At 45.1% G+C, this 57671-nt stretch carries 57 protein-coding genes (2 of these 57 running past the window's edge); 21 read left to right on the top strand and 36 right to left on the bottom strand.

What is annotated here, in order from left to right; translation table 11 throughout:
- The 6 genes from torC to M0C34_RS19840 all read right to left on the bottom strand — a co-directional run.
- Positions 1-719: the 5' portion of a pentaheme c-type cytochrome TorC gene (gene torC, locus M0C34_RS19865; RefSeq protein WP_248713390.1), read on the bottom strand. It extends 463 nt beyond the left edge of the window; only the first 719 of its 1182 coding nucleotides appear in the window; the start codon lies at positions 717-719; its stop codon lies off the left edge, out of view.
- Positions 720-791: 72 nt separating this feature from the next.
- Positions 792-962 (bottom strand): trimethylamine N-oxide reductase system protein TorE, encoded by a 171-nt coding sequence (torE, locus tag M0C34_RS19860; RefSeq protein WP_248713389.1) that lies wholly within the window; start codon positions 960-962, stop codon positions 792-794.
- 119 nt (positions 963-1081) lie between these two features.
- Positions 1082-1699 carry a tRNA-uridine aminocarboxypropyltransferase gene (locus M0C34_RS19855; RefSeq protein ID WP_248713388.1) on the bottom strand — a complete coding sequence of 206 codons (618 nt, stop codon included), beginning with the start codon at positions 1697-1699 and terminating at the stop codon, positions 1082-1084.
- An 81-nt stretch (positions 1700-1780) separates the two neighbouring features.
- Positions 1781-2572: a LysR family transcriptional regulator gene (locus tag M0C34_RS19850; protein ID WP_248713387.1), complete on the bottom strand. Its 792-nt coding sequence runs from the start codon at positions 2570-2572 to the stop codon at positions 1781-1783.
- Positions 2562-3419: a LysR family transcriptional regulator gene (locus M0C34_RS19845; protein WP_248713386.1), complete on the bottom strand. Its 858-nt coding sequence runs from the start codon at positions 3417-3419 to the stop codon at positions 2562-2564. Before M0C34_RS19845 ends, M0C34_RS19850 begins: the two co-directional genes overlap by 11 nt.
- A 62-nt stretch (positions 3420-3481) precedes the next feature.
- Positions 3482-3868: a hypothetical protein gene (locus tag M0C34_RS19840; RefSeq protein WP_248713385.1), complete on the bottom strand. Its 387-nt coding sequence runs from the start codon at positions 3866-3868 to the stop codon at positions 3482-3484.
- 235 nt (positions 3869-4103) lie between these two features.
- Here M0C34_RS19840 and M0C34_RS19835 point away from each other — a divergent pair, with 235 nt between their 5' ends.
- Positions 4104-4313 carry a hypothetical protein gene (locus M0C34_RS19835; RefSeq protein ID WP_248713384.1) on the top strand — a complete coding sequence of 70 codons (210 nt, stop codon included), beginning with the start codon at positions 4104-4106 and terminating at the stop codon, positions 4311-4313.
- Here the strand turns inward: M0C34_RS19835 and menE are convergent.
- The 9 genes from menE to M0C34_RS19790 form a co-directional block, all read right to left on the bottom strand.
- A complete protein-coding gene (menE, locus tag M0C34_RS19830) occupies positions 4283-5689 on the bottom strand; it encodes an o-succinylbenzoate--CoA ligase (RefSeq protein WP_248713383.1) in 1407 nt (468 codons plus the stop codon). The genes M0C34_RS19835 and menE overlap by 31 nt on opposite strands.
- 74 nt (positions 5690-5763) lie before the next feature.
- Positions 5764-6327, bottom strand: a complete 564-nt coding sequence (locus M0C34_RS19825) for a HupE/UreJ family protein (RefSeq protein WP_248713382.1) — start codon at positions 6325-6327, stop codon at positions 5764-5766.
- 24 nt (positions 6328-6351) lie between these two features.
- A complete protein-coding gene (ureG, locus tag M0C34_RS19820) occupies positions 6352-6987 on the bottom strand; it encodes an urease accessory protein UreG (protein ID WP_248713381.1) in 636 nt (211 codons plus the stop codon).
- A gap of 30 nt (positions 6988-7017) precedes the next feature.
- Complete coding sequence (locus tag M0C34_RS19815) at positions 7018-7686, bottom strand: urease accessory protein UreF (protein ID WP_248713380.1); 669 nt, start codon at positions 7684-7686, stop codon at positions 7018-7020.
- Positions 7686-8132: an urease accessory protein UreE gene (gene ureE / locus M0C34_RS19810; RefSeq protein ID WP_248713379.1), complete on the bottom strand. Its 447-nt coding sequence runs from the start codon at positions 8130-8132 to the stop codon at positions 7686-7688. Before ureE ends, M0C34_RS19815 begins: the two co-directional genes overlap by 1 nt.
- An 11-nt stretch (positions 8133-8143) precedes the next feature.
- Positions 8144-9850, bottom strand: coding sequence for an urease subunit alpha (gene ureC, locus M0C34_RS19805; RefSeq protein ID WP_248713378.1), 1707 nt, complete (start codon positions 9848-9850; stop codon positions 8144-8146).
- Positions 9847-10170 carry an urease subunit beta gene (locus M0C34_RS19800; protein WP_248713377.1) on the bottom strand — a complete coding sequence of 108 codons (324 nt, stop codon included), beginning with the start codon at positions 10168-10170 and terminating at the stop codon, positions 9847-9849. The genes ureC and M0C34_RS19800 overlap by 4 nt, the downstream gene beginning before the upstream one ends.
- A 22-nt stretch (positions 10171-10192) precedes the next feature.
- A complete protein-coding gene (gene ureA / locus M0C34_RS19795; protein ID WP_248713376.1) occupies positions 10193-10495 on the bottom strand; it encodes an urease subunit gamma in 303 nt (100 codons plus the stop codon).
- Positions 10496-10517: 22 nt separating this feature from the next.
- On the bottom strand, positions 10518-11402 hold the full coding sequence (locus M0C34_RS19790; protein ID WP_248713375.1) for an urease accessory protein UreD: 885 nt from the start codon (positions 11400-11402) through the stop codon (positions 10518-10520).
- 388 nt (positions 11403-11790) lie between these two features.
- Here M0C34_RS19790 and urtA point away from each other — a divergent pair, with 388 nt between their 5' ends.
- The 6 genes from urtA to M0C34_RS19760 all read left to right on the top strand — a co-directional run bounded on the left by urtA (position 11791) and on the right by M0C34_RS19760 (position 19536).
- Entirely contained in the window at positions 11791-13086 is a 1296-nt protein-coding gene (urtA, locus tag M0C34_RS19785; RefSeq protein WP_371923095.1) for an urea ABC transporter substrate-binding protein, read from the top strand.
- Between the two features lie 110 nt (positions 13087-13196).
- Positions 13197-14804: an urea ABC transporter permease subunit UrtB gene (urtB, locus tag M0C34_RS19780; RefSeq protein ID WP_248713374.1), complete on the top strand. Its 1608-nt coding sequence runs from the start codon at positions 13197-13199 to the stop codon at positions 14802-14804.
- 3 nt (positions 14805-14807) lie between these two features.
- Positions 14808-16019, top strand: a complete 1212-nt coding sequence (urtC, locus tag M0C34_RS19775) for an urea ABC transporter permease subunit UrtC (protein WP_248713373.1) — start codon at positions 14808-14810, stop codon at positions 16017-16019.
- Entirely contained in the window at positions 16012-16770 is a 759-nt protein-coding gene (gene urtD, locus M0C34_RS19770) for an urea ABC transporter ATP-binding protein UrtD (protein WP_248713372.1), read from the top strand. The genes urtC and urtD overlap by 8 nt, the downstream gene beginning before the upstream one ends.
- A 14-nt stretch (positions 16771-16784) precedes the next feature.
- On the top strand, positions 16785-17480 hold the full coding sequence (urtE, locus tag M0C34_RS19765; protein WP_248713371.1) for an urea ABC transporter ATP-binding subunit UrtE: 696 nt from the start codon (positions 16785-16787) through the stop codon (positions 17478-17480).
- Positions 17481-17721: 241 nt separating this feature from the next.
- On the top strand, positions 17722-19536 hold the full coding sequence (locus M0C34_RS19760) for a S41 family peptidase (protein WP_248713370.1): 1815 nt from the start codon (positions 17722-17724) through the stop codon (positions 19534-19536).
- Here M0C34_RS19760 and M0C34_RS19755 read toward each other — a convergent pair.
- The 4 genes from M0C34_RS19755 to M0C34_RS19740 form a co-directional block, all read right to left on the bottom strand.
- Entirely contained in the window at positions 19533-20021 is a 489-nt protein-coding gene (locus M0C34_RS19755; protein ID WP_248713369.1) for a GNAT family N-acetyltransferase, read from the bottom strand. The two genes, M0C34_RS19760 and M0C34_RS19755, sit on opposite strands and share 4 nt — an antisense overlap.
- A 268-nt stretch (positions 20022-20289) precedes the next feature.
- On the bottom strand, positions 20290-20706 hold the full coding sequence (locus M0C34_RS19750) for an SRPBCC domain-containing protein (protein ID WP_256469395.1): 417 nt from the start codon (positions 20704-20706) through the stop codon (positions 20290-20292).
- A gap of 136 nt (positions 20707-20842) precedes the next feature.
- Entirely contained in the window at positions 20843-21082 is a 240-nt protein-coding gene (locus tag M0C34_RS19745; protein WP_248713368.1) for a hypothetical protein, read from the bottom strand.
- Between the two features lie 147 nt (positions 21083-21229).
- Positions 21230-22039, bottom strand: coding sequence for an ion transporter (locus tag M0C34_RS19740; protein WP_248713367.1), 810 nt, complete (start codon positions 22037-22039; stop codon positions 21230-21232).
- Between the two features lie 262 nt (positions 22040-22301).
- Between M0C34_RS19740 and M0C34_RS19735 the strand changes: the two genes are divergently transcribed.
- Positions 22302-24185: a methyl-accepting chemotaxis protein gene (locus M0C34_RS19735; protein ID WP_248713366.1), complete on the top strand. Its 1884-nt coding sequence runs from the start codon at positions 22302-22304 to the stop codon at positions 24183-24185.
- A 59-nt stretch (positions 24186-24244) separates the two neighbouring features.
- On the opposite strand, the gene M0C34_RS19730 is transcribed toward M0C34_RS19735, so the two are convergent.
- From M0C34_RS19730 to M0C34_RS19720, 3 genes are all read right to left on the bottom strand, one after another.
- Positions 24245-26221, bottom strand: coding sequence for a hypothetical protein (locus M0C34_RS19730; RefSeq protein ID WP_248713365.1), 1977 nt, complete (start codon positions 26219-26221; stop codon positions 24245-24247).
- 26 nt (positions 26222-26247) lie between these two features.
- Positions 26248-27027 carry a hypothetical protein gene (locus M0C34_RS19725; protein WP_248713364.1) on the bottom strand — a complete coding sequence of 260 codons (780 nt, stop codon included), beginning with the start codon at positions 27025-27027 and terminating at the stop codon, positions 26248-26250.
- A 223-nt stretch (positions 27028-27250) separates the two neighbouring features.
- Positions 27251-28399: a hypothetical protein gene (locus M0C34_RS19720; RefSeq protein WP_248713363.1), complete on the bottom strand. Its 1149-nt coding sequence runs from the start codon at positions 28397-28399 to the stop codon at positions 27251-27253.
- Between the two features lie 306 nt (positions 28400-28705).
- Here M0C34_RS19720 and trhA point away from each other — a divergent pair, with 306 nt between their 5' ends.
- Positions 28706-29335, top strand: a complete 630-nt coding sequence (gene trhA, locus M0C34_RS19715) for a PAQR family membrane homeostasis protein TrhA (protein ID WP_248713362.1) — start codon at positions 28706-28708, stop codon at positions 29333-29335.
- A 4-nt stretch (positions 29336-29339) separates the two neighbouring features.
- On the opposite strand, the gene M0C34_RS19710 is transcribed toward trhA, so the two are convergent.
- Together M0C34_RS19710 and M0C34_RS19705 are read right to left on the bottom strand one after the other, a co-directional pair.
- Entirely contained in the window at positions 29340-30779 is a 1440-nt protein-coding gene (locus M0C34_RS19710; RefSeq protein WP_248713361.1) for an MBL fold metallo-hydrolase RNA specificity domain-containing protein, read from the bottom strand.
- A gap of 254 nt (positions 30780-31033) precedes the next feature.
- A complete protein-coding gene (locus M0C34_RS19705; RefSeq protein WP_248713360.1) occupies positions 31034-32284 on the bottom strand; it encodes a methyl-accepting chemotaxis protein in 1251 nt (416 codons plus the stop codon).
- A 441-nt stretch (positions 32285-32725) separates the two neighbouring features.
- Between M0C34_RS19705 and M0C34_RS19700 the strand changes: the two genes are divergently transcribed.
- Positions 32726-33922 (top strand): potassium/proton antiporter, encoded by a 1197-nt coding sequence (locus M0C34_RS19700; RefSeq protein WP_248713359.1) that lies wholly within the window; start codon positions 32726-32728, stop codon positions 33920-33922.
- On the opposite strand, the gene M0C34_RS19695 is transcribed toward M0C34_RS19700, so the two are convergent.
- Entirely contained in the window at positions 33919-34854 is a 936-nt protein-coding gene (locus tag M0C34_RS19695; RefSeq protein ID WP_248713358.1) for a LysR family transcriptional regulator, read from the bottom strand. The genes M0C34_RS19700 and M0C34_RS19695 overlap by 4 nt on opposite strands.
- A gap of 94 nt (positions 34855-34948) precedes the next feature.
- On the opposite strand from M0C34_RS19695, the gene M0C34_RS19690 reads away from it, so the two are divergent.
- From M0C34_RS19690 to M0C34_RS19675, 4 genes are all read left to right on the top strand, one after another.
- Positions 34949-36121: a multidrug effflux MFS transporter gene (locus M0C34_RS19690; protein WP_248713357.1), complete on the top strand. Its 1173-nt coding sequence runs from the start codon at positions 34949-34951 to the stop codon at positions 36119-36121.
- 221 nt (positions 36122-36342) lie between these two features.
- On the top strand, positions 36343-37374 hold the full coding sequence (locus M0C34_RS19685) for an ABC transporter substrate-binding protein (RefSeq protein ID WP_248713356.1): 1032 nt from the start codon (positions 36343-36345) through the stop codon (positions 37372-37374).
- 5 nt (positions 37375-37379) lie between these two features.
- A complete protein-coding gene (locus tag M0C34_RS19680; protein WP_248713355.1) occupies positions 37380-39206 on the top strand; it encodes a sensor domain-containing diguanylate cyclase in 1827 nt (608 codons plus the stop codon).
- A gap of 198 nt (positions 39207-39404) precedes the next feature.
- A complete protein-coding gene (locus M0C34_RS19675; RefSeq protein WP_248713354.1) occupies positions 39405-39899 on the top strand; it encodes a hypothetical protein in 495 nt (164 codons plus the stop codon).
- 8 nt (positions 39900-39907) lie between these two features.
- Here the strand turns inward: M0C34_RS19675 and M0C34_RS19670 are convergent, their stop codons facing one another.
- From M0C34_RS19670 to M0C34_RS19645, 6 genes are read right to left on the bottom strand one after another with little or no spacing between them, the layout of a single operon-like run.
- Positions 39908-40309 carry a hypothetical protein gene (locus tag M0C34_RS19670; protein ID WP_248713353.1) on the bottom strand — a complete coding sequence of 134 codons (402 nt, stop codon included), beginning with the start codon at positions 40307-40309 and terminating at the stop codon, positions 39908-39910.
- Complete coding sequence (locus tag M0C34_RS19665; RefSeq protein WP_248713352.1) at positions 40302-40736, bottom strand: YHS domain-containing (seleno)protein; 435 nt, start codon at positions 40734-40736, stop codon at positions 40302-40304. Before M0C34_RS19665 ends, M0C34_RS19670 begins: the two co-directional genes overlap by 8 nt.
- Positions 40733-41524 carry an NRDE family protein gene (locus M0C34_RS19660; RefSeq protein ID WP_248713351.1) on the bottom strand — a complete coding sequence of 264 codons (792 nt, stop codon included), beginning with the start codon at positions 41522-41524 and terminating at the stop codon, positions 40733-40735. The genes M0C34_RS19665 and M0C34_RS19660 overlap by 4 nt, the downstream gene beginning before the upstream one ends.
- Before the next feature lies 1 nt (position 41525).
- Positions 41526-42038: a DinB family protein gene (locus tag M0C34_RS19655; RefSeq protein WP_248713350.1), complete on the bottom strand. Its 513-nt coding sequence runs from the start codon at positions 42036-42038 to the stop codon at positions 41526-41528.
- Positions 42022-43803, bottom strand: coding sequence for a lysophospholipid acyltransferase family protein (locus tag M0C34_RS19650; RefSeq protein ID WP_248713349.1), 1782 nt, complete (start codon positions 43801-43803; stop codon positions 42022-42024). Before M0C34_RS19650 ends, M0C34_RS19655 begins: the two co-directional genes overlap by 17 nt.
- Positions 43804-43813: 10 nt before the next feature.
- Positions 43814-44941 (bottom strand): ATP-grasp domain-containing protein, encoded by a 1128-nt coding sequence (locus M0C34_RS19645; protein ID WP_248713348.1) that lies wholly within the window; start codon positions 44939-44941, stop codon positions 43814-43816.
- 182 nt (positions 44942-45123) lie between these two features.
- Between M0C34_RS19645 and M0C34_RS19640 the strand changes: the two genes are divergently transcribed.
- The 7 genes from M0C34_RS19640 (at position 45124) to M0C34_RS19610 (ending at position 52154) form a co-directional block, all read left to right on the top strand.
- A complete protein-coding gene (locus M0C34_RS19640) occupies positions 45124-46554 on the top strand; it encodes an ATP-binding cassette domain-containing protein (protein ID WP_248713347.1) in 1431 nt (476 codons plus the stop codon).
- Between the two features lie 335 nt (positions 46555-46889).
- Complete coding sequence (locus M0C34_RS19635; protein WP_248713346.1) at positions 46890-47612, top strand: outer membrane beta-barrel protein; 723 nt, start codon at positions 46890-46892, stop codon at positions 47610-47612.
- 223 nt (positions 47613-47835) lie between these two features.
- Positions 47836-48204 (top strand): DUF805 domain-containing protein, encoded by a 369-nt coding sequence (locus M0C34_RS19630; RefSeq protein WP_248715670.1) that lies wholly within the window; start codon positions 47836-47838, stop codon positions 48202-48204.
- Between the two features lie 16 nt (positions 48205-48220).
- Positions 48221-49027 carry a CLCA_X family protein gene (locus M0C34_RS19625; RefSeq protein WP_248713345.1) on the top strand — a complete coding sequence of 269 codons (807 nt, stop codon included), beginning with the start codon at positions 48221-48223 and terminating at the stop codon, positions 49025-49027.
- Positions 49028-49088: 61 nt separating this feature from the next.
- Positions 49089-49271, top strand: coding sequence for a hypothetical protein (locus M0C34_RS19620; protein ID WP_248713344.1), 183 nt, complete (start codon positions 49089-49091; stop codon positions 49269-49271).
- Between the two features lie 142 nt (positions 49272-49413).
- Positions 49414-50451, top strand: a complete 1038-nt coding sequence (locus M0C34_RS19615; RefSeq protein WP_248713343.1) for an extracellular solute-binding protein — start codon at positions 49414-49416, stop codon at positions 50449-50451.
- Positions 50448-52154: a GGDEF domain-containing protein gene (locus M0C34_RS19610; protein WP_248713342.1), complete on the top strand. Its 1707-nt coding sequence runs from the start codon at positions 50448-50450 to the stop codon at positions 52152-52154. The genes M0C34_RS19615 and M0C34_RS19610 overlap by 4 nt, the downstream gene beginning before the upstream one ends.
- Before the next feature lie 49 nt (positions 52155-52203).
- Here M0C34_RS19610 and M0C34_RS19605 read toward each other — a convergent pair whose 3' ends face one another.
- The 5 genes from M0C34_RS19605 to xylF all read right to left on the bottom strand — a co-directional run.
- Complete coding sequence (locus M0C34_RS19605; protein ID WP_248713341.1) at positions 52204-52362, bottom strand: hypothetical protein; 159 nt, start codon at positions 52360-52362, stop codon at positions 52204-52206.
- Positions 52363-52725: 363 nt separating this feature from the next.
- On the bottom strand, positions 52726-53766 hold the full coding sequence (locus M0C34_RS19600; protein WP_248713340.1) for a polysaccharide lyase family 7 protein: 1041 nt from the start codon (positions 53764-53766) through the stop codon (positions 52726-52728).
- A gap of 278 nt (positions 53767-54044) precedes the next feature.
- Positions 54045-55223 (bottom strand): sugar ABC transporter permease, encoded by a 1179-nt coding sequence (locus M0C34_RS19595; RefSeq protein ID WP_371923094.1) that lies wholly within the window; start codon positions 55221-55223, stop codon positions 54045-54047.
- A 4-nt stretch (positions 55224-55227) separates the two neighbouring features.
- Positions 55228-56754 carry a xylose ABC transporter ATP-binding protein gene (locus M0C34_RS19590; protein WP_248713339.1) on the bottom strand — a complete coding sequence of 509 codons (1527 nt, stop codon included), beginning with the start codon at positions 56752-56754 and terminating at the stop codon, positions 55228-55230.
- A gap of 60 nt (positions 56755-56814) precedes the next feature.
- A protein-coding gene (gene xylF, locus M0C34_RS19585; protein ID WP_248713338.1) for a D-xylose ABC transporter substrate-binding protein crosses the window boundary here: on the bottom strand, positions 56815-57671 show its 3' portion. 136 nt of this gene lie beyond the right edge of the window; 857 of the gene's 993 nt are visible here — the last part of the coding sequence; its start codon lies beyond the right edge, outside the window; it ends in the stop codon at positions 56815-56817.

The raw sequence follows: 57671 nt of genomic DNA, 5'->3' as shown, positions 1-57671 counted from the left end.
ACTTCAGTGGCGGCGTTCAGTTGGCCGGCTTCTTCACTGAGATCTGGATTTGTGAATAAGGGCAATTGCCGCACGCTAAAGTAGGCCTGACCTTCTTGGTAGCCTGAAGTTGCCATTTCTTCGAGTTTGGCTAAGGTGCCTTCGCCAGAATTCATATTTTCTGGTAGTTGGTGGGCAATACCTTTATGGCAGTCAATACAGCTTTGGTCACGCTCTGCAGCCATTTTCATTTGCGTTTGAGCACGCTCTGACATCGAATCGAAGTCCATGCTGTTGTAGTTGTGACAGTTTTTACACTCGAGAGAATTATTAGCGGTAAAACGATCCCATTCGTGTTGAGCAAGCTCCCCCCGTTTTGCTAGAAATTTCTCGCGAGTATTAATGGTTCCAAACACGGTACCGAAAACTTCTTTAGACGCCTGCATCTTTCGCGCAATTTTGTCTGTCCAATTGTGCGGTACGTGACAATCTGGGCAAGTAGCGCGTACGCCAGAGGTATTTTTCCAATGCACCGTGTCTTGTAATTCTACATACACGTTGTCAGCCATTTCATGACAGCCGATGCAAAACTTTTCAGTATTAGTCACTTCTAGTGCGGTATTAAAACCACCCCAGAAGATGATACCGGCAATAAAACCGCCAATAGTTAACAAACCAAAGCTTAAGTGTACGCTGGGTTTACTTATCACGGACCAGAATGTTTTCAGCAGTTTTTTCATTGTGTTATCTCACATCGCTGTGGGTTATTAAGGTTGCTAAAACGCTAAATAAAGCGAACAGATAAAGGTAGGTTATCCGTGTCCCGGGGGGCCCATTAACAGTTGCAGCATCCATACCGTAAAACCATAACCACCTACCAGTATCACCGCCAAAACGGGGAACAGAATGATGGTAATGAAGAGAAAGGTCTTCCACTCGCTCGATTTGCTTTGTTGCTCTGGCACGGTGTTGTGTTGAGACATGCTAAAGCGCTCCTACTTTACGGCCAACATATAGCTTCAACAGTAGACGCTGTTTGTACATTTAACCAGTTTGCAGGCTAATTTGGCTTAGTTAAAAAGAGGCAGAGAATAGCCAAGGTTTAATAACGGTTTTTTATTTGCTTGGGCATTGCCGCTATTTGTTGCTCAACCAGTGTCTCTAGCACGTTCCGCAGTGGCGTGGGGTTGAAGTCTTCAATTTGTTGTAACGTGTAGGCTATTGCTTCAATGGTAGACAAGCCTTGATCGATACGGGTTTTTCGAATGCGATATTGTCCTGCCGGTGCATTGGCAAAGTGAAATTGGGCTATTTGTGTTAACCAAGGGTTTAGGTGCCAAAGCTTTAGCGCTTTACGCCAGGTGCCATCCAAGAAAATCAATGTAATGGGGAGCGGGCATGCGGGACGATTATTTGCCTCGGTTAAGGGCCTCTGTTGTTCTATGGCTTGGCTGGTTTCGCTTGGAAAAATTAGCCAGTACTGCTGTGGGTTTGCTGTTACCGCTTGGCAGATCTCATTGAAGTCAGCGGGCGTTTCACCAATCACTAACTGTGCTTTGTTGAGCGCTAAACTCGCTAGATAAGCGGTGCCTTTAGCATTTTTTTGTTCACTGGGGTGTTGCAGAATAAGTACCGAATGGCGGTGTTCACAGTTTGGGATATGTGGGCATAGGCAGTGGCTCACGGGGCGTAAGCAGCGCTGGCAACGGGGTCTACTCATAGTACTGTGCTTGGTCTGCAATTATCTGACACTCATTATAACCTTGCTGTCAGCTAAACCACTAGTGTTGCAAATGCCTAACTAGCTTAGATACTCGGCTTGTTGTTGCTTTATCCAAGCGCAGAGGTCTTCGGGGCAATGCTTGGATAAGTGCAAGTAGGTGGCAAGCTCACCTTGCGGTTCAAGCCAAGCCTTAAGGGTTCCCTCAGCCAAGCGTGATTCTACACTTATTTGCGGAAGTATTGCCCAACCTAGGCCTTCACTAAGCGCATCGAGTAATAGCGTTTCACCGCTAAATAGGTTGTTGTGTTGTGGCTCACGAATATCAAACAGTTTTAGGTGACTATCAAATAGCTGGCTATGATTGACCAGTTTGGGGTGAGCCACCTTCACCAGTTTTGCTGCCTGCCAATCTAATACTTCGATTTCTGGACGCTGATTATTCGCAGAGAAACTAAAGTGCATCATTTGTTGCTGGCCAGCGGTAAAATTGAGCTCTAATAAATGGTCGTATCGATGAAGCTGGCTAGCGAGCAACGTTAGCCATGGGCTGGGGAACCAGCTTTGATAGCTGATACTGAGTTGTAAACTTTGGCCTTGTTGTAGATGCTGACAGTGGCGTTGCAACTCCTGGTAGCGGTGAACGATCAATTCGGCTTGTTCCACCATGGCTAAACCCGCTTGGCTTAAATGAAACGGTGGAGATTGTTGGGTAAAGAGCGAACAAGCAAGCGTTAGTTGTAACTGGTCCAATTGCTCGAGTATTTCATCGGGGCTAAGTTTTAGCTGCGTAGAGCAATGGGCTAAATCACCATGCCTGGCAACACAAACAAAAGCCTTGAGTGCGGGTAAATATTTAGGATCATCCATCATAGGCACTTAGTCCAAGTAAGTTCAGGCACTGAGCTACTAAGCTGTTGTGCTGACCGCTTTGCCACAAAATTTCTATTTCTAATCTTGCTGGAGAAAAATAGTTGCTTAAATGTAGCTCGATTAAACTCCCGTTGCGAAAACTAGGCTCCAGCCAATGACGCGGGGCAATCGCCCAGCCCATGCCTAACACTAATAAATCATGCAGAATTTCTCGGTGCTCTAAGTGCCAGCAATTAACCCTATTGAGTTGCAACTCTGTGGGCAAATGGCTCAGACAGAGCTGCCGATGGCGCTGTAATTGTTCAGCACTAAGTTGTTGATGCCTGCTTAGGCTATGGCGTGCAGCACAAGCTAACGCTAAGTTTAAACTGCAATATCGCCTTGAGTGAGTTTTGGGCGGTTTTTGTTGTTGCGCGACACGCAAGGCAATATCTATCTCGCCCTGACATAATTGAGCTTGTAACTGTTGTTCGCTGAGCTGCACTAGTTTGAGCTGTTGTAATGCCAACTCAGAGATAAACCTTGGATAGCAATGCAGCAGGCTTTGACTCGGTACAAACTCATCCATACCAATAATTATTTGTTGAGGTCGAGTCGCGGTGTCTTGGCTTTGAAATAGGTTGTTCAGTTGCAACTGTAACTGCTTAGCCCGTCGGTATAACAACTGTCCTTGCGGGTTTAAACGTGTGTAGTTGGCTTCGAATAGGCGACAATGCAAACTTTTTTCTAAGCGGATGAATAGCTGCTCTCGTTGCCCGGGCGTGTTGGTTTCTGGATATTGATGTTGTTGCTCGTAAGCTTTCACAAATTGGTTGAGCAACTGAATATCTGGTGAGGGCATCGCCATTATCCCATTCTCTGCCGCAGTTGCTTTAAGGCTAGCAGAGAATGGCAGGAAATTAGCCTAATTTAGAACATATAACGAACTCCGGCACTAAATTCAAGCTTCACATCTATGTTGTCTACCACATAGATAATCGGCTGTACTTCGGCGAAAAAACGGAATTGTTCCACAGCTCTATTTGCGCCAAATACAGCTCTAGCCCCTAACTTTTTGTGCTTACTGTCACTGAGCTTACCGCCAAACCCGTAATAGAAATAGGGCTGCTCTTTAAAATCAAACATCTTATCGGCGCTGAGCGATAAATCGTTAAACCCAAGATTGACGCGAATATCATCAAACTGAGCACTGATCCCGTTATCGCTGCCAACCATTACTCCCAATTCAGGATTTGCATAACTTGGATTGGCCGCCAACGCTAACAATGCACTGAGTAGTAAAACACTTCGTTTCATATTCACCTCTTAATTAATCTAAGGAGCATTTTAGTGCTCATCGGCACGAGGGTAAACAAGGCCTGTGTAATAACGAGTGATAGACGGAAAATATTCGTGACACCTTAGATAGTTTATTCAAATCATTCGATTAAAGCTTGTCGCTACTCACAGAGCGTGCTAAATCTAGAGGTAGTGGAAGTAGAACTAATGCTTACCGCTGGGCGCTAACTATTATTAGTCGTAAGGAGTGCTTATGAGAAGTGACATTAACTTCGCAAAAACCGGATTGCTAAGCCGTTACTTAGCTGAAAGAGAACAATTCTTTAAAGGAGCATGCTGTTTTGTTCCTGATTCCCATCAAAACCTTAAAGAGCAGCAACAATCAGCCTTGCAACATGCCTATCAACAATCTTGGATTAATATTTCAGAGTTTCAACATTGGTCGCAACAGCTAGACCTGTAATTCGCTAAGTCGCTTAACTCACCACGCGAAGGTTTGAGTGAGTTTTGCTCGGGTAACTCAAAATAGGCTATCGGTAACTTGATAGCCGCAAGCTGCTGACGTAAAAATTGATTCAGTGGCAGCTTGCCTAGCGGAGCTTCACTGCTAATAAAAGCCACTGGCCGTTGGCCATACTCACTATTTTGCTGAGGAACCACAATCGCTTGATTGATCTGTGGGTGTTGCAGTAATGCCAGCTCTATTTCTTCAGGCTGAATGTTTTCACCAGCACAAATAAACATGTTGTTGCTGCGACCCAGTGTATATAGCCGGTTGCCTTCAATACGCCCAGTATCGCCACTGTTAAACCAGCCTTTGGGGTCACTGGGGCGAAGTATTTCGCCATTTTTCCAATAGCCTAAAAATAAGGTCTCGCCGCGCAAATAAATTTCACCTTGATGAATTTTGGCGTGGCGGTGAGGTAACAACTGATAGGTGGGGTGTTCTAGGCGGTGGTTGCGCGTAGCCACCTGCGAGCTTAACTCGCTGCTCCCATAGGAGCTGTACACCTGAAAGCCACGGCTAATGGCATCTTCCAATAAGCTATCGTTACAGGCGGCGCCACCAATCAGAATGTGTTTAAGACTCAGCGCGCTGGCCCAGAATTTGGCTTGGGTAAGTAAGCGATAGAGCTGCGTAGGGACCAAAGAGACATGGGTGGTGTCGCTGGCGACTAAATCAGGGAAAACACGGCCTTTGTTTTGCGCCACCACAATGCGAGCGCCAGCCAGTAAACAACGCCATACAATGGCTTGGCCGCCAATATGATAGAGCGGCAGTGACAACAGCCACTGGTCTTGTTCAGTTAGCGGGATGACGGTTTGCGAGCCTAGGGCGCTGTAATAGTGATTTCGCCAACAATGCACTACCGCTTTAGGTGGGCCGCTGCTGCCGGAAGTAAATACCATGCTAAGCGGCCGTTCGGCATCAAGTCTGGTGACCGGCTCAATATCCATATCTTGAAAGGGATTGAACTCAATCTGCACTGCTGGTGCTAAAGGCAGCGCTAGATCGCTCCAATAAAACTGGCTATCTACCGATTGGCTGAGGCTTTGTAGCTGCTGGAGTGGGTGGTGGTGATTAAGCGGACAATACACATAAGCTAGCTGCAAACTACACAACTGTAGCAGTAACATGCGCAGCGGGTCTTCGCCAAAACAACATACTCTTGAACCTTCGCCCACACCTTGCTTACGCAGTTGCGCTGCGGTGGCGTTAACCATGGTGTTTAGCTGTTGGTAGCTAAAGTGTTGCTCACCAATGCTCAACGCAATATGCTCAGGCCTAATTTGGCATTGCTGCTGCAGTGGCTGTATTGACAAAGAATTGATACTCATAGCGGTATTATGCCGCAAAAACTTGATGATGTCGCCGCTAGCAAAACAGGGCTAGCGGCGTTTTAAATGGTCCCTTAGGCAAGTAGCGCACTTAGGCCAAAGGCGGCTGTTAGGCCTGCAATAGCACGCGTTATTGTTAGACCATGCTGGGAGCGTAGGGCAGCTTTACCTAGTAGGTAACCACCACAAATTAAGGTGACAGAGCTAGCAATAAAACCTGCGAAGAATAGTGTTAAATCAGCACCGGCGGGTACTTCGTTACCATGGGCTGCACCGTGTAAAGCCGCCACCAAACATACCACTAAGCCGGCGATGCCTGCAGAGCGCGGTAACAACTTAGCGACTAATACCGCCATCACTAATAATGATACCGCTAAACCTGTTTCTAACATTGGTGGTACAAGCCCAAAGCTAGCGACTAGCGCTGCCAATACTAAAGCAAACAAGCTTTGGCTTAGGCTTAGTTTGAGCTTGCCCGTTTGACTCGCCAGTAGGCCAATTAAGCTTAAAGCCAACAAATGGTCTATACCTGTTAGCGGGTGTAATAGCCCAGCAGATAGGCCGTGGTGTGCGCCTTCGTGGGCAAAACCAGGTAAGCTAAATAGTAGGCCTGCGGTTAAGGTAAGTAGTTTTTTCATGGGTCAATATCCTTATAAAATAGATTAGTTAGCAGTGGCTGGGCTAGTTTCTTCTAACATGCCTTGCTCAATAATGAAGCTGATGATGTCTTGTAAACCCTGATTGGTTTTAAGGTTGCTGAATACAAATGGGCGCTCACCGCGCATTTTTTTAGCATCACGATCCATCACCTCAAGAGACGCACCCACATAAGGGGCTAAATCGGTTTTGTTGATGATTAATAAGTCTGACTTAGTAATACCGGGCCCGCCTTTTCGCGGGATTTTATCGCCAGCACTTACGTCAATCACATAGAGGGTTAAATCGCTTAACTCGGGGCTAAACGTAGCACTCAGGTTGTCACCGCCACTTTCAACCAGAACTAGATCTAATCCTTTGTGACGACGGTTTAGCTCAGCAATCGCGGCTAGATTCATCGAGGCATCTTCGCGGATCGCGGTATGCGGACACCCGCCTGTCTCAACGCCTAAAATACGATCTTCGGCTAACGCGTCATTGCGTAATAAAAATTGTGCATCTTCTTTGGTGTAAATGTCATTGGTCACTACGGCTAGGTTGAAGCGATCTTTTAGCTCTCGACATAAGGCGGTTAGTAGCGCTGTTTTGCCAGAACCTACTGGGCCACCGACTCCTACACGTAAGGTTTGTTTAATGCTCATGGTTTTTATTCCTCATAATTGCTGCTGCGCTTAAGAGCGGAACAGTCGACAATATTGGGTTTCATGTAAGGTACTGGCCAAGCTCAAGGCTGGCAGTGACCCGCTAATCTGTTCAAAAGGTAGAGCGAGCCCTGATTCACGCGCAGTAGGAAGTTTAGGGAGTAATTCGCTCAGCAATTTCTGGCAAGCGGTTTGCCCTAGGGGGAGGGTTTTACCGGCTACCGCTAATTGGTTTTCTAACCATGTCCATAAATAACCATCAGCCAGTTGATTGAGTTCTACTTGCCAATGCACTCCAGCTAAAGCAAACATGCTGGTCCAACTCATGGCTTCGTCGCTCAGTGGCTTGGTAATGTTAGCGTCCAGTTGGTTTAATAAGGTGCGTAAGGCATTACCCATTTGCACATCTTCAAGTTCTAATTCGAGAGTTTCTCGGCTAGCAATTAGTTCCAAATTCAAGCACTCAAATTTGGCGTAGTCTTGCTCAGCCAATGCCCGATAGAGTGCCGCTAACATCGGAATATCTAAGCAGGCTAAACCTGCATCTAAGCAGCCACTAATCCAGCTATTTAGCTGATTTGGATTATTTACCCAGCCGTTCTCAATGGCATACTCCAAACCTTGCGAGTAGGCAAAACCACCTACTGGCAAGCTTGGGCTAACCAATCGCATCAGCTGCAGTTGAGCCAAGCTACTCATTAGTGACTATGCGCCGGCAAATGGCTATGGTAAGCGCCCGTCTCTGGGTCAAAAGGTCCTTGGTGTTGTTCAACACGCAAACCGTAAAGCTCGACTAAATCTTGCAATACATGGTCTGGCTGAAAGCGCACCCAACCTTCACCAATTTGTAGCGGCGTATGGCGGTTACCTAAGTGATAGCAAACCTTTGCGAACATCAAAGGGTCATCGCTATAGGCGGTAGTCACTAACTCATCGGCACTTTTAATTTCCACCACTTCGCCATTTTCGGCTTCAAGAAACTGGCCGTTTTGCAGCACTTGGCCACGCTCTAAAAAAAAGCCAATGTCTTGCTTGTCTTCGGTTTGTGCCTTAATTCGCGCTTTTTTACGCAGTTCGTAACTCAATACCACCTGATGATGCACCGGGCCATGGTAGTGATGGAGGGTTTGATACACCTTTAACATTCATTCTCTCCTTAAAATAAAAAGTAACGCTGAGCCAGCGGTAATTCAGTGGCGGGTTCACACTCCAGTAGCTGACCATCGGCGCGTACTTCGTAGGTTTGTGAATCTACTTCCATATGGGGTTGATAATGGTTATGCACCATGTCTTGTTTTTTGATACTACGGGTATTTTTACAGGCCACTAAACGGCTGGTTAAACCCAAGGTTTCTTTCACTTTGGCGTCTATTGCGGCTTGGCAGACGAAGGTCACTCGAGTTTCACTCATGGCTTTACCATAGGCGCCAAACATTGGGCGATAATGCACGGGTTGAGGGGTTGGGATCGATGCGTTAGGGTCGCCCATTGGCGCTGCGGCAATGGCACCGCCTTTGATAATGAGCGAAGGTTTAGCGCCAAAAAAGGCCGGCTTCCATAACACCAAGTCGGCTAATTTACCCACTTCGATAGAGCCAACCTCATGGGCGATACCATGAGTAATCGCCGGGTTTATGGTGTATTTGGCTACGTAGCGTTTAGCACGAAAGTTATCACAGCCAATGTCTTTATCTTCTGGTAATAAACCTCGCTGAACTTTCATTTTGTGGGCGGTTTGCCAAGTACGTGTAATGACTTCACCAACCCGGCCCATTGCTTGTGAATCAGAGGCAATCATCGAGAAAGCGCCTAAGTCATGTAAAATGTCTTCGGCGGCAATGGTTTCTTTACGAATTCGAGAGTCGGCAAAGGCGACGTCTTCAGGAATAGCCGGATCAAGGTGGTGACATACCATCAGCATGTCTAAGTGCTCGTCTACGGTATTGATGGTGTAGGGGCGAGTAGGGTTGGTAGAAGACGGTAATACATTGTCTAAGCCACAAGCAGTAATAATATCGGGAGCATGACCACCACCGGCGCCTTCGGTGTGATAGGTATGAATGACCCTACCTTTAAAGGCTGCAATGGTATCTTCTACAAAACCAGATTCGTTTAAAGTATCGGTATGAATGGCTACCTGTACGTCGTAATTTTCTGCCACGGTTAAACAGTTGTCGATAGACATTGGCGTGGTGCCCCAGTCTTCATGCAGTTTTAAGCCCATGGCACCGGCGATCAGTTGCTCTTCTAGTGGGCGCGGTAGGCTGGCGTTGCCCTTGCCTAAAAACCCTAAGTTCATTGGGAAACTATCGGCGGCTTGTAACATTTTGCCTAGGTGGAAAGGCCCTGGGGTACAAGTGGTCGCGTTGGTACCCGTTGCTGGGCCTGTACCGCCACCTAACATGGTGGTGGTGCCTGACATTAAAGCTTCTTCGATTTGCTGTGGGCAAATGAAGTGGATGTGTGAGTCTACGCCGCCAGCGGTAACAATTTGGCCTTCGCCGGCGATGACTTCGGTACCGGCACCAATTTCAATGTCGATATTATCTTGAATATCGGGGTTACCGGCTTTACCAATCGCCTGAATACGACCTTCTTTTAAGGCAATATCGGCTTTCACAATGCCCCAATGATCTAAGATTAAGGCGTTGGTAATCACCGTGTCAGGTACCATGGCGCAGCCGGCTTGGCTTTGTCCCATCCCATCACGAATCACCTTACCGCCACCAAACTTCACTTCGCTGCCGTATTGAGCGTAATCTTTTTCTACTTGAATGATTAGCTCGGTATCGCCTAGGCGTACTTTATCACCTACGGTGGGGCCGAACATTTCGGCATAGGCGCGTTTATCCATCTTGCTCATGCTTGTTCCTCGCTGTCTAAGCTACCCATTACTTCCCCTCTAAAGCCGTACACTTCGCGTTTACCGCTAAGTGCCACTAGCTCTACCTTACGGCTCTGGCCAGGCTCAAAGCGCACCGCGGTGCCAGCGGCAATATTTAGGCGAAAGCCCAGTGCCGCTTTACGGTCAAAATGTAAGGCCGGGTTAGTTTCGGCAAAATGGTAGTGCGAACCTACTTGCACGGGGCGGTCACCACTATTGGCAACGTCAACGGTTACGGTAGCTAAACCTTGATTTAGCTCTATCCAACCGTCTTCAATGATCAGTTCTCCAGGTATCATTTGTTGTTCCTTTATTGGTGGCCTAAGGGATCGGGTTATGCACGGTGACTAATTTGGTGCCGTCGGGGAAAGTGGCTTCCACCTGTACTTCGTGCACCATTTCGGCAATGCCATCCATAACGTCGTCGCGGGTTAACAGGGTGCGTCCCCAGCTCATTAACTCGGCAACTCGGCGACCTTCGCGCGCGCCTTCAACAATACTGGCCGAGAGGTAGGCTACCGTTTCTGGGTAGTTGAGTTTTAGCCCTTTGTTTTTGCGTCGCTCGGCGACCAAAAATGCGGTAAACAGCAATAACTTATCTTTCTCTCTAGGGGTTAATTCCATGTTTGCCTCGTAGTGTTTTAAATTAGGTATTCCAAATGCGTGGACGCACTGCGACATGTCCTAAGGTGCGTGGGCGAATGACCGCCCATGCTTCTTCAAACTGTTGGCGTACGATTTCAGCCTTATCACCCAAATAGCGTAAAATGATTAAGCCTCTTACCAAGGTTGCCCCAATCTCTGGGCAACTTAGTTGTTGACGAAGATCTTCCAATAATTGTTTTTGCTCAGCTTCGCTGAGTTGGTCAACCGTGGCTAACATGCAGGCGTAAACGTGTTTACCTGCCAGCGCCGCTGGGTTGTTAGCGGTAATGGCGTTATGTATACGGGTATTTTCAATTAATAGTGGGCGCTGTTCTCGATACACTTTGATTGATTGCAGTAACTCGCCGTTATCAAAGTCTTCCTCACTGGCTTTACGGCCTAGACAGGTAATTTCCCAGGCAATCAATTGCGCATTACCCTGCAGCATAAAGTGGCTGTCTAAACGCCCTTGCGCACCATTAAACACAATCGTTTCGGGAGGAAGCCATTCCAGGCTGCTGTTATTTTGCACATGGAAACGCTGCTGCTGAGATTGCTGTTGGCGGGCCAAGTTAGAGCGGTATAACTTGCCAGAGGCCGGGGTGGTCAGTACCACTTTACTGCCTTCAAAGCACTCTACATTCATGAGCAGTTTGTCGCCCGCCACTAAACCACCCGGTGGGTGTAACAAATAAACGTGGCAGCAGTCTGGTGCGGTTAATTCCGGATGAAACGGTCGCTGTACCCTTAACGGGCCAATGCTCTTGTTGAGCGTTAACCGTGTTTTGTTAGCAATAGGCGCAAAGCCGAGATCAAGCTGAGCTAACCAACCTTGTTTAATCGGTGCTGATGTCTTGCTGTGCTTGGTTTGAATAAGCTGGCTCACATTGGTCCCTTGGCTAACTGATTGTTTCGATTCTTTTTGCTTAGCTATATACAGCAAGAAACAAACCAGTTTTTCAGCCTGACTATAGGCGCGACTTTGTACCACATTGGTGCTTTTCTTTGGTTTCGAATTGGATCAATTTGGTGCGTTTGTTTCAAAAAGGTGCGTCAATTTGGGGGTTGCTTGCTAGTTGATCATTTTGGTGCATTTTTTAGAGTGGTTCGCTCGAAAACTGTGCGTTAATGATTTGTTAATTTTGACCTTTGTTTATTAAGTTGTTGATTTTATTGTTTTTGTCTTCTTTGGCACAGTCAGTGCTCTAGTGTATTCAGCACTGCATGAGGTACCGCATGCTCTAAAGGACTATAAAATAATAGGATATATAGCAATGACACAACATAGCAAATGGAAGAAGTTGGTAACGGTAGCGGGCGGCGTAGCCCTAGCCTTTTCAATGAATGCGGCACAAGCAGCAGAAACGATTAAAGTGGGTGTTTTACACTCTTTATCAGGCACCATGGCCATCAGTGAAACAACACTGAAAGACACGGTGTTAATGATGATTGAAGAGCAAAACAAAAAAGGTGGCCTACTAGGTAAAAAGCTTGAGCCGGTAGTGGTTGATCCTGCTTCAAATTGGCCTTTGTTTGCAGAAAAAGCCCGTGAATTATTAGATAAAGAACAAGTGGACGTTATCTTCGGTTGTTGGACGTCGGTATCGCGTAAGTCGGTACTGCCTGTTATTGAAGAACTGAACGGCATGCTGTTCTACCCTGTTCAATACGAAGGTGAAGAAAGCTCTAAAAACGTATTCTATACGGGCGCTGCTCCTAACCAACAAGCTATTCCTGCGGTTGATTACTTAATGGCAGAAGAAGGTGTTGAGCGTTGGGTACTCGCGGGAACCGATTACGTATACCCACGTACGACTAACAAAATTCTTGAAGCTTACTTGAAGTCTAAAGGCGTCGCTGACGCAGACATCATGATTAACTACACGCCATTTGGTCACTCTGATTGGCAAACCATCGTTTCTGATGTGAAGAAATTTGGTGGCGCAGGTAAGAAAACAGCGGTTGTTTCAACCATTAATGGTGATGCAAACGTACCGTTCTACAAAGAGCTAGCTAACCAAGGTATCTCAGCAGAAGACATTCCAGTAGTGGCCTTCTCTGTAGGTGAAGAAGAACTATCTGGTTTTGATACGGCGCCTCTTGTGGGTCACTTAGCGGCTTGGAACTACTTCCAGAGTGCTGACAGCGAAGCAAACGAAAGCTTTATTGAAGCTTGGAAAGCTTACACGGGTGACGACAAGCGTGTAACTAACGACCCAATGGAAGCAACATACATTGGTTTCCAAATGTGGGCTGAAGCGGTTGAGAAAGCCGGTACTACAGATACTGACCCAGTACGTGACGCAATGTACGGTATCACCGTGCCTAACTTAACTGGCGGTTACGCAGTAATGAATACTAACCACCACCTAACTAAACCAGTACTTATTGGTGAAATCCAAGCTGACGGTCAATTTGAGACAGTATGGCAAACAGCTGGTGGCGTAATTGGTGATGCATGGACAGACCATCTTGAAGAGTCTGCGTTGATTGTTGCTGATTGGACAGCACCGATAGCGTGCGGCAACTTCAATATTAAAACAGGCCAATGTTCAGGTCAGAACTACTAAGCTAGTTCGCGTAAACAGCTAAGCGCCTTAGGCGCTTTATTAAAAAAGGCGCGACTGGAGTGATTCGGTAGCGCCTTTTGTATTTGAATCAATCAAGAGTAGGGATTGTTTTGAGCATATACATATCTCGTTTCTCTCGCTTTATTGCCAGTGTATTACTCGTATTGTGGGTACTACCAGCGGCAGCTAGCGACTGGGAACAGGCAGTGCAGGCCTTAACTGCAAAAAATAATAATCAAAAAAAACAAGCTATTGAAGCGCTCATCGCCACTGGCGATACGCGTAACTCATTAATATTTCAAAGTTTGCTAGACGCAACATTGTATTACCAAAAATCAGACAAACAGGTGGTAGTGGCGACCAAAACGGGGAGTGAATATGCCTTGGTGTCGGTGATTGATAGCAGCGATTTAGGGCTGGTGAAGAAGTCAAAGATCAAAAAAGTGTCTGTGAATAACAAAATCCGCCGTCAGCTACGCAATGGTTTAGCGCTGGTGGGGTTAAATGCTGAATCGTCAATTGACCGTATTGCTGCGATTCGCTCCTTGATGAATGACGCTGATGCCAGTTACAGCCCCTTAATTGAAAAACGTTTAGTGGCTGAGCAAGATAAAGACGTCATCGCCAAGTTAAAAGAGATGCAGGCCATCATCAATTTGCAGTTTGCCGATGCGCCTGCGCGTGTTGAAGCGGCCCAACTGCTCGCTGGTAAGCTCGACCCGGCTTCACGCAATGTCTTGGTTAAACAGCAAGCCAGTGAACAAGATGCTGAAGTACTAGAAGAAATTGATAAAGCCATCGCGACTAATCAGCAGTTACTGCAAGTAAACAGTATCGCTGAAAACATGTACTTTGGCCTAAGTTTAGGCGCTGTATTGCTACTGGCAGCAGTAGGCCTGGCCATTACCTTTGGGGTGATGGGCGTGATTAACATGGCCCACGGCGAAATGATTATGCTTGGCGCGTATACCACTTATGTGGTGCAGCAGTTAATGCCTAACAATATTGAGTGGTCATTATTAGTGGCGGTTCCTGCTGCCTTTGTGGTGTCAGGTTTAGTGGGTATTTTGATTGAGCGCGGCGTTATTCGTTTTCTCTACGGCCGACCTCTAGAAACCCTATTGGCTACTTTTGGTTTAAGTTTAATGTTGCAGCAAGCGGTGCGCAGTATTTTTGGTCCCTTAAACCAAGCGGTGATTACGCCGCAATGGATGAGTGGCTCGTTAGAAATTAACGGCGTGTTGTCGCTGACCTATAACCGCTTATATATCATTGTGTTCAGCTTTATGGTGGTTGCCCTGTTGTGGACTATTTTGCGTAAAACTTTCTTTGGTTTGCAAATGCGCGCGGTAACCCAAAATCGCCCTATGGCCAATTCAATGGGCATTCGCTCAAGCTGGGTAGACGCGATGACCTTTGGTTTGGGTTCTGGTATTGCCGGTGTGGCTGGTGTGGCCTTAAGTCAGTTAACTAACGTCGGCCCTAACCTTGGTCAAAACTACATTATTGATTCGTTCATGGTGGTGGTATTTGGTGGTGTAGGCAACTTATTTGGTACCGTGATTGGTGCCTTAACCTTAGGTGTGGCAAACAAGCTGATGGAACCCTTTGCTGGCGCAGTATTAGCCAAAATTATGGTGTTGGTATTCATCATCTTGTTTATTCAAAAACGTCCTCGAGGCTTGTTTGCCTTGAAAGGCCGTACGGTGGAGGACTAAGTCATGCCAAAGTCATTATTAGTAAGATTTTTAGTGAAAGATAAAGTGGGCAACGCGATGTTGTTAGCTTTACTATTGTCGGCGATTTTAGTGCCAATGATGAGCCTATTGCTTAGCCCAGAAAACCCGCTGCATTTAAGCAGCTACTGGGTCACCTTGTTAGGTAAATACCTATGTTATGCCCTGTTGGCTATTGCCGTTGATTTGGTATGGGGGTATTGCGGTATTTTGAGTTTGGGTCACGGGGCCTTCTTTGCATTGGGTGGTTATGCTATGGGCATGTACCTGATGCGCCAAATTGGCGACCGAGGTGTATACGCCAATCCTGAATTACCGGACTTTATGGTGTTCCTCGATTGGTCTGAGCTGCCTTGGTACTGGTTTGGTTTTGATATGTTCCCGTTTGCTATGTTAATGGTGTTTTTAGCACCAGGAATATTGGCTTTCATCTTTGGTTATTTAGCGTTCCGTTCGCGAGTAACAGGGGTATATCTGTCAATTATTACCCAAGCCCTCACTTATGCCTTAATGCTAGCCTTCTTCCGCAACGACATGGGTTTTGGCGGTAACAACGGCTTAACCGACTTTAAAGATATCCTGGGGTACAACTTGCAAGCGGATACCACCCGTGCGGTGTTGTTTGCCTTAAGCGCTTTAGCCTTAGCCGGTGCTTACGTATTGTGTCGCTGGATCGTTAACTCAAAACTGGGTCGAGTATTAATTGCGGTGCGTGATAGTGAGAGCAGAACGCGCTTTATTGGCTATAGAGTAGAACGCTTCAAGCTATTTGTGTTTGTTGTATCAGCGATGTTGGCGGGGGTGGCAGGGGCCTTATATGTGCCGCAAGTGGGCATTATTAACCCTGGTGAATTTGCCCCGCTTAATTCGATTGAAAGCATTGTTTGGGTAGCCGTAGGCGGCCGAGGTACCTTGTTTGGTGCAATATTTGGTGCGCTATTGGTGAACTTTGGTAAGTCTTGGTTTACCGGTGCTTTCCCCGAACTATGGTTGTTCTTCCTAGGTGGTTTGTTTGTGGTGACTACCTTGTGGTTACCTAAAGGCGTGGTGGGGTTATATGCCAGCATTAAGCGAAAAATAAGTGAACGTGCGGCGATGAAACCTAGCGAAACTAAGCAAGCTGTTGAAGCCACAGAGGTAAGCAGCGAGGGCGGTAAAGCGCCTGCAAAGCCAAGTGAAGGAGCAGCAAATGCGTAGTGTACATATTCCTCAAGACACCATTCTATATGTTGATGGTGTTACTAAGAGCTTTGATGGCTTTAAAGCACTTAATAGCTTGTCGCTAATCTTAGAGCCCGGCCAAATGCGCGCCATCATTGGCCCCAATGGCGCCGGTAAAACCACCATGATGGATGTGATTACCGGTAAGCTGCGCCCCGATGAAGGCTCGGTTTTCTTTAATAACGACATCGACTTGACCCAGCACGACGAAGCCGAAATTGCCAACATTGGTATTGGTCGAAAATTCCAAAAACCGTCGGTGATAGAAAACCTCAGTGTGTTTGAAAACCTCGAGCTTGCCTTGGCGGGGCGACGTGGTGTATTTGAATCGCTGATGCATAAACTGTCTTCCAGTGATAATAAGCAAATTGGCGATACGCTAGCTTTGATCCGCTTAAGCGACAAGCAAGACTGGTTGGCTGGCGCTTTGTCTCACGGTCAAAAACAGTGGTTAGAAATTGGTATGTTGATCATGCAAGAGCCACAACTTCTGCTGATTGATGAGCCCGCCGCAGGCATGACCGACGAAGAAACCGCCCTTACCGCCGAACTGTTTAAAGAGCTAGCAAAAAAGCACTCTTTGGTGGTGGTTGAACACGATATGGATTTTGTAAAAGCCCTCGATTGTCCAGTAACGGTATTACACGAAGGTTCGGTATTAGCCCAAGGCACCCTTGAGCAAGTACAGCAAAATCAACAAGTTATTGAAGTGTACTTAGGGCGCTAGGAGGCGAAATAATAATGTTAGAACTTTCTCAAGTGGATAGCCACTATGGTGCTAGCCAAGCCTTATATAATGTTAATTTGAGCGCTGAGCCGGGCAAAATAAGCTGTGTATTAGGGCGCAATGGGGTAGGTAAAACTACCTTGCTCAAGGCCTTAGCTGGCCAGCAAAACATTAGCGCTGGCAGCATCATGTTTAACGGTAAAGATATTAGTAAAATGTCGGCCGCACAGCGTGCCAAACAGGGCATTGCTATTGTGCCACAAGGGCGTGAAATATTTGGTCAGTTAACGGTGCTAGAAAACCTAAAAACGGGTTTTTCTGTGTTGCCAAAATCAGAGCGATTTATCCCTGATGAAATATTTCGTTTGTTCCCGGTGCTTAAGCAAATGCTAGCCCGGCGTGGTGGTGATTTATCGGGTGGTCAGCAGCAGCAGCTGGCGATCGCAAGAGCCTTAATCATGCGCCCTAAACTACTGATGCTCGATGAACCCACCGAAGGGATTCAACCGTCGATTATTAAAGACATCCAAAAGGTATTGGCATTACTGCGCGATCGCGGCGAAATGGCGATTGTATTAGTAGAGCAGTACTTTGACTTTGCGGTGGCCTTAGCCGATCACTACACCGTGTTAGACCGGGGTAATGTGGTACTGCAAGGCAGTAAAGACGAAGTTGACGAAGCCGATGTAAAACGCTGGATGAGTGTTTAACATTTAACTCAGGTTACTACTATGGCCGCTCTCTTGAGCGGCTTTTTTGGTTTTTTAAAAGACTTTTGTTGATTAAGGTTTCGTTAATCTACCTTCATTCGACAGGTAAGCCTGCAGCTCAATAAAACCTTATTATGCAAAACTATGATTTTAGGCTGTGTATCAAATTTTTATTAATATCAGTATGTTAATCTCATGGCCTCAATACTTATAGATGACTCATTGCTACAAGGAGGTAGTTTTGCATTTAGGTTTTCCTGCCGTATTCGTCACCATTTTTCTGGTGGCTTGCGCCACCAATACTCCTTCAAAGGTTGACGTTGCAGTAACACCCAGCAACAGTGAGCAACCGGCAGTAGCGGGTGCTACCAAGCCTGAGTATGATGATTCTGTACCACAAGCAAAGCCCATACTTGGCGATTCTCCGGCAGTAACCCAAAATCTTAAAACCGGAATGAAGCGGTTAACAGCGCTGCTTTCTCGATCTCACATACAAGCTTTTGACTCTCAGCGCCTATTATCTCAGTACTATTTTGATCAGTTAATTGCGCTTGAATTTAGTCAACAGTGCTTGCTGAGCGCAGAAGAACTTAGCGCTTTACGCCAAACATATCGGGATGATTTAGCCTTAGGTTTGGCTAAAGGCCTGTTGGACAGTAGCTTATCTATCTTGTCTTTAGCTGATGAGCGAAAGCAGCAATCTCTAGTTTACAAAATTCAGCAATTTGAACCAGAACAAGCACCTGTTAGTCAGCATGCCGCCCATGAGTTAAGCGCTTGTTGGCAACAGCAATTGCAAGACGATTTGCAGTGGTTAGCGCGGCTAGGCTTAGATACAGAAAGCGCTCGCCAGTTTGTGTATAAACGTTACCAACTGCAGTTAGACACACTTGAGCAGAACACCGATATTCATCAATTTGACCGTTTAGCGCAAGCTTACGTGAAAGCTTACTCTAACTCCGAATCTTACCATTCTGCTGAATATAAAGAACAGTATAGGAAGGTTTCAAATGGAACGTATGGACTAGGTTTGGTGTTTGATAGTGACACGAAAGGAGCGAAAGTTAAGTACAAGCGGGGACATTCCAACAGTGCGCTAAAAGTAGATGATGTGATTGTTGCTATTGAAGACAATGGCAGGGTGATACCACTATTAGGTGAAGAGCTGGCTAGTGTTGTTAGCTTGGTCAAAGGGCCAGAAGGTAGCACTGTAAAGGTCATGGTGCTTAAAGCCAATAGTAATGAGTTAGTTACTTATACGGAGCAGCGAATCGCTTTTAAGCGGGAAATGCTCGGTTACAAAATCATAAAATCGCACCCGAAAACCGCGCTTATTCATTTTGAAAGCATGCCTAAAGATTTCGCCAAAGAGCTGGAAGCCGCGCTCATTGAGTTGCAAGCCAAAGGTGTTGATAATGTGTTGATAGATTTACGCAACAATGGCGGTGGGTCGTTGACTGAGGTAATAACACTACCAGGTTTATTTGGCATTACCGAGCCAGTCTTACTCGTGGCACATGGAAAGGATTCGCAGCTTGAAGTTGAAGCTATGAGTGCAAAACCCGCCGCAAATCCGTTTCTTGGTAAGGTTACTATTTTGCTTAATCAAGCATCGGCCGCTGGCACCGAGATTTTTGCAGCGGCAATGCAAGATTACGGTCGAGCAATTATCATAGGGGACACAAGCTTTGGCAGAGGTACTATACAACAGTATCGCTCGCTGTCGCGACTATACGACGTAGAAGAGGTTTTTGGTGCCGTTCAATATACTATCGCTAAAGTATATAGAATTACTGGTGAAGGCCTGCAAAATAGGGGTATTAGACCTGATGTGGAGTTACCGATGGTGCGTCCTTTAGGTGATAAGCCTTTGGACCCGCGACTAAAATGGGATCAGATAGAAGCGTTACAAGGCAGAAGTCGCGCCTTGCAGATTGATATTAAACAGCTTCAAACAAAGTTAAAGTCTCATTATGATTTAACTGAAACGCTTACCGAGCAGCAGGTTGAACAGTTAGCTGTAGAACTGGCCTTAATTTACGCGGATCTCAACTAATAGTCGCTGAGTTGCTTGTGCATTATTAGGCAATCGATATAGCTAAGTTCGGGATGTTTGTAAGCTTTAGGAATGGTCCCTATGATGCTAAATCCTAATTTCTGCCACAGTGAGATAGCCACCGTATTGCTGGATACTACCGAGTTAAATTGCATCGCTTTAAACCCCAGTTTTAGCGCTTCTGTTTGTGAGTGCACGCATAGCTTGCGGGCGACACCTTGGCCGCGTGCTGCTTCACTTACCATATAGCCACAGTTGCAAATATGTTTACTGGGACCCATTGCATTAGGCTTAATATAATAGCTGCCCAGTATTTTATTATCTTGCTCAAATACAAAGCTGCTAAGCGGCAGCTGGCACCATAGCTGATAGGCTTGCTGCTCACTCATATTGGGGTCAAAGGCATAACTTTGTTGGGCTTTTATCACGGCCTTGAAGTGTGGCCAAAAAGCGGTGAAATCTGCTTGGGTCATGGCTCTTATCATTAGGTGCTTCCTTACTTTGACTGATTGCCAAGATGCAGGCTAGTTTATACTTTACTCATGGCTGGTTGTTAAGCAGAGTCGATACTAAAGGGTAGTGTACAGATTATCTCGGTGCCGTTTCTAGTGGTAATGGCTGGTGTTAGATGAAGCTTGTGGAATAAATCGTGTCAACAGCACTTTAGACAGAGTAAACCTTTAAATAAATGTGCCAGCGATATTGCTGACACTCACTTCAACAGGCCATAAGCAGTATTGATTTTCGAAAGAGTTAGCAAACCTGCTGCTTTATCTGCTCTAGCCATTTACGGTGATAGGCTTGAATTTTGTTTGCCATAAAGTATTTACTTAGCCACGTTATGCCATTGCGCTGAGTCGCTTCGGTAATAACTTTACAGCCTTTATTTGAAGGTTGCAGCACCCATGCATGATACATATCTGAAGTGCCTATTTCCCCCTTCCATGCCAGCCGTTTATTGGGGGTAAATTCGACCACAGTGCCTTTTATGGTGGTTAACGGGGTTTGCCAATAGAAAATAGCGCCTTTAGATAAAGCTTGGCCGTTGCCATCGATAATTTGTACTGAGGTGGTATTGCGGCGCCACGTTGGCCAATCTGGCGCGTGAACTAAATTAGACCAAATATCTTCGGGGGAGGCTGAGATATCTAGCTGATTTTTAACATGTATTTGAGAGTGTTTCGGGTGGTAGTATTTGGGCCATCTAATTTTTTAATAGAGATTAGCTTACTCCTTTTGCTTATTAAGAACGCTTATTATCTCATGTTGGCCAAAAATAAGCCAATTAGGCTTGGTCTCACGGGCCTTAATCGAGGTGTTTAAGTTTGAGCTGAAGCTTATCATTCATCGCGTTGGGGCGACGTTCGCAGGCACCCGATTTACAGTTTTGTAGGCAAAGCTGCCATAGGATTGGCTTCGCGTCTGCTTGAACGTCTGCCAGATCGTTTATGCAAATTGCCCCTTGGGCGAGCAGTAGTTGTAACTTAGCGACTGACAAGCTGAGGTGGATTCGATTGGCGTTAGCAGGAGGCGGTAGTTTTGTCATTGTCATTCCCAAATATCAATTGCGAATGATTATCATTACTGTGTTTTTGACTGTGGTCAAGTTTCTTTGATTGTTATCTCGGATCTTGGCTTAGTGTTGAAGCAACGCTTAACGGTTCTGTGCAGTTAAGCGCTGTGTTGCATGTGGTCAGCGCTGCTTAAGGAGGGCTTTTATCTCGGCCAACTCTTGTTGTAACTCTCGTAAAGTCGGCTCATTGGTGCCTTCGGCTAAGCTTTTTTCTTGCGCGGCATTGCTGTGCTCTTGCTCCATAACGTTTACTACGATACCAATGACCATGTTGAGAAAGGCGAAGGCAGAGAGGAAGATAAAGCTTAGGTAATAGCTCCAGCTAAAACTATACACCGCCATGGTTTCATACATCACGTCGGTCCAATCTTCAAAGGTCATTATTCTAAATAGGGTTAGCATAGATATAGCAATGTCTCCCCACAGCGTGGGGTTTATCTGTTCGAATAAGGTGCTGCCAATCGCGGCATAGATATAAAAAATAATAAACATTAGCAACATCACGTAGCCTAACTGGGGCAGTGATTTAACCAATGAGGTTAATAGAATACGTAGCTCTGGAATGACTGACACCATCCGCAGTACTCTAAATACTCTTATCAAACGGCCGATTACCGCCAGTTCAGAATTGTCTATGGGCACCAGGCTAATCAACACAATCAGCGTATCAAACACGTTCCAGAAGTTATTAAAGAAGCGCTTTTTGTTAGGTTCGGCGATGAAGCGGATACTAATTTCGACTAAAAAGAACAGGGTAATGATGTAATCTAAAACGATGGTGGCGGTCACCACTGCGGGGGGCAGTGCATAGGTTTTAGCACCGATTAGCAGGGCTGAAACGAGAATGACGGATATCACAAATAGCTCAAACAGCTTGTTGCGTTTAAGTCGTTCGAATTGTGTTTGTAAGCTTTGGCTGTTAGTGGTCAATGTTTGCAACTGCAGTATGATGAAATGCTGTTTTCAATTCTGCCGTATCTTGGGTCATTAACTCAAGCCTTAGATTATTTTATGGTCAAGCTGGTGGTGGCTATTCGTTAGGAAAAGGAGGGGTCGATGCTGTATTTACGGTGTTATCATATTACCCTAAGCCTAAGAAAAATAACGGTTGTGGGAGCTTAATCTACTCACCCGTCATTAAGCTAAGTTATAATTTAGTGACGTCCATTTTATCCCCTTGTTAAGGCCTTACATGTTTAAAAACCTTTCTTTAAAAAATAAGTTGGCAATCTCTGCTAGCTTAGCGATTATTCTCGGTGGCTTTTTGGTTGAAGGCTTGTCATTTCGGGCGTCTTTAGAGCGCTTAAAATATGATGTTGAGCAACGTTTGCTAAGCGCGTCAGCGTCCTACAACCAATACGTGTCAGACTGGTTGTTATCAAAAGAACGCTCACTAACTTCATTGTCTAGCGATGCCGATGAAAAACAGATAGTGAAACATTTAGCCCAAGTACGCGATGCTGCTGCTTTTGACAATGTATTTTTAGCCTATCCAGACGGCTCTCAGAAAAATCCAAATGGCGTGGTATTGCCAGCAGGTAACGACGACCCTCGCAAGTGGGGCTGGTATATTAATGCGCTAGCAGCACCTAACAAGGTGTTCATGGACAATCCCACGGTTGCAGCGGCAACCGGGGCTAATGTTGTCTCTTTGGGTAAAGCCTTAACACTCAACGGCCAACAAGTCGTTTTGGGCGCAGACGTTGAAATCACCGATATTCTTAATAGCTTAGAGCAGGTTATTTTACCGGGCGATGGTTATATGTTTATTGCTAATAAGCAAGGCAATGTATTTGTTCATCCCGATGCTAACCTGCTAAATCAAAGCATTAGCCGTTTGGGTTTAAATTTTAATGATGTAAAAAAAGCCGCTTCTTCAGCCAAATATATGTCGATAGTTATCGACGGCGAAGCCTTTGTTATTTTTGCTCGCGACATTGCGGGTACAGGCCTCGTCACCGTGAGTGTGGTTAATTACGATTCGCTAGTCGCGCCTTTGTTTGATGCGGTGATTGGCCAAGTTATTGTCACCCTGCTGGTGGTGGTTGTCTGTGTGATTTTATTTAACCTACTGTGTAATGTTTTATTTAGACCACTTGGTAAAGTGTCAGACGCCTTGGCAGAGTTTGCTCAAGGTAATGGCGATTTAACTCAGCGTATTGAGATTGACAATCAAGATGAAGTGGGTGACTTAGCGGCTAATTTCAATACCTTTGTTGAATCATTGCAACAGCTGATTAGCCATATTCAAGTGCAGTCGGGCAAACTTGCTCAGCAATCAGAGGTGGGCATTAACCGGGCTAATCAGTCGGTGTCTGAAATTGAAGGTCAGCAGCAAGAGATTGCGATGGTGGCAACAGCGGTAACCGAGATGGCTTCAGCCACTCAAGAGATTGCCTCTCATGCTGATCGCACCGCTCAAGCTGCACAAGACTCTACGGTGAGCACCAACAGTGGCCATGAACTAGTGATGAACTCTAAGGCTTCGATTAATTCCTTGGCGAACGAAGTAACAGAGGCGGGGTCGGTGATTGCTGAGTTGAGCCAACACGCTCTAGAGATTAACACGGTATTAGCCACCATTCAGGGGATTGCTGAACAAACTAACTTGTTGGCACTTAATGCCGCCATTGAAGCGGCACGTGCAGGAGAGCAAGGGCGCGGATTTGCGGTAGTCGCTGACGAAGTGCGGGTATTGTCACAGCGTACCCATACCTCTACTGTAGAAATTAAGACCACGATTGATACCCTGCAAAAAACCACAGAACGAGCGGTAGCCTTAATGGGCAGTAGCTCTAAACTGGCCAGTGGCTCGGTTGAAGATGCGGATAAGGCCACCAGTGCCTTAGAAGAAATTACCAACGCGGTGACGCTGATCAGCGATATGGCAACTCAAATAGCCACCGCAGCACAAGAGCAAACCCATGTGACCAGTGAAATCACCCAAAATGTGGTGTCGATTAAAGACGTAAGTGACCAGTTAACCTTAGGGGTAAACGACGGTTTGGAGCAGTCTCGTGAGTTGCAAATTCAAGCTGAAGATCTGCAAAGTAAAGTGAAAACCTTTAAGCTTTAGCGATAAAAAAGCCGCTCTAGGTAAGAGCGGCTAGTCTTTTTTAGCTTGGTGGGGACTCACTAATTCTCGGTAGTGGCTTCTGGTTCGTATTCACTTTCTTTACGCTGAGAAAACGTTACATGATCTTCGGGTGCACTTAAACTTTGTTCGCTACTGCGATTGGCTAGGCGCTCTGGGGCAGACTTTGCCTTCATTTCTAGGTTTGAGCTGTTGTATTCCTCTACCACTTTACGCTGCTCATCATTCATTGCTGCGGTGCCAGCGCGGTTGCCAATGCTGTGCATTAACTCATGGTGCAGTTCATCAGCTAAGTTTTCATCGCCATGCATGGTCATGATATGGCGTGGGAACATTAAGTTGGTATTACCGATACCTGCAAAGGTAGAGCTGATAACACGCGTTACAAATAAACGCGGCTGAATGGTTGAGGTAAACACACTCGTCTCTAGGCTGGTGCTGTCGTTGAAGCCTTTACCAAAGGTGCGGGTATCTTCTTTAACCGTACCTTTACACTTAAAGTAAACCAAGCTCGATTCAAACTGAATTTCGCTCCAAAACGGATGGCTTAGGTTGCTAAGCAGGCGACCAAAAATGGCGCAAATGCTAGCGGCGACCAATAAGCTAAGTACGGTAAAAAAGCTTTCAATGCTGGTTTGTACAAACGCGGGTCCGGTTTGGTCGTCCAGTAAGTCAAACACTACGCCATCGTAAAAGCTGGTATAAGTGGTGAGTGGGGTGAGTGCGTAAAATACCAATAAGGTAGCTATCATGAGTAAGGCTTGGGCAAGGCTGGTAGACGCGATGCGCATTTTTTTGCTTACTGGTTCGTCTGTTTTCTCTACCGTTTTCGGTTGCGTTTCTTGAATCAGCTCGCCATCAAATTCGCCATTGTTAGGGTTTTGTCTGGCACTTAGCGGTTTATAAATTCGGTTTGGTACTTTCTTGTAGCGGCGGCGTTCCATTACCTGATGGTTAAATTCGTTGAATATATCCATTGGGCGGGCACCTACTTCGCTGGTGCGAGGCAGCTTGTCAGTGATCTCGGTGGTTGGGTTTGCCTGTTTGGCGCGTAAGGCGGTTAACCCTAGTACTAAGCCACAGCTAATGATTGCAAATACAAAAATTAGGCCCAGCCAGGTAGCGTTGCTGTAGCTGTTGTAGGCAAGGTCGAGCATTTGAGTGGCCCAAACCATGCCTTCATTTAATTCAGCTTCTATTTCTAAACCACGTAGTTGAGCAGCAATAACCTCTTGATATTTTTCTAGTTCGTAGGAAAATATTTTACCCAGTATTATGTTGATGATAACCGGTACGCTCACGCACACCGCCACCATTTTCACAAAACCAAAGGCACTTACTGTTTCAATACCACGGCCTAAACGACGGTTAAGTGGGCGGCCCGCTCTAAACCACACTAGTGCCACATAGCACAGCAGGGTAAAGGCAAAAAATGGCATTAAAATAGTGGCTTTATCACCCGCTAAACCTACCGAAGTAACAAAGCTTAAAATGGCAAAACCAAAAAGGGCAACAAGGGTTTGTACCAGTGCGCCAACAACGCGCTGTGCTAAGTTTTGAATAGGGTAAGGCACAAAGGTGATTTTAGGAAACAGCGTGTGTAGTAGTCGAGCGACTAAACCTACGGGTTCCTTAAAGGTGTAGTTTTTGCTGCCAACCAGCATGGATTCAATTTGCTGCTGATCGTAGGCCACGTCTTGGCGTTCACGATTTGCGCTGTCTTGCTCTGACTTAGCGTGATTGAAAGACAATGACGTAGGCGCCGAGCGACCCACGTAAAAACGCATTACTTGCATTAAGCCGCGGCCTAATGTCCATAAGCCATTGGCCATTAACACAAAGCCAATTAAAGCGAATGTCCAGCCAGTAATAGGGTGAGTTTGTACTGCACTGGCCACGTTTAGTAACGAGAGTAAGCCAAGTAGTGCTGTTATGCCGCCACGAATGGCACGCAAGGTGCCTTCAAAGCGAAAGGGATTGCGGATCCCTAAGTCGAGTGAGCCATGTTCAAAAGACATGTGAGTTCCTTAAACGATATCTTGGATTAAATAAGAGTTTGGTAGCCGTCTGCGTCGGTTTTTACATCTGAGCTTGCAGCGTTTGTACTACTGGACATTGGTGTTGATTCGCTAGGTTTATCGGCATTAGCAAAAATGCTTGGGAGCTGCTTTTCTAATGAGCTACCAAATGCTAAACGCAATTTGTTACGCAGCCGACCCACTGAAAAGCTAATAATTGCTTTACTTAAAGCAAAACCTGCAATTAAACCCAAGAAGGCTCTACCGTAGCTATTGCCGTAATTGCTACCGTACTGGCTTAGCTCAGAGATCAGTATGGGAGTATCCCAAAGCACAAAAGGGATAGATCGTAAAAAATTAAGGAGACCGCTAACGCTAAATTCAGGGTTTACCCAAAAAGCGGTCCAAGCAAATATTACGGCTAAAAGGCCAGTGATTACTAAGCGCCATTTTTCCAATTTTTGCGCAATGCCTTGCAGAGGAATAATTCGCTTAGCCGCATTTTGGCTGTTCTGATTGGTGGTATAACCTAAGAAATCATTTGAATGAATGTAGTAGCCGAAGCGAAAGGTTTTCTTTGTTTTTTTGTCTTCGCCCCATAGGGTTGAAATTAGCCGAGTTGATGGCGGAATATCGGGCTTAAAATCAATGCCCATGGTTTCAACTTTGCCATTATTGTCTTCCAAATAGATGTTGGTTCCGTCGCTAAATTGTTTGGATCCACCATAGGTTTTTGTTACCGAAATAACATTGTAGTCATAGTCATTTTTACCCACTCTGATGGTGGTTGGATGAGATATTTCCATTTTTTTCTCGCTACTGCAATTGGTCTATTTAACTCAAAATATGGACGGTAAACGCCCACCAATGCAGATTTTGCGGGAAGAATATTACACTAACAATGCGCTTAAACTAAAGATTATTATAATATTTAAAAAAATGTCATTGTTTTGATTTATATGACATTTTCATGATTTTAGGGCTGTATTGTTGAGCATTGCATTAGTATTTACACAGTGAAAAATTTTGTTACTTATCTTTGGGTAGGCAAATGTGCTGACGCAACAACTCAGCCGAGTCGGCTGCATTAGCTTGGCAAACAAACAAGCCTATTTGCTCATAACCTCCCATCATTTGGGTTTTGGGTAGAAACTCAACATATAGCCCACAACCAGGGCCATTATTCACAATCATGTTGTAAGCTGGGCTGATGTCCATTTGCTGCATTAATGTTAAAATAGCTTGAATAGCCTGCTGTAATCCTAACACCAATTGCTGCTGTTCTAGCTCGGTTAATTGATGAAGGTAACGCTTGTTAGCATCTTTAACTATTAGCAACATGTCCAACGGGCGCTTCATAAAATACGGTACCATTAGTTGCCATTCGCCATAATCCTTTACTAGCAGCTCAGTGGGGTTTTCTTCAATCATATACTGACTGAACGATTTATTATGCCGCTTCCTAAAACGCAGATTATTGAAGAAATGCTGCGGCAAAATATTACTGTAAGCAATTTGCTGGTGGCCATGCACCAAAGAAGCACCTGCGGTTGCACCATAGTTTTTGATGATCGATACGTAACCACTTACCGACTCTTGAGCTAATTGGGTTTCAGAGCGAGCCATGAAATCAGTGGGTTGATTAAGTAAGCTTTTTTCTAAAAAAGCTAAGCGCTTAAAGCTAATTAGTGCGTCATTAAAGGGCAGGTTTTGCCAGTCTTTGTTATGAATGGATGACGTCCATTGCAGTAGGTGAAAACCATAAGAAGCGCGACCTAGATGCTCGGGATCCTGATGTTGGAAATAGTCAGCCTCTTCATAGGGGAGGTTTTCAATGGGATGAAAAATAGGATAGAGATTTTTATTAATGAAGGTAAAGCCTTCACTGTGCTCGGCAATATCTAAAATGTCGGCGCTTTTCCCTTCACAAATCGGGCATTGGCTATCTTGATGCGTGGCCACGGGTTTAGCGGTGGTGTGTACCCGTTTGGCTCTCGCTGAATTGTAGATCACCAAATTGCCGTTGCGTGGGTCGATTTGGCAAACACCATCAGGAGCAAACTGTTTTAATTGAGGGTCATCGCTGATGTTTTTAAGCAGCTGTTGAAACTGCAGCTGACTAAGGTCTTCACTGATAGCTAAAGATTTGGCTAAGGCCAGTGGTAACTGTTGTTTCATCCATCGTCCTCTATCTGTGAAGCGCCAATTTTTCAGTGCCATCTTAGTATAGGATAAGCAAATGTTTTTGCGGGCGTAGTTGGCCACTAAAAACAAGTCACGTTAAATTCGCGATGTTTACTTTATTGTTAATAGTTGACGTTTTGTGGCTGGCTTCATCTCCTACATGCGGTATGTCTTTATTGCTGTGTTGCGGGTTTAAGTTGTAGCTACTCATTTTCCATATTGCTTGTTAAAATGTTTCAGTGTACAAGTGTACGCTGAAATATTAAGGTAGTAGCCAAGATTAAAAATGTAGGTCACGACATGCTTGTCCCCACTAGTTACTCTGCTAGAGAAGAAATGCTCAATGTAGTGTCTCACTTACTCGGTTTGCTGATTGCCATCTTGGGCTTAGTGATGCTTGTTGGTAAAGCTAAAGGGCTGCTGGAGCTTAGTGCTGTTGGCGTTTATGGCGGTTCGCTGATTTTGTTATTTTTGGCTTCTTCGCTTTACCATGCGGTGCCCAATCAGGCTTGGAAAGCCGGTTTAAAACTGTTTGATCACTCGGCTATTTATTTGCTGATCGCCGGAACCTACACTCCCATTTTACTGATTGCTTTTGATGGCTGGTTATCACTGGTTTCGATGATTGTTATTTGGACCCTCGCAGCCTTCGGAGTGGGCTTCAAGTTGCTTACAGGCACTCGCTTTCCCAAAGTGTCGCTGACCACTTATTTGGCCATGGGGTGGTTGGCCTTAGTATTGGCCTACCCTATGTATCAGCATATACAGGCAGGTGGCTTGTGGTTAATTGCAGCAGGGGGCTTATTGTTTAGTGTTGGTGCGATGTTTTATGTGGCCAAACATAAAGCCTACACCCACGCCATTTGGCATGTATTTGTAGTGGCAGGATGTGCCTGCCACTTTGCTGCCATTTATGAGTATGTGCTGTAGTGGCTTAGGGCAACCAAACTAATTCAGGTAAGGCGCTGATATCTAACTTATCCCCCCGTTTTGCCGTTATTATCGAGTGTGGTCGAATCGCCGATGAGGCTTGGATTGCCTCGATCAAGCCTTGCTGAGCACTTGCTTCCCCATGTACTAGAATCAGAGGCGGGGCATCCTCAAACTGTTGATACCAATGCATTAGCTCTGCTTGGTCGGCATGTGCTGATAAACCACCTACCGTGTGTAGTTTAGCGGCTACTTTAACCGGTTTACCGTGAATGGTGAGGTGGTCTACGCCATCGACTAATAGGCGCCCAGGGGTGCTTAGCGCTTGATAGCCGCAAATAATTACATCACATTCACTGCGCCATAGATTGTGCTCTAAATGGCAGCGGATCCGACCGCCATTACACATACCGCTGCCAGCAATAATGATTAAACCTTGGCTAATGTCATTCAGTTCCATCGACTCTTCAGTACTTTGAATAAACTCTATATTTGACAGTAGCGGGTGCTCTCCTGGATGCTGGCGGGTAAAGCGTTTAAAGTCATCGTCCATCACCGGATAATTGTTGATATAAACTTTGGTGGCCTCAATTGCCATTGGGCTATCTAAGCAAATCTTCCAGCGTGATAAATCCCACTGTTTGGCATATAAATGAAATAAATACAGTAGCTCTTGAGCGCGACCGACTGAAAAGGCTGGAAGTAGAATATTACCTCGGCTGCCGCTAATAGCGGCTGAGAATATTTGCTCAAGTTCGTTAATGGTGTCGTCCCAAGAACGGTGTAAACGGTTACCGTAGGTGCTTTCCATTAGGACTAAATCAGCCTGCTTAATAACCACTGGGTCGTTCAATATTGGCATGCCTTCACGCCCTAAGTCACCGCTAAACACCAGCTTTTTCTGAGTGCCTATTTCACTTATCCAGAGTTCAACAATGGCTGAGCCTAGAATATGTCCGGCATCAGATAGCTGAATAGTGAGTTGCGGAAGTACCTCCACCTTCTGCCCGTAACTCAAGGGATAGAATTGTTTAACCGTTTGTGCGACATCGTCTTCATTAAACAGTATTTCAAGCTCAGGAAGATTGTTTTTAATTCGTTTTTTGTTTTGTCTCTCGGTATCACGTTGTTGCAGCATCGCGGCATCTTTGAGCATGATTGCACAAAGCTCTGCAGAGGCTTTATGAGTATAGATAGGTCCGTTAAAACCTGATTTTACTAGCTGGGGGATCCTGCCTGAGTGGTCGATATGCGCATGACTCAGAATAACCGCATCGATGTTATTAGGATCGAAAGAGAAGGCTTGGTGATTGCGTAATGCGTCGGCTTTACTGCCTTGAATTAGACCACAATCTAATAATACGTTTTTGCCATTTATCGAGAGCAGATGACAAGAGCCGGTCACCTCTTCGGTAGCACCTAAAAACTGTAGAGTCATGGTCATAATGCACCTCCAATCTCGAGATTAACGTCTTCTTTAGACGTGTTCACCTTAAGGATAGACCAGCCCCTACACAAAATGTGTGCGCAACAGCAAAACGCTAGCTCACGCATGGCAGGAGGAAGTACTGCTTTAGATTCACAAAGGAGGGATTGCTGGCGATTCAGCGGCTAGCTTAAGCCAAGAATCAATAGGTATAGCAAGCGATGGTGCTATCGCTAAAGGCTAATAACTAGCCTTTAGCGACGTCGAGGGACTTATTCTGCTTTTAATGTTGAAAGCTGTTGGTTAAGTAGGTTAGCCACTTGTGATAATTCGCCACTAAGGGTTTCGATGTCGTGTGCCAGAGAGTTTTGCACTCCAGCCGCTTCGCCAATACCGGTAATGTTGCGATTAATATCAGCGCTGACATGGCTTTGCTCTTCAGCAGCAGTAGCCACTTGAGCGGCATTGTCATTGATGGCCGCGATGCTGGCCACAACGGTATGCAACTGTTCATAGCTGGCTTCAGTGTCTTTGGCTGTGCTGTTAACTTGCTCGCGGCTCGTAGCAATTAAATCAACGGTGGCATTTACATCACTTTGTAGTGCTTGAATCAGTTGATTAATTTCTTCGGTAGAGCTTTGGGTTCTGCCTGCTAAGTTTCTCACTTCATCGGCCACCACCGCAAAACCTCTTCCTTGCTCACCAGCCCTTGCGGCTTCAATGGCTGCGTTGAGAGCCAGTAAGTTAGTTTGCTCGGCAATACCACGAATAGTTTCTAAGATGCTGTTAATATCTTGGCTACGCCCTGCGACCTTAGTGATGCGCTCACTAATGCCTTCCATACTGCCAGATACATTGCGGATCTGCTCTACCGAGCTTTGAAACTCTTGTTGAGTTTGGCTTAGTTGCTGCTCTGCTTGTTGCGCATTGCTGGCGGTACCGTTGGCTAACTCAGCAACATTACTGGCTGTCGAAGACATTTGGTTTACTGCAGTGGCAACATTGTCGGTTTCGCTATGTTGTAAGCGACTAGCTTCTCCAGCTGATTCTGCATTCTTGGCTAGGGTGAGTGAGCCTTGAGTGAGGTGGTCAGATTGTTTTTGCAGCTCGTTAACCATTAAGCGTAGCTTTTCGGTAAAGGCATTAAACTCACCGGACATGTTGACCAGCTCTTGATGACCTTGAATATCGAGCTTGAGTGTCAAGTCTCCATCATTACCTGCTAGGTAACCAATGCGGCGAGTCACTTCCGCTAATGGGTCTAAAAAGCTTTGTACAATGCGTGAAATAATGAAAAGCGCTATGGCTCCACCAATCACCGCGATCAATAGCATAGTACTATGTGCATCTGCGGTTGTTTGGGCGAATAAGTCTTGAAGTTGACGGGCATCTAGCTGGCTAGCTGCGGCGGCTTGCTCGGCACTTAGCGAAGCACCTCCAAAGATTAACATGCTGCTTAACAAGCAAATAAATAGTAGCGTGATACTGATTAACAATTTTAGTTTAAACGACAACTGCGCCATTCTGATCCTCCGTGAATGCGTATCCGTCTAACATCGCATACTTTGTCCTTAAGTGCTTAACTTTTATCGTGTATTGTCGGTGGTTCAGCAATTTTTTTTGTGCAGAAGAGAAAAACATGGTGAGCCAGTGAATATTTACCATAAGTGGCTAAAATTGCGTGGCGATTCTAGCCTTTATTATTGGCCGAAAAAGCACCTAAACCCAAATCTTGTGGTGTCGCTCAACGAGTGAGGAATAAACCTATCAGTGTTACGGATCTGGCGGGTGTAGTAAGCCAAGCCGGTAGGTGTGTATTTAGGTGATGTTTTAACAGAGCGCTAAAGAACGGGCTAACAGTTAACGCCGGGGAGTAACAAATACGCTTAAACTTAAATTGCTTAAGGACCAAAATTCAACATCTTAGCTATGCTATTATGGCTTAAACATCTTTTGGAGTTGCTATGCCCTATCAATTGATATTACTTGGCCTTGCGGGGCTTATTGCCGTCGGCATTTTATTACATCACCCTTCACGTACCCTGGGCATCCCTTCGTTACTGATTTTTATGGGCGTGGGCCTTACGGTGGGTAATGGCGAGTTCAATTTTGTGTATGACAATTTGCAGGTCTCTTCTCTGGTGGGTTCTTTCGCTTTAAACATTATTGTTTTTGTCGGAGGCATTAATACGCCGATTAGTAGCATTAAAGTGGCCTATAAAGAGGGCGGAGTGTTGTCTTCTTTTGGCGTGGTATTCACTTCACTGATTTTTGCCGTGATCTTCTATGTTTTATTTGATTATGACTTTATCTATTGTTTGTTATTTGCGGCAGTGATTTCGTCAACCGATGCCGCAGCGGTATTCTCTATTCTTGAATCTAAAAAACTAAAACTAAAAGAAAGCACCGACACCGTTTTAGAATTTGAATCGGCTACCAATGACCCGGTCGCTTTAATTATGGTCGTCATACTAACTGGCTTGTCGTTAGCTCCCGATAGCGGTGTTTCGGTGATGCAAATAAGCCAAACCTTAGGCATACAGGTACTAGCGGGCGTTGGTATTGGTTATGTTATGGGCAAATTATGTGTGCTGGCCCTGCGGCGCATCAGTTTGCAAGAGTATGGTTTGATTCCAGTGTTTGTGTTGGCGTGCTTCATATTAGCCACCTATGGCAGTGAATTTGCTGGGGGAAATATTCTAATCGCTTCATACGTAGCGGGCGTGGTGATTGGCAATGGGCTTAAACGCGGTAAAGAAGTTAATAAGCACTTCTTTAATAGCATTTCATGGTTAGCTCAATCGGTGATGTTTATTATTTTGGGGCTGCAAATTTTCCCTCAACAACTACTCGAAGTGGTTTGGCTAGCCTTGATACCCAGCGCATTATTGATGTTAGTCGCTAGGCCATTGGCTGTGCAGTTGTGTTATTTGCCGTTTCGCCAAGCGTCTTGGAAAAAACGCCTATTTATCTCCTCTATCGGTTTGAAGGGGGCAACACCTATCGTGTTTGCTTTGATCCCCGCCGCCGCTGGAGTAGAAGGCTCTTTAGAGATGTTGCATATGGTGTTTTTTGTGGTGCTGTATTCGGTGTTGATACAAGGCGCTGCTATCGAGCCCTTAGCTAAAAAACTTAAACTAAATCAAGATGAAAGTACTTAAGTGGTTTGCTGGCAATGTTCAATAATGAGCTGGCGCAACCAGCGGTGAGCATGGTCTTGTTCTAGGTGCTGAGGCCATGCCAATAAGTAACTAAAGGGCTCCATTTTTACCGGTAAGGGCAGGATCTCCAGCTGATGAGTGCCGCTCACTACATTGGCAAAACTGCGGGTACAGGTGAACACTAAGTCGCTTGATTGACAGAGTAGGGCTGCGGCAAAAAAGTCTGCGGTTAAGCTGCTGTTTTCTATATGTAGCCCTTGCTCGGCTAACACTTTATGTAATAACCAATGCGGGCCAACCTCGCATTCACAATTGACATGGGCTTGCTCTAAATAAGCGGATAAGTCCCATGGTTGCTGTAAGGCTGGGTGGTTGTTCCTGACTAAACAAACGTGATCTTCTTTGTACAATTCAATGGTCTGTAGCTGGCTAGGTACTTGTTTACTTTGATACTCTCGAGGCGCACGCTGGTCATTGTCACGCGCTAAAATGGCTAAATCGAATGTTCCCTTTATTAGGCCTTCAATGCTTTTATTATCTAAACGATGGGTATCTAATTTAAGGCCTGGTGCTTGTTGCATCAGTTTGCCAAAAAAACGCGGTAACAAGGTGGCAAAGCTGGTTTCATTTAAACAGCAGTTAAAGTTACGCTGGCTGGTATTGGGGTCAAAGCCCTCAGCTTCAATGATTTGATTGGCGTTTTGTAACCATTGCCGGAGTTTAGGCTCTAAGTTACGCACTCGTGGTGTTGGGCTTAACCCCCCTGCATGCCTCACAAATAGCGGGTCATTAAGTTGTAGGCGAAGCTTAGCCAACTGTTTGCTAACGGCTGATTGGCTTAGGAATAGTTTATCAGCAGCACGAGAGACACTTTGCTCTTCGAGCAAGGTGAGTAAAACCGGCAGTAAATTTAAGTCATATTGCTGAGACATAATATTCCTATTGGGACTTAGGCTGAATCCAAATCATCATTACCATTCATAATATAGCGGTTTTACAATACGCGCCCAGATTTAGGAGTTGTGAATGCGTTTGTCTAATCCTTTACCCTTGTTTATGTTGATGGTGCTGTTTTCGCCCCTAGCTATCGATATCTTTTTACCCGCTATTCCGCAAATGGCGGCGTCTTTTCAAGTGCCTGTCGCATGGATAACTCAAACTATTCCGGTGTTTTTATTTGCGTTTGGTATTGGCCAGCTACTTGTTGGGCCGCTGGCTGACCTATACGGGCGCCGACCTGTAGCCTTGTTGGGGGCGGTGATTTATGTTGTGACCTCGGCCATAGCGGCGCTGGCTGCTAGCTATGAGGTATTGATGTTAGCGCGCTTAGGCCAAGGTATTGCTGCCAGTTGTTTGTCAGTTGCAGCTTTTGCTGGGGTGCGTGATCACTTTGGCACTGAACGCTCTAAAAGCATCTTTAGTTACCTTAATGGGGTGATATGCATCGTGCCTGCCTTAGCTCCGCTGCTAGGAGGCGTATTGACCCACTGGTGGTCTTGGTCGGCTAACTTTTGGTTTATGGTTGGTTTTGCAGTGGTGGTGTTATTGGCCATGCTGGTGATGCTAAAAGAAACCAAACCTCAAGATAGTCAGTTTAGTGGGCGTTTATACTCTTTGAGCCGCTACGGTAGCGTTTTGAAGGTGAGTAGTTTTCGCTTCTATTCACTATTAGTGATGTTAGGCATGGCCATGATCATTGCCTATGTTTCGCAATCTCCTGGCCGGCTAATGGTGGATATGCAACTGTCCAGTGGCGATTATGCCTTGTGGTTTGGCGCCAATGCCTTGATTAATATTATTGCCGCATTTTTAGCCCCTCAAGCGATTAAATGCTTGGGACAAACAGTTGGTTTGTGGTTAGGGGCTTGCTTAATGGGGGCATCGGCGGTGGCCTTAATCTTGGCACAAGAGATATTGCATCCACTGGCCTTTATGGCGCCGGTATTTGTCTCTAGCATTGGCTTCTGCTTTCTCATTGCGGTTGGCACTGGCAGCGCATTATCCCCTTTCGGTGATAAAGCTGGGACCGCATCGGCATTGCTGGGGTTTGTGCAAATGACCGGTTCAGCCTGTTTAGTGGGGGCTTTTGGGGTGAGCGGCTTAACCATAAGCGAGCAATTAGCCGCCCTGATGGCACTGCCATTTCTATTGATGGCGCTATCTCTAGTTAACCCAAAGTTAAATGAGAAACTGGCTTAATTAGAGCACCTTGACACTGTGGTATAGACAGTTTTTTGCGGCGTGCAGCCAGCCATCATCGCTTGAATTTGTAATGCTATTTCCCGAATAAGCGCCAATTGGCGCTTTTTTTATGATTAATTGACGTTCATTGGCCTGTTGGTGTAACTAAACAGGCTAAATTTGTAGGGTGGTTTATAGTTTTATATAAGCAATTACTTATACCTATGGGTGAATAGACCTTGAGAAGAATATTACTGAGCTTGATGTTTTTTGGCTGGTCGCTAGCTTGGGCACAGCCTTCAGTGGTGTTTTTAAATCCCGGTAAAGCTGATGAGAGCTTTTGGTCTGATGTGGATCTCTATGCTGAAGCAGCGGCTAAACGTTTAGGCATTCGGCTACGCACGTTTCACTCACAACGTAATCATTACTCAATGATTAAGCACTTAGAGGAAATGATCAACCAACAGCGTTTGCCTGATTATGTCATGCTAGTAAATGAGAAAAATGCCTTACCACGAATGCTCACTTTGTTAGAGGGCTTGCCGGTGTATGTGGTGGTACTGCTAAATGATCTTGATTTACAGCAGCAACAATTACGTAGCCAAAACCCGCATTGGCAGAAATACTTGTTGAGTTGCTTAGTACCCAATAATTATTGGATAGGCCAACAAACTGCCAAAGAAATGTATAACAAAGCAGGAGCCCAGCCTGGGCAAGTAGTATTGATTTCAGGTGATAAAGCGACCCCTGCATCAATAGAGCGAGAAGCTGGCGCTGTGGGGTTCTTCCAGCAACAGGCTAACCTTCAAGTAAAACAAATCGTTTATGGGCAATGGGAAGAGTTGCGTAGCTATCAACAAACGCGTGTATTGTTAAAGCGTTATCCTCAGCTCAAATATCTGTGGACGGCTAACGATCATATGGCATTTGGCAGTTTAGCGGCGATTCAAGAGGCTGGACTCGAACCAGGAAAAGACATTTATGTTGGGACAGTGAATACCTCAGAGCAAGCGCTTAGCTTGCTTGAGAAAGGCGATATCAGTGCTTTGGGTGGCGGACATTTTATTGCTGCAGGGTGGGGGCTTTCGCTGATCTATCATCATGCTGCGGGGCGCTCACTCCCAAGTAAAATTAATGCCCCGATGTTCCAATTATTACAAGTGAATACGCCGTTCTATCAGCAGCTAAAATCCAAGGACTGGAGTAATATCCCTTTTGAAAGCTTGTTGCAAAGTCATCAACTTGGTTCTGACCATCAGGTAGTGCGATAACCTCTATGGAAAAAAACGCATTTAGGTTGCGCGGGCCCATCGGTAAACGTTTAGTGGTATTAATTATTGGTACCAGCACCCTGTTTGCCTTGTTATCGGTAGCAGCGCAGCTGGCGTTTAACTATTATGCCGCGGTGAAGCAAACCGAAGCTAATTTGAGCAAGTATAGTCAAGCCAACAAACCGGCTATTGAGCAGGCAATTTGGGATGTGGATTATGCCTTGTTAGATGACCTTTTGCTGGGTTTTTCAAAGCAGCAATATGTGGCAACGGTTAATCTACAAACCGATGATGGTATCACCATGAAGTTGGGCAAGGCTGATATTAGCCAACAGTTTCATGTATACCCCTTAGTTTACCAACTACAGCATCTTGGACAACTTAGCGTAGGCTTAGATTTGTCTTTAGTTAAGCAAGATATCGCAGAGCAACTATTGGTGATTCTGTTAACTAATGGCTTGAAAACTTTTTTGATGAGCCTAATTATTTTGTTGTTGGTAGGAAGAATTGTCACGAGTGACTTACGGCGTCTGGCCGAGGTAGCCGACCAAATTTTCACTGAACAACAACAGCTGGTACAGCTCCCCAGTAAATTGCTGCAACGTAAAGATGAAATTGGCTTAGTGGCTAGTTCAATGCAGCAATTACAACAGCGATTACAGCGTGGCCTTGATGCTAGGTTAGAAGCCGAGCAGCAATTACATCAACACCGTCAAGCGCTTGAAGAAACCATTGATCAACGTACCGCGGTATTGAATTGGCAAAATGAAGCGAGTCAGCAATTATCAGAGTTATCGCTATCTTTTCTGAGTTTAAAATCGACCAATGCGAAAGCACTGCTACAGCAAACCACGGCGGTTATTGGTCGTCTATTTGCAGTGGATCGAGTCGATATATTTGAGTTTGAGCGCCAGCAAGCCATTGGCAAAGTGAGCTGGAGTGCGGCTGGGCACGCCAGAGCGACTAAACCGATCAACTTAAGTCGCTTAGACGAATTAAAGCATCGTTTAATCGACCTATCACCGACTCTGGTCAGTGATCTCAGCGAGCTTAAATATCAGGCCCCGAAAGAGTATCAATTACTAAAGAGCCGTGGGGTAAAATCCTTGGCTACTTTTCCGTTAAGCGATGGTAATAAAGCCTTTGGCTTATTAACCTGTACTAGTTTAAATAGTTGTTCTATTTGGCCGAATTATAAAATCATTTTGTTGAGTCAATTTGCTGCCGCTATCAGTGGACTCATCATTAAAGACAAAAATGACTCAGCCATGGCCCATTTGCAAAATGAGCTATTGCAAGTGAATGAACGCTTACAAGTGTTAGCTGAAACGGATGAACTAACCGGCTTGGTTAATCGACGCCCGTTTAAAAGGGAGCTTAATCGGGCGATCGCGAGTGCTCGGAGGCACGGTTCGAAAATCGCGGTGATGATGGCTGACATTGATTACTTCAAAGCTTATAACGATCATTATGGCCACCCTCAGGGTGACGAAGCCTTAAAACAGGTCGCTCATGCCTTGGTATCAGTGGTTAAGCGCAGTGAAGACTGCGTGGCTAGAGTCGGCGGTGAAGAGTTTGCTTTGTTGTTATGTAATGTAGACGCCCATGAGTTACCACTAATGGCTGAACGGATCGTTAAGCAAGTCGCTAATTTACAGTTAGAACATAAGGGCTCTCTAGTAGGCTCAGTACTCACCATCAGCTTAGGCGGAGTATTGGTTGACCCTAAAGACGTAATTGAATCTGCCAGCCTATTAGAGCTGGCGGACAACTGCCTGTATAAAGCCAAGCATCAAGGGCGTAATCGCGCAGTACTTGATGTAGACAGCTAAGCTTTACTGCTAGCATTTATCTAAACCCTAATGGTGAGGCTCACGGTGATTGTCTCTGTCGCTGCTTTTTTGTCGATTGCCTTCAAGCAGACTGTTCAAGAGCGATTGCTTTAAGCATGATCTGAGTGGATTTTTATCAGTACTATTTACATTATAGTTTATAGTAAGCTTAGTGAGAACGGTGTTTGAGGGTGAGTCATGACACATATCAAGTCGCTCAAATATGCCATTAATATTTTTGTTTGTTGTGCCTTCTTGGCTTTTCTCGCCACAGCCTTAGGGGGGGGCTTTGCTGAGCAAAACTTGCTGCATCGAATATGGATATTTCCGTTACGCTTTGAGCTCGCCCTAGTGGTATTGTTTTTAAGTTTACTGGCCGCTTATTCTCTGCTTTATAGCAGCCTGCATGGTCGTTTATTATTAACGGTCATCGCCTTTGTGCATATTCTGAATATGATATTAACCACTAGTGTCGCCGAGTCATCGGTCACCGCCCTGTTAAGTGCGATGAGTATGATCTCTCTCGGTGGATTGTTATACCTGGCTTGGACTAACCCTCAGGAAGAAAAAGTAAAACGCCTACGCCTCTATCAGAGACAAAGGCGTAGGGCGAAAGAGGAGCAAGGCAAGCTAGATTATGCCTACCTTCAAACGGTACAACATCCAGACAGTAAAACTAACAAACGCGAGTAAGACATGGGTTAAGTGCTGGCTGGCTTGGCTTCTAATTGAAAGCAATAAGTCCATAAATACACACTACCAATGGCTAGGCCGGGTAACATCGCTTCAATTAAGTCAGGGGTCTGTTGCCAAGTATGTAAGGTGACCGGAATAAACAACATCACTAACCAGCTGACCGCCATAGCCAAGCAGCGAACGGCTTGGCTATACCCCCAGTGTTGCAAGACCGATTTAGCGATAAAGCTAATTAACCAAGTAGAGCCAAAAGCATAACTGCCCTGAACAATGCCGGCTTTAAATGCGATATTGCTGCCATATTCACTATTTACAAAAGCCGCCCAAGCGCCGTAAAGTAGCGCCGCTAACAACGCTATTTGCCAAGGACTTAGCTGATTAACCAGTTTTTGATAGTGTTTAATCATTGAGTACTTTAGGCCAGTTTTTGTCAGCTTTTTCTATGTAGCTATCACGCTCAGCTTGCCATTTTTGTTGCACACTGGCGTTGTAATTAAGATAGAGCTTGCCATTTAGGACGGTAAATTGCTCAGGCTCGATACTCGCCGTTTTACCTTTAGCGACGGCGTAGGCGCAGTAGCCACCATACTGCGGGGCATACTGTTCAGGATCGGCTTTAAACAGCGCCAAATTGTGAGCACTACTAAATCGCCAAGTGGCGCCTTGCCATTGATATTCAAATTGTTCACTGCCTTCTATGGGCTTATTATCAGTGAAATAAGCCACACTGTCGTAACCTTTAATGGCAAGGTTATTAAACCAAGGGGTGTAAATGGGATCGGCGGCAAAACTATAGCCAGATACAAACAGTAATACTAAAAGCAGTTTTTTCATGATGATACCTCATCGATTAAAGCGGGATTAATCAGTTGAAACAGATGCTGTTGTTTGCTTAGCGATGCTAGCGAAGCCGTCTGTTGTGGTTGGTGTAGCTGTTCTCGCCAAGCCTGTAAACTTTGTTCTGGGTAGTAGTCAAATTGGCTAGTATTGGCTCCTAGCTGCACTTGGCAAATACTTTTGCTGTGGGCATCGTGGCGGTCCATTAACACCGAGTGTTGGCGATTTTTCTGGCATTGTTGCAGGTGAATCTCTTGTAATACAGATGTCGCACTGGCAGACAGAGTATGCTGTAACCACTGGTCAAAACGTTGCTTGCGGCTTGATAATACTTGCTCAGTATTAATCGCTGACGAGCTGAATTGGAAGGCGCTTTGGTCTAAGTTCGTCAGGGTTAATTGTTGGCCGTTCCAGCTGAAATGCTGGCTGATAGTTGCTGCGATAAACACCAAATCAAAAGGGTTATAAAGCTGATAGTCTTGAGCGGCTAGATGCTGGCTTACTGAGATAGCCGAACCATAGGCTAATGCCTGGGGTATTATCTGTCCGCGAGTGGGAGCTTCGCTACGCTGAGGATCTTGATAACGGTTGAGCAGCGCCAGTACCACCCCATGATTATTGATGCCGAACCAGCTGCCACCTGCTTGGCCGTCGACCGGATAAAGCTGCTGCTGCTTACCCTGGTGTTGGCGCTTCATGCCAGCCTCGTGACGGCTTCGCGCTTCATCGCGATTCATGGTGATTACAGTATGGTCTGTAAGACGAAGAACACTGAGTGTGCACATGCTAAGTCCCTTGTTGGCGGAGGTAACTTGCAGTGCTAGGGGCAATGCCCACGCTGTCGCTTACTGGTAAGCTTAACTCTTTAGCGACTAGCTTTGCGTAAGCGACATGGTGCACCGTGTGATTAATTAAGTAGCAAAGTTCACGGCTTAAGCTGCTATCAAATTGCATGCTGTATTGCTGCTTTAAAGACACTTCAGATTCAACCGTAACGGCACGTTCGATGATGGCTGATGTTGGGTGCAATATCCAAGCAGATAGCTGTTCAATCAGTTGGAGTGCAAGGCTTGGATTATTTTCAATGTCGCTATCACGATGGCGAGTATTGTAATCAATGTTGCCTTGCTCCAAACCGAGTTGTAGCGCGAGAAAGTGATCTAAAATGTGGCGAACATGACGACCAATACCTGATTCACTGTGTAATGATGGCTGGTTATAGAGTGCTTCATCACTTGCTTCCACCAATTGTTGCACTTGTTGTAGTGCTTCTACGGTCGCCTCACGCAGCTGCTTCATTGTTTCTCCATTTGTTCAAAAATCGTTGACTACCTGTTTGACCGAGGTAACGACGCAAATATTTCTCAGGTGTCTTTCTTAGATCAACAATAATCAATCCATCTAATGACTGATTAAAGCTGTTATTCACCGAAAAACAGACAAAACGGCCATTTAAGGCTAAGTAATGGCGCAGCAAAATAGGAATGGTTTTACCGGGCTCACATTGGCCAACTAGTTTGTTTAAAATGGCGATATTGCTCAGAGAAGCCAGCACCTTACTGGTCCATACTTTGCCTTTCACCTTAAGAGGCACCATCGGTTTTACATCGTTTAAGTAACGTTGCTCGGCACGAAAGGCTGAAATCATAGAGTCTGAGATGAAGGCTTGTGCCAGCTCAGAATGTTCTTGGGAAATACTGACACAGCCAAATAGTGTGTGATATTGCGGATGTTTCGCCACGTAGTGGCCAATACCTTGCCACAATAAGTCGAGGGCGCGCGGGTGTCGCTGGTATTTAGGTACCACAAATGAACGGCCCATCTCTAAACAATCGCCCATGCGTTTTAAATAGTTGTGGTCAAAGTCATACAAAGAACGGCTATACAGAGCATTAATACCATGTTGAGCAACGATTTCGTTGGCGTGCCCCAAGCGATAACCCCCCACTAAGCAATGACTATCGTTATCCCATACAAATAAGTGTAGGTAATTGGGGTCAAACTGGTCGCTATCGATGTTGTTGCCTGTGCCTTCACCAGCAGCCCTAAAAGTCACCTCTCGCGCTAAGGCTATCTCGTCCATGATTGGTCCAAGGCGCGAGTAGGGAGCACAATAAACGCTAAAATTACGGTGTGTGACCAGCATACAATCTTCTAGATTGTCGAGTTGCTTGCGTAAGTCTTGGCGGCCATTAGGTAAACACTCCACAAGGTGTAAAGGAGGATGTTTGGCCACGGTTGTAGTTGTTTGGCTGATAGGTAAACTGAGTAAATCAGTAGCGACACGCAGGTAGTCAGTGACAGCCTGCTGATCACTGAGGTCTTGATAGTCTTTGGCTTTAATTAATTCGCCCACTTGCATCGTGAATTCGCGACCACGTTTATTGACCAGTTCGCGAGGGAGTAAAGCGGTGCGTAAGCGACGATGGATTAAGCCCGAAAGATAAAATAAGGTGGAGTTACGGCCGCTAACAAAGCAGGGTAATATCTGAGCTTGATAACGTTTGGCCAAACGACCGACCAAATTGTTCCATTCGCGGTCTTCTATTTGGCGATTTCCAGTGTTAATCGCCGATACCATACCAGCGGGATAAATCATTAAAGCGCCACCTTTGGAGAGGTGCTGACAAGACAGTCGAATTCCACGGGCATTCTTTTTGGCTGCCTGTTCAGAGAGTACATCTACGCCGATAAATAAATCCTTAAACTCGGGAATGTTAGCCAGTAATTCATTGGTAAGCACTTTCAGGTCGGGGCGAACTTGCAATAATAGTTCGCTCATTGCTACACCTTCTAGTCCGCCGAGAGGGTGGTTAGCCACAATCAACAGTGGTCCTTGTTCTGGTATTTCCTTGAGGGCTTCCGGATTGTTGGCCAGAAAAGAAAAATCTAAGCTGCGCATGGTATAGCGCAAAAAATTTAAGGCGGTTTTACCATCATCAGTGTAGTGAGGACGGTCATCATAGATTTGCGCGAGTTTCGCAAGGCCAAGCGCTGTTTCAATGATTCGTGCTAGCCATTGCGGGCGCATGCTTAGCCTAAAAGGGTTATTTTTATTCTGCATGGATGATTCCTTAATCCGTTTCGGGATAATAGGCGGTTAGCTCGCGCTCGTGTTTCCAGCGGACCAGTAACTCTTTAAGCTTGGGTGGTTGGTAACCTCGTTTACGGTTAGCAGCGCCCAGCTCAAACAGCGTTTTATATTGAAAGAGTAAAGAACGCATCGCTTCGCTGAAGGGCGTTTTCCTATCCCATATATGTAAAGACTCTGAACTCGCGCTGTTTATTTCCACAATCTCTAAATCTTTACCCTGTTGAAGGTGCTCGATATCGGCAAATTTAATGTCCATTCGCCCATAATAAAATTCCGGTAAGTCAGCCATCATTTTATTGATGGCGGCGTTCAGTTCAGGGGTAATTAATTGATTGGCATCCCTGAAAATGGCCCCGCGACAATGGCTGGCTGAAAATACTAATTTGTAGGGCTTGCCTTGCTCGATTATCTCCTCCAACTTGTCTTGGTGACGGCTTAAATAGAGGTGCTGTAAGTCACTGGCGCGCGGGTCGGATTGAATTAGTTGTTTAAGGCTAGATTGCCCATCACCCACCACATAAGGGGTGTATTTTAAGGCAAGAGAGATAATTTCCCCGGCTGGCTGATCGGGGTGGCGTACAAAAAATACGCCGGCTTCTGCTTCATAGCTGGCCAGTTTTTGCAGCAGCATAGCCGAATTCATAGGGTAACTGTCTAAGCAATCTTGCAGTTGCTGGCGATTGTGAAGTAGTTTTACTCCTGCGCCTCTGCAGCCAATGTCAGGCTTACCGACTAAAGGAAACTGTAGCCCGCGTTGTTGCATTATTTGTAGTAAATCTTCCACTTGGCGCGCTAAAGGCGCGCCACTACGATTAACTTTTAGCCACGGTAGTACAGCCTTATCACAACTGCCGGTGGCTTGTATTAACAACTCACTTTTCCCTACTCCAACCATACCCGCCAGCGGTAATTTGGGGTTGGCTAATAGAGGCAGGGTAAGAGAGCGGTGGCGTACACTAAGCACTAACCATTGCAGCACTACCGGAATATACACCGCCCAAGTGGGCCAAAATTCAAAGAAAGAAGTGGTTTTACCATTCATATCCAGCGCGGGCATTCCTGGTGATACGTAAGGAGATGATGGCTTACTATTTAAGGGTTCAGTCACGGTGTCGCACTTCCTGTTGCATTTATCTTTCCTATCAGACCTGTGAATTAGGATTAATCATTCAAACGTCGTTAGATTTAGTCTAGTTCAGCGTAAGGGTTTACCAATTACGGTGTATTAATGCTTTAGTCTAGGCGAAGATAGTGACTAATATATGTAAGACTTTGGGATGGCGGTACTTAATGATTATTGACGATTTACGCTTAGTCGCCGGTGAGCGACAACTTAGCATTAAGCACTGGGAGTTGGCACATGGCCAACATTGGGCCATTTTTGGCCATAGTGGTAGTGGTAAGTCGCTACTTGGGGCGTGGCTAAGCGGTGATTTAGATGCCGAACAAGGCCGCTATAGTGGTCGCCCTGAACGAGTCGGGTTGGTCTCGTTAGAGCAGCAACAAGCCTTATTAGCGCAAGAATTAGCAGAAGATGATAGTGACTTTACCGATCAGGTTGATGTTGGCCACAGTGTCGCCGAGCTATTATCCCGTAAGGCTCGTAACACTCAGCACATGGCGAATGTTGTTCAGCAGTGTGATTTAACAAGCTTGATGACTCGAGGTTTTCGCTTATTGTCTACCGGTGAAACGCGTCGTTTAATGCTTGCTTTAGCTCTGTTAGACGAGCCTCAGTTATTAATTCTCGACGAGCCATTCGCTGGTTTAGATCTGACCCATCAACAGCAATTACTGATCTTACTAGAGCAACTAGCTAAACGTTGTCAATTAGTCATAATTACGTCGCGAGATGAGGAATTACCTTCGGTTATTAGTCATGTAGCAGTATTAGATGAGCAGGGTTTGAGTCAACAATTAACTACAGAGCAATGGTTGACTCACCCAGAGAGACAAAGCCTCGAACAACAAGCAAGCAGACAATCAAGCGTTATTATAGACGCTCTTCGACACCATCATCAGCCAGATTTACCCCAAGTGCTGTTTTCTATTCAGCAAGGTAAAGTCACCTATGCTGGTGTGCCGATCTTTAGCGATTTAAATTGGCGTATTGCGCCGGGGCAACATTGGCAAATTAGAGGCCCGAACGGTTGTGGAAAAAGCACATTACTAAACCTTATTTTTGGTGACCATCCGCAGTGTTACAGCAATCAAATTGAAGTGTTGGGTTACCAACGTGGCACAGGGGAGAGTATTTGGGATATAAAGCAGCACATCGGCATGGTGTCTGCTGGCTTACATCTCCAATATCGGGTTAATTGCAGTGCTTTAGAGGTTGTATTGTCGGGCTTGTTTGACTCCATCGGTGTCTATCAAAAACCGAGTGAATTAGAGATAGAAAAAGCGCGTTTATGGCTGCAGTTATTTGGTATGGGTCATCTAGAAAAACATTATTTTAAGTCCTTATCTTATGGGCAGCAGCGCCTATTGATTATTGCTAGAGCCTTAGTTAAAGCCCCCACACTATTGCTATTAGACGAACCTTGCCAGGGTTTAGATTTTCTACATCGTAGAACCGTACTAAATGCACTTGAGTTAGTGGCCAAACATAACTTGAGCCATTTGGTTTATGTTACCCATCATCTGGATGATTGCTTACCTAGTATTCAGCATTATGTTGATTTTATAGACGGTAATGTTTTATTGAGCCAAGCACTTTAAATAGTCGCTAGTTAATTCCCTATTGTTTATGAAGTTACATAGGCTCAGTGTGGTTTCATCAACTTAGCTTTGTTGAAGATAACTATCTCATTTAGTGAAACAATACTTTTCATTTACCTTACTTACTCACATTTGAGCTACATGGAACAATGAATCTCTTGGTTGATGATGAATCAAGCAAATGCGGGTTATTGTTGAAGTGAATAGAGTAGCTAATGCTTATTCATCACCGCTCCCGTTTGCCACTTGTTCATCATCCTCAAGGTTTTTCAACAATTCCAATGTCGCTGTGAGTCTTATTTGCAGCGCGAATAAATAATAAGGTAAATAATATAATGAAAAAGTCTTTAGTGGCCCTAACTGTGTCAGCTTCTTTTTTATCGACTGCAGTTTTCGCTGGTATGGATTCAGCTTACATCGAATATAGTACTGATGATGTATTCGAAATGGGTGTGGCCCTTGAAATTCATGAGAATGCTACTTTAGCTATTATGGGCGATAGTGAAGGTTGGGCTGCCTTGGCCTATGAGGTCGACGTCGCAATTGACGCTAACAAATATATGACATTTATGGCCGAGTATGGTCAATTTTCATCACCAGTAAACGATGATTATGAAGTGGATCTTTCAGATGATAACTACTTGTTAGTTGAAGCTCACTTAACAATGAATGTGAACGATGACTTTTCGCTTAGCGCGGGTCTAGGTTGGGAGCAAGGCAAGGGGCAGCAAGTCGATGTAGCTGGTAATGTGGCGGATTCTAGCGACTTCACGAATGGAAAAATTATGTTAGGGGCAGCTTATACTTTTGGCAATACGGGTTGGCAGCTAACATACGATTATACTCATCATAATCTAGATGATGATGGTATTTACGCGGGTACAGAATTAGATTATTCAGGTCGAGCCAATGAGCATGAAGTTATCTTCAGTTATCATCATCAAAGTGGTTGGACACCTTACGTGAAAGTTAATCATATGAATCCAAATGGTGGTTCATACGCAGGAATAAGTGACTCAGATACCGTTGGTTGGTTAGGCTTGGGTTACCGCTTCTAAAAAAGCTATTTTTCTTTAGAGCCTGATGGACTAGGCTTTAACGTTTTTCTATGTTTTTGTTGTTTACTCACTGACGTTTCTCTAAATATTTACATTCTACCCTTCGTTTCATTCCCTCACTGCTATTTTTCTTCGTGTAATAAATAATCCACGTATAATATCAAGCCTAGGCTTAGTGAAACCTCCCAATGATGCTATTGCAAATTTTATATGGAGCAAAATGATGAATTGGTATTTTGGTGTACTAAAACAATACATGGTGTTTAGCGGGCGTGCTAGGCGCAAAGAGTATTGGATGTTTGTATTAATTAACAGTGTGTTTGGTGTGGTATTTAGCTGGATTGACACTGTCAGCGGAACGGTTAATCCTCAACTAGGCTTAGGTTTGTTGGGGGGGATTTATGCGCTGGCCGTGTTATTGCCCTCAATGGGAGTTGCTATAAGAAGGCTGCACGACACCGGCCGCAGTGGCTGGTGGCTGTTTATCTTACTATTGCCAATCATTGGTGTACTGACCTTGTTGTTTTTCTTTTGTTCAGACAGCCAATCTGAGGCTAATCAGTTTGGGCCTAATCCCAAAGTAAACACGTAGTTAACCTTGCTATAAAATGCCAGACAATCATGAGTCTATAGGCCTATATCGCGACTACTATCGGCGCGGCCCTGATTATCGTCATGGTGATGCGGTGGATTTTGCCGATATAAAACACACCTTTGGTTTTGAAGGTTTAGCCGTAGGGGCTTGGGTGACTACAGCAGAGAAACCACGCGCGGCGAGCCTTATTTTTGATGCCTTAGCTGATTTGGCTTTTCTATTGAATTTGCCTCCGTATGCTTTGGGGCTGCGAGGCAGCTTACGTTTAGCCTTTGGCACCGGTGGCCAGCAAAATGTTCAAGCCCACTATGCTCCGGCGAGTCGTACCCTTGCCTTAGCTAAACATGCAGGGGCTGGCGCCTTAGCCCATGAGTGGTGGCACGCCTTTGACCATTATATGGCAAACAAGTTATTTACCGATGCCGCGCAACGCAATGAGTTTGCTTCAACTCGGTGGTTAGCCAACGACGCACAACATCAACATCTGCTTAATCTTCGACTAGATCGTTTATTTGCGGCGGTATTACTTAGCCCCGATGGACAAAACCTCAATGCTTTCGTGAGTCGTTCAGTGACGCTGGATAAACAATTGCGTCGTCGTTATTTTAGTTTGCCCACAGAAATGATGGCGCGCGCCTTTGAGGCGTGGATTCAAAGCCGAACAGACATTAAAAATAGTTACTTGGTTAGTGGCACCAAACAAACAGAATTGGCTAAAGCGGGCGCTTACCCTGAACCTGAGCATTTACGTCTTATTGGTGAGGCTGCACTTGCTTACTTCGAATTACTTGGCCAAGCTTTGCAATCTAAAGGAGATTGAGTACTTACGATTGATTATTTGAACTAAACTAAATAAGTCGGTTATGTACTAAGGAATGATAATGGAAGATCATAATAATCAAGCGGTTACTATTGTGGATATCAAATTGCCATTTTGGTCTATGGTAGTGTTTATGGTGAAAGCTGCTATTGCGTCGATCCCTGCCTTTATTATTTTATCCATCATTGGCAGTCTAGTATTTGGTATATTGGGTGGGGTAATGCGAGGCGTTGGTCATTACTAATAGCCACCTTTTTGTGGAAGTTAAGTTTAAACGTACGTTTAACTTTTAATTCACAATTGCTTTGATAAACGTATACTGAATAGCGGTATATAAGAGTGTGGATGATAGATTTACAAGGACTTAGAACTTCAGGAAACAAGGAATGTTACGATTTTTATCTGTGTTGCTACTTGGCTATATCACTAGTTGGCACGTTTGGGCTGAAACCGTTGATTTGCGGGTATTGGCTTGGCCTGGTTACGCCGACGCTGATGTAGTGGCCGAATTCGAACAGCGTTATCAAGTAAGTGTTAAGGTGAGTTACATAACCAGCGATGATGACATGTGGCTGCGTATGGCCCATGAAAACGGTGCGAATTACGATGTATTTGCGGTAAATACTGCTGAGTTGCAACGCTATATTGATGCAGGCTTGGCCCTGTCTTTAGACCTTGAAAATATCCCTAATTTAGCTAACCAACTGCCCCGATTTAGAACCATAAAAGCTATTCCTGGAGCGACTAGAGGTAATGCGGTATACGCCGTTCCTTACACTTATTCAGAAATGGGCCTGATTTATAACAAAGATTTTTTCTCCGAACCCCCGCAATCATGGAAGGTTCTTTGGGACCCTAAGTACCAAGCAAAAATTTTGGCTTACAATGGCAGCGCCCATAATTATTCCTTGGCGGCTATGGCTTTGGGGTTCGATCATCCTTTTCAACTTACCGCCGCTCAGTTTCAGCAAAGCACGCAACATTTGCTTGCCTTACGTCGCAATGTGCTCACTTTTTATCGCTCTCCTGAAGAGGCCTTGGATTATTTTAATCAGGAATCGGTGGCCTTAGTATTTGCCAACTATGGTGCACAGCAATTGAAAAAACTAGAGGACGCGGGTGCTAATATAGGTTATGTGATCCCTGAAGAGGGGGCGCTAGCTTGGCTTGATTGTTGGGTGTTATCGAGTGGTTTACAAAATCGAGAGTTGGCTCACCAATGGATCAATTTCACGCTTGAAAAATCAGTGAGCCAATTGCTGACCGAACGACAAGGCCTAGCAAATACTATCGTTCAAGATCAACGCAGTGTGGCTGAGGATAAAATTATTTGGTTGGAACAGGTAGAAGACCAGCCGCAACGTAGTCATTTTTGGCAAAACATCATCAGTGGAAACACTCTGCAAATGATGGAACTACCATGAGCAGGTTTATCTCTCTGCGCTTTGGCCTTTGGTTTGCTATGTTTGGTATTTTGGCTTCCATTGTTACTGCCACCGTCAGTTATCATGAAAGTCGCGGTTTATTAGCAGAAAGCGCCGAACGCGAATTAGCAACAACAACTCAAATATTAACCCGTGGATTTATTCGAACCATCGATGAAATAGTAAAGGATACCTTGTTCTTGAGTGCTATCCCGCAAACAACTCGATATTCTAAAGATACCCGTCAACAGCTAAGCGACATTTTTAAACAAAAGCTGCGACTTAACCCTTCGTATTTTCAAATTCGCTTTATTAGTGCGGCAGACTTTGGAAAAGAACTGGTTAGAGTTGACCGGCTTCGTGATGGTTTAGTGGCCATTGAAGACAGTTTATTAGAAGAAAAATCTCACTACCCTTACGTATTTCGAACACTGCGTTTACCTGCAGGAGATGTCTATCTTTCTGCTATTGATATTCATACCGAGCGGGGGGTAGAGCTTGGCCTACACCAACCCACCCTGAAAGTTGCCGCGCCTGTGCATATTGACGGCCAAACTATCGGCTTAATTGTCATCAATGTTGGTTTAGAAAATTTATTTAGCCAGTTGCAAGCCGATTTGCCCGAGGGTGTAGAAATATACTTAGCAAATCAACAGGGAGATTATTTGGTTAATCCTAACCCTGATAAACAATTTGGTTTTCACTTTGGCCATCGCTATTTGATTCAACATGACTTTCCGAGAATGGAAAGTATGTTCGATAATTACCAAGCCCTAACTTACGTATTAGATTCTTCAACTGATATTCGCTATCAGCGAGCGGTGTCGTTTACGCCTCTATTCTATGGGCCGCCCGCGAGTCAACGGTTAGCGGTAATGGGTTTAGCCAGTCCCTTGCCTACCTTGGGCGCGATTATTGATTCCTTAGCGGGTTCGATGATTAAGGTGAGTTTAGCCTTGAGTTTACTAGGCCTACTTACCTCATTGTTATTTGCTAGGGTATTATCACGACCGATTCGCAATATGGTCTCGGTAGTGCAAGCATACAGGGCTGGAGAAATACCTGTGACTAAGCTTTTACCTAGTCAGCGTAGCGATGAGATCGGCCTGTTAGCTAATACCTTTATCTCAATGTCACAACAAATAAACACTCAAATAGATGAATTAAAGAATAACGCGATACACCTTCGCTATATGGCAAGCCACGATAGTTTGACTGATTTGCCTAATCGCGGCTTATTTATCGAGCAGCTAAAATCTATGATACATCGAGCTCAGCGGCACAATACCACGCTTGCAGTGGTATTTATCGACTTAGATAATTTCAAGCAAATTAATGATAGTTTTGGTCATGATGTCGGGGACAGACTGTTGAAACAAGTGGCCAAAGTATTACACGACACGGTAAGGGCTGAAGACTGTGTTGCCCGTTTTGCCGGCGATGAATTTATGTTGGCCTTAGAGGGCATTAAAGAAGGCCAGGATGCCTCTGAAATAGCCAGCAAAGTGTTACGTCGTTTAGCGCAAGAAATTAACTTAGGGCCTCAACCTCAGCCGGTTCATGCGAGCATCGGTATTAGCTTATACCCAGTAGATGGGCAGGATCCTGAGGTATTGATACGCAATGCGGATGTTGCAATGTATAGAGCTAAAGCAAAAGGTCGAAATCAATACAGCTATTACGCTTTTGAAAAGTCCTTATAGATTGGTTCAGGCGACATAATCGAAGTGGCGCTGATAAATCCTTGTTGGCTCAGCCGCTGAAGCCACCTCCTTTCTGGTAACGTTGTTCTTCAGGGAGCATGCGCTGCAGTTGAAATGCCTTCAGCGGTGAAAAGCTGAATACCTGAGCCACATGGCTCATGCCTTTTTTAATACACCATTGCTGTAATTGGCAAATCTCTTGTTCCACTTCAGGTACCGCTAGTTCCTATTGTTCAGTAATACCATGTGTGCCCAGGGCTGGCGTAATGATTTACCGAGTTGTATGAAGTCACGACAAAAATTATGGCAGAGGGGGGCAAGGCCCTTGAGCGCTGGCTATTAATAGATTATCACGCAAATATAGTTGATAGTCACCGTGAGGAGTAGCGCTATGCATAGTCATCTGACTATCTTAGCTTCTCTTGGGCAGAGTTTATTGAGGTAATCGTTAAGCCTAGTTAATATTTTAATAAAAAAAGCCAGAACCTAGGTTCTGGCTTAGTAAGTTTTAGTGCATTGCTGACTCACCACGCGGGGCTTACATCGCGTATAGTAAGGCGACGAGCTTGGATTATTGGTTAAGCTCTAATTGATAGAAGCTAGCTTGAGTGTAATCACCTGCTTCCATTCCGCGCCATTCACAGTTTGAGCTACTCTTTTTGGTGTTACATTGATTATAAGCGCCAGCTTTAAAATACATCCAGTCCTGCCCATAACCTAAGTCAACGTCGTGCCCTTGATAGTTGCCCTTGGTAAGGTCAATATCATAGGTTTTACTTAATTCCTCAGCAGTACCTGGGTTTTTGATGAAGGTGAGGTGCATGATATCGCCTTTAACATTCACCTCATAAGCGAAGACTTCACCTAGCTTGATGCCATCTTTGGGGTCTGCAGCACCTTGGCGTAGATTGTGTTTACCAAAAACATCATGACGAATGTCTTTACGCAGTTTTTTACCATTTTCATCTTTGGCATTCTGCAGCTCTTTAGTCGGATTTAGCTCGTAGTTCCAACTTAATGAACCGTACTCATGCTCAGGCAGCTTTCGATAAGATATCTTTAAAGGTTCGTTTTTTGACCCATGAATTTGACCAATGACGACAGCATAAGCCCCATTTTTTTTAGGGTTGCCGCTGGTACTGACTTGGTCAACCGACAAGGTGGCTTTTAATTGACCGCCAATGGCACCATATTCTTTTGCCTCTGGGTGAGAAGCCACCACAAAGTTATTCTTCGGTTCACCATAATGCTCAGCCAGCATCGCGCGTAATTCGCTGCGGGTATTTTTACTGTTAGGTGTGGTAGGGGCTTCATTAGGTGACACGAATACTAAAGCACCGGTTTGTTCATTGGTATAGAACCACTCAGGGTGGATATACGGCGTTTTGGTGTCTGCTAAGCGATGCTTGTCGATTTCTAAGGCTTTACCTTTACGGGAGCCTTCTTTAGTGAGCTCAGGTAGGGTGATTTTCCAATTTGATAGATCAAAATTCTCTGCGGGTGCTGCCTTGGGGTCAAGCTTGGCGGTAAGATCTTGCATTGAAGGGCTTGTAGCGTAAGCGGAACCCGTTAATACACTGAAGGCTAGCAAGCTAAGGTGGATTTTTTTCATTCTATCTTTTCCTGAGTCTTAGTTAATGCAAATAAGTTACTATAGTATTGTATTACAAATTGTGATCTGCTTAGAAAAATAGATACTGTAGCTCATTAGTCAATGGTAGTGTGATAGAGCACACACTCTCGGTTGAGTAAGCAGTATTGGCGAAATGATATGTCTAAAAGTGGCTGTGGGGTGGGATTTACTAAGCGGGATCTGCAATTTCGGTGACATCGGTATCTATTGGCAACCCTTAAGGGTAAAGCAGCCTCAACCGCTTTACCCTTAAGCTTCTAGGCGCGTTTTTTACTGGCTACGTCCATCCATACTGCCAGTAGCAAGATGCTCCCTTTGATGATTGACTGCCAGTAGGTGGGAACATCCATCATGCTCATGCCATTGTCTAAACTGGCCATGATAAAGGCCCCTATTACTGCTCCAAACACCGTGCCTACGCCACCTGCTAAACTGGTGCCACCAATCACACAGGCTGCAATAGCATCTAACTCCGCGATGTTACCTGCAGAGGGGGAACCCGCTCCTAGGCGTGATGCTAAGATAAGGGCGGCAACACCCACTAGCAAGCCGTTAATCGCAAATACACTTAGCTTTGTTCGTTCAACATTGATACCCGATAAACGACTGGCTTCTAAGTTACCGCCGATGGCATAAATGCGCCGACCAAAAGCGGTTTTCTTCGCCATGAAAGCGGCGATAAACATCAATACCACCAGTAGTAATACCGGAGTGGGTACGCCACGGTAATCATTCAGTAGTAATACCGTGCCAAGCGCAAAGATAGCAATTAGACCAAACTTGAAAATATCGCCAGTCACCGGCGTATTACTTAGCTGATGAGAAGTGCGGTTCTTACGGAGTTTACCTTGCCAGGCAAAAAATACAGCCAAGGCTCCCACCGTTGTAATCATGGAAAACATATCAGGTAAGTAACTTTGACCAATGATCGACATCTCTGGAGTGGTGGGCGCTACGGTGCTGCCACCGGTAATCCCAATCAATATGCCTCTAAATGCCAATAAGCCCGCTAAGGTGACAATGAAAGAAGGCACCTTACGATAAGCTATCCACCAACCGTTCCATAGGCCTAATAAAAAGCCCGCTATCAAGGTAAGAACAATGGTTAATGGCAGTGGTAATTGCCACCAAACATCCATGATAGCCGCCGCTCCGCCTAATAAACCCATCATTGAGCCTACCGATAAATCAATTTCAGCGGAGATGATTACAAACACCATGCCAATCGCCAATATGCCTGTAATTGCGGTTTGGCGCAGTAAGTTAGATATATTACGCGGAGTGAGATAGCTACCGTCAGTGGCAAAGTAGAAAAACAGCATAATGACGGCAATTGCCGCAAACATAACTAATACCTGTAGCTTCATTTTTTTAATATTGTCCATCAGGCTTCCTTTGGTGGCAGTATTACTGATGGTGGTTTCTTGACTAGACATGTTGTTACTCCTCGGCCAGCGCACAGTCCATCACCATTTCTTGGCTTAGGTTCTGATTGTCTAATAGACCCTTTAATTTCCCTTCATGCATCACTAGAACTCGATCACTAATTCCTAATACTTCGGGAAGTTCTGAAGATACCATGATGATGCTAATGCCCTGTTTAACCAGTTGATACATCAACTTATAAATTTCATATTTGGCGCCAACATCTATTCCTCGGGTGGGCTCGTCGAGGATCAGAATTCGTGGTTTCAGTAATAGAAATTTGGCTAAAATCGCTTTTTGCTGATTGCCGCCACTGAGGCTTTTTATGGCAAGTTCAGGGGAGGCTGTTTTTACTTTTAGCCGTAAAATAGACTCATCGATGGCAGCTTGTTCCGCGGATTCATCTACGGTTTGAGCCAGCCCTGCAAACATATTTAAACCTGCCAAGGTAATGTTTTGACCTACCCCCATTATCGGTATGATGCCATGCCGTTTACGATCTTCTGGCACCATGGCGATACCATGAGCGAGCGCGTCGCGATTATGGCGAATTTTTATGGGGTTGCCGTTTAGTTCTACTGGGCATTGGTAAATACCTTCGTAGGAACCAAATAAGCATTGCATTAACTCCGTTCGGCCAGAGCCAACTAAACCAGCGACTCCCAGAATCTCGCCTTTACGTAGACTAAAGCTAACGCTATCAACTTGCTTTAAGTTGGCGGTTTTGCTTAATTGCGCATTTACGGGACCTACCTTTAAAATAACATCGCCAATGGGATGCTCTTCACGTGGAAACAGTTGCTTAAGTTCTCGACCGACCATCATGCTAATAATGTCATCGGTACTCATGTGTTTAGCGTCTTGTGTACCAATATGTTCGCCATCGCGAATAATGCAAATACGATCAGAGATCTCTTTTACTTCGGTCAGCTTATGCGAGATATAAACACAGCTAACCCCTTCGTTACGTAGCTGTTTAACGATATCCAGTAAAACGCGAGTTTCAGATTCCGTGAGAGGGGCGCTAGGCTCATCCAAAACCAATATTTCGGCATTTTTAGATAAGGCTTTGGCTATTTCAACTAATTGTTGTTGGCCAACCCCTAATTCGCGAATCGGCGTATCGGGTGACACGTCTAGTTTGACCCGTTGCAGTAAGGCTTCGGTTTGTTTAAACATCGCGCTGTGATCCAGCACACCATAACTGCAGATCTCAGCACCAAGAAAAATGTTTTCTAGTATCGACAGCTCTTTGACTAGAGTGAGCTCTTGGTGGATGATTGCAATGCCCTTGGCTTCGCTATCTCTGGTGGAGGAAGACGTAAGCGGAGCGCCTTTGTATTGAATTTGACCTTCATAACTGCCATAAGGGTGCACACCGGTAAGCACCTTCATTAAGGTGGATTTACCCGAGCCATTTTCGCCGCAAAGTGATACGACTTCGCCGCGCTCTAAATCAAAGTTAACCCCATTTAAGGCAATCACTCCGGAGAATTTTTTGACGATGTTCGACATCACCAATAAGCTAGTTTGACTCATCATTGCTCCTAATAAAAAGGGCGGGTAGTGCCCACCCTTTCTAACTGCTAAGTGAAAAAATGTTTATTGGTAAACATCCGATTTAGCGTGGAAGCCATCAGCGATGACGGTCGCGTCAATATTGCTTTTATCTACTGGGATTGGTGTGAGTAAGTATGAAGGAACATCTTTGGTGCCGTTGTTTAAGCTAGAGTTAGACTCTGGCATTTCACCATTGGCCATTTGAACGGCGAGTTCTGCCGCGGTGGTAGCCAATAATTTAATCGGTTTGTAGATAGTCATGGTTTGGGTGCCTGCAACAACTCGGCGACTTGCGGCTAAATCGGCATCTTGACCTGAAATGAACACTTTACCTGCAAGACCTTGAGCGTCCAACGCTTGAATTGCACCTCCCGCCGTCGAGTCATTTGAGGCCACTACTACGTCGATATTATTGTCATTGGCAGTGAGCGCATTTTCCATAATCTTAAGGGCATTTTCAGCTAACCAACCATCTACCCATTGATCACCAACAACTTTAATGTCGCCTTTATCAATCAGCGGTTGTAATACGTTCATTTGGCCTTGGCGGAACAATTTGGCATTGTTATCTACCGGAGACCCACCCATTAAGAAGAAGTTACCGTCTGCTTTATGCTTAATCAGTGCTTCAGCTTGTAGTTCACCGACTTTTTCATTATCAAAAGATAGGTAGAAGTCGATGTCAGCGTTGTTGATTAAACGATCATAGGCCAATACTTGAATGCCTTCTGACTTGGCTTCAGCAATTACGTTTGACAGTACTTTACCATTGTAAGGAATGATAACTAAGACATCCACACCGCGAGAAATCATGTTCTCTATCTGCGATATCTGGGCGGTTTCATTACTGTTTGATGATTGAACAAATACTTTGGCGCCGAGAGCTTCTGCTTTCTCAA

This window comes from Agarivorans sp. TSD2052 (assembly GCF_023238625.1).
In the GTDB taxonomy this organism is placed as follows: Bacteria; Pseudomonadota; Gammaproteobacteria; order Enterobacterales; family Celerinatantimonadaceae; genus Agarivorans.
The sequence above is the reverse complement of the archived record's forward strand: the minus strand, read 5'-3'. Positions and strand labels throughout refer to the sequence as shown.

What these genes read in the sequence shown, in the direction of transcription:
- M0C34_RS19855 (WP_248713388.1), bottom strand. Translation starts at nt 1,699, where the DNA reads ATGAGTAGACCCCGTTGCCAGCGCTGCTTACGCCCCGTGAGCCACTGC.
- urtD (WP_248713372.1), top strand. Translation starts at nt 16,012, where the DNA reads ATGCGTAGTGTACATATTCCTCAAGACACCATTCTATATGTTGATGGT.
- ureG (WP_248713381.1), bottom strand. Translation starts at nt 6,987, where the DNA reads ATGAGCATTAAACAAACCTTACGTGTAGGAGTCGGTGGCCCAGTAGGT.
- M0C34_RS19745 (WP_248713368.1), bottom strand. Translation starts at nt 21,082, where the DNA reads ATGACAAAACTACCGCCTCCTGCTAACGCCAATCGAATCCACCTCAGC.
- M0C34_RS19590 (WP_248713339.1), bottom strand. Translation starts at nt 56,754, where the DNA reads ATGATGAGTCAAACTAGCTTATTGGTGATGTCGAACATCGTCAAAAAA.
- M0C34_RS19735 (WP_248713366.1), top strand. Translation starts at nt 22,302, where the DNA reads ATGTTTAAAAACCTTTCTTTAAAAAATAAGTTGGCAATCTCTGCTAGC.
- M0C34_RS19640 (WP_248713347.1), top strand. Translation starts at nt 45,124, where the DNA reads ATGATTATTGACGATTTACGCTTAGTCGCCGGTGAGCGACAACTTAGC.
- M0C34_RS19675 (WP_248713354.1), top strand. Translation starts at nt 39,405, where the DNA reads ATGACACATATCAAGTCGCTCAAATATGCCATTAATATTTTTGTTTGT.
- M0C34_RS19680 (WP_248713355.1), top strand. Translation starts at nt 37,380, where the DNA reads ATGGAAAAAAACGCATTTAGGTTGCGCGGGCCCATCGGTAAACGTTTA.
- M0C34_RS19725 (WP_248713364.1), bottom strand. Translation starts at nt 27,027, where the DNA reads ATGGAAATATCTCATCCAACCACCATCAGAGTGGGTAAAAATGACTAT.
- M0C34_RS19815 (WP_248713380.1), bottom strand. Translation starts at nt 7,686, where the DNA reads ATGAGTAGCTTGGCTCAACTGCAGCTGATGCGATTGGTTAGCCCAAGC.
- M0C34_RS19630 (WP_248715670.1), top strand. Translation starts at nt 47,836, where the DNA reads ATGAATTGGTATTTTGGTGTACTAAAACAATACATGGTGTTTAGCGGG.
- M0C34_RS19665 (WP_248713352.1), bottom strand. Translation starts at nt 40,736, where the DNA reads ATGAAAAAACTGCTTTTAGTATTACTGTTTGTATCTGGCTATAGTTTT.
- M0C34_RS19755 (WP_248713369.1), bottom strand. Translation starts at nt 20,021, where the DNA reads ATGATAAGAGCCATGACCCAAGCAGATTTCACCGCTTTTTGGCCACAC.
- M0C34_RS19670 (WP_248713353.1), bottom strand. Translation starts at nt 40,309, where the DNA reads ATGATTAAACACTATCAAAAACTGGTTAATCAGCTAAGTCCTTGGCAA.
- M0C34_RS19595 (WP_371923094.1), bottom strand. Translation starts at nt 55,223, where the DNA reads ATGTCTAGTCAAGAAACCACCATCAGTAATACTGCCACCAAAGGAAGC.
- M0C34_RS19705 (WP_248713360.1), bottom strand. Translation starts at nt 32,284, where the DNA reads ATGGCGCAGTTGTCGTTTAAACTAAAATTGTTAATCAGTATCACGCTA.
- menE (WP_248713383.1), bottom strand. Translation starts at nt 5,689, where the DNA reads ATGAGTATCAATTCTTTGTCAATACAGCCACTGCAGCAGCAATGCCAA.
- M0C34_RS19800 (WP_248713377.1), bottom strand. Translation starts at nt 10,170, where the DNA reads ATGATACCTGGAGAACTGATCATTGAAGACGGTTGGATAGAGCTAAAT.
- M0C34_RS19700 (WP_248713359.1), top strand. Translation starts at nt 32,726, where the DNA reads ATGCCCTATCAATTGATATTACTTGGCCTTGCGGGGCTTATTGCCGTC.
- M0C34_RS19845 (WP_248713386.1), bottom strand. Translation starts at nt 3,419, where the DNA reads ATGGCGATGCCCTCACCAGATATTCAGTTGCTCAACCAATTTGTGAAA.
- torE (WP_248713389.1), bottom strand. Translation starts at nt 962, where the DNA reads ATGTCTCAACACAACACCGTGCCAGAGCAACAAAGCAAATCGAGCGAG.
- M0C34_RS19660 (WP_248713351.1), bottom strand. Translation starts at nt 41,524, where the DNA reads ATGTGCACACTCAGTGTTCTTCGTCTTACAGACCATACTGTAATCACC.
- M0C34_RS19850 (WP_248713387.1), bottom strand. Translation starts at nt 2,572, where the DNA reads ATGATGGATGATCCTAAATATTTACCCGCACTCAAGGCTTTTGTTTGT.
- M0C34_RS19720 (WP_248713363.1), bottom strand. Translation starts at nt 28,399, where the DNA reads ATGAAACAACAGTTACCACTGGCCTTAGCCAAATCTTTAGCTATCAGT.
- ureA (WP_248713376.1), bottom strand. Translation starts at nt 10,495, where the DNA reads ATGGAATTAACCCCTAGAGAGAAAGATAAGTTATTGCTGTTTACCGCA.
- M0C34_RS19615 (WP_248713343.1), top strand. Translation starts at nt 49,414, where the DNA reads ATGTTACGATTTTTATCTGTGTTGCTACTTGGCTATATCACTAGTTGG.
- M0C34_RS19610 (WP_248713342.1), top strand. Translation starts at nt 50,448, where the DNA reads ATGAGCAGGTTTATCTCTCTGCGCTTTGGCCTTTGGTTTGCTATGTTT.
- M0C34_RS19690 (WP_248713357.1), top strand. Translation starts at nt 34,949, where the DNA reads ATGCGTTTGTCTAATCCTTTACCCTTGTTTATGTTGATGGTGCTGTTT.
- M0C34_RS19625 (WP_248713345.1), top strand. Translation starts at nt 48,221, where the DNA reads ATGCCAGACAATCATGAGTCTATAGGCCTATATCGCGACTACTATCGG.
- M0C34_RS19650 (WP_248713349.1), bottom strand. Translation starts at nt 43,803, where the DNA reads ATGCAGAATAAAAATAACCCTTTTAGGCTAAGCATGCGCCCGCAATGG.
- M0C34_RS19695 (WP_248713358.1), bottom strand. Translation starts at nt 34,854, where the DNA reads ATGTCTCAGCAATATGACTTAAATTTACTGCCGGTTTTACTCACCTTG.
- trhA (WP_248713362.1), top strand. Translation starts at nt 28,706, where the DNA reads ATGCTTGTCCCCACTAGTTACTCTGCTAGAGAAGAAATGCTCAATGTA.
- M0C34_RS19620 (WP_248713344.1), top strand. Translation starts at nt 49,089, where the DNA reads ATGGAAGATCATAATAATCAAGCGGTTACTATTGTGGATATCAAATTG.
- ureE (WP_248713379.1), bottom strand. Translation starts at nt 8,132, where the DNA reads ATGTTAAAGGTGTATCAAACCCTCCATCACTACCATGGCCCGGTGCAT.
- M0C34_RS19825 (WP_248713382.1), bottom strand. Translation starts at nt 6,327, where the DNA reads ATGAAAAAACTACTTACCTTAACCGCAGGCCTACTATTTAGCTTACCT.
- M0C34_RS19840 (WP_248713385.1), bottom strand. Translation starts at nt 3,868, where the DNA reads ATGAAACGAAGTGTTTTACTACTCAGTGCATTGTTAGCGTTGGCGGCC.
- M0C34_RS19835 (WP_248713384.1), top strand. Translation starts at nt 4,104, where the DNA reads ATGAGAAGTGACATTAACTTCGCAAAAACCGGATTGCTAAGCCGTTAC.
- ureC (WP_248713378.1), bottom strand. Translation starts at nt 9,850, where the DNA reads ATGAGCAAGATGGATAAACGCGCCTATGCCGAAATGTTCGGCCCCACC.
- urtA (WP_371923095.1), top strand. Translation starts at nt 11,791, where the DNA reads ATGACACAACATAGCAAATGGAAGAAGTTGGTAACGGTAGCGGGCGGC.
- M0C34_RS19635 (WP_248713346.1), top strand. Translation starts at nt 46,890, where the DNA reads ATGAAAAAGTCTTTAGTGGCCCTAACTGTGTCAGCTTCTTTTTTATCG.
- M0C34_RS19710 (WP_248713361.1), bottom strand. Translation starts at nt 30,779, where the DNA reads ATGACCATGACTCTACAGTTTTTAGGTGCTACCGAAGAGGTGACCGGC.
- urtE (WP_248713371.1), top strand. Translation starts at nt 16,785, where the DNA reads ATGTTAGAACTTTCTCAAGTGGATAGCCACTATGGTGCTAGCCAAGCC.
- urtC (WP_248713373.1), top strand. Translation starts at nt 14,808, where the DNA reads ATGCCAAAGTCATTATTAGTAAGATTTTTAGTGAAAGATAAAGTGGGC.
- M0C34_RS19600 (WP_248713340.1), bottom strand. Translation starts at nt 53,766, where the DNA reads ATGAAAAAAATCCACCTTAGCTTGCTAGCCTTCAGTGTATTAACGGGT.
- M0C34_RS19730 (WP_248713365.1), bottom strand. Translation starts at nt 26,221, where the DNA reads ATGTCTTTTGAACATGGCTCACTCGACTTAGGGATCCGCAATCCCTTT.
- M0C34_RS19655 (WP_248713350.1), bottom strand. Translation starts at nt 42,038, where the DNA reads ATGAAGCAGCTGCGTGAGGCGACCGTAGAAGCACTACAACAAGTGCAA.